Annotated in this window: 40 protein-coding genes and 1 riboswitch (1 of these 41 only partly in view); of the genes, 38 read left to right on the top strand and 2 right to left on the bottom strand. The window is 43.5% G+C overall.

Going from position 1 to position 57,671, the window contains the following annotated elements:
• Positions 1-47: 47 nt before the first annotated feature.
• Positions 48-2,261 (bottom strand): Ig-like domain-containing protein, encoded by a 2,214-nt coding sequence (locus tag AC0YN7_RS23790; protein ID WP_475812523.1) that lies wholly within the window; start codon positions 2,259-2,261, stop codon positions 48-50.
• Positions 2,262-2,454: 193 nt separating this feature from the next.
• Between AC0YN7_RS23790 and AC0YN7_RS23785 the strand changes: the two genes are divergently transcribed.
• The 17 genes from AC0YN7_RS23785 to AC0YN7_RS23705 all read left to right on the top strand — a co-directional run bounded on the left by AC0YN7_RS23785 (position 2,455) and on the right by AC0YN7_RS23705 (position 32,967).
• A complete protein-coding gene (locus AC0YN7_RS23785; protein ID WP_475812522.1) occupies positions 2,455-2,979 on the top strand; it encodes a CDP-alcohol phosphatidyltransferase family protein in 525 nt (174 codons plus the stop codon).
• Between the two features lie 187 nt (positions 2,980-3,166).
• Positions 3,167-3,598: a 3-hydroxyacyl-ACP dehydratase FabZ gene (fabZ, locus tag AC0YN7_RS23780; RefSeq protein ID WP_475812521.1), complete on the top strand. Its 432-nt coding sequence runs from the start codon at positions 3,167-3,169 to the stop codon at positions 3,596-3,598.
• A 42-nt stretch (positions 3,599-3,640) separates the two neighbouring features.
• Positions 3,641-5,368, top strand: coding sequence for a phospho-sugar mutase (locus tag AC0YN7_RS23775; RefSeq protein WP_475812520.1), 1,728 nt, complete (start codon positions 3,641-3,643; stop codon positions 5,366-5,368).
• Between the two features lie 35 nt (positions 5,369-5,403).
• Complete coding sequence (locus AC0YN7_RS23770) at positions 5,404-7,551, top strand: DUF5693 family protein (RefSeq protein ID WP_475812519.1); 2,148 nt, start codon at positions 5,404-5,406, stop codon at positions 7,549-7,551.
• Entirely contained in the window at positions 7,515-8,684 is a 1,170-nt protein-coding gene (gene csaB, locus AC0YN7_RS23765; protein WP_475812518.1) for a polysaccharide pyruvyl transferase CsaB, read from the top strand. The genes AC0YN7_RS23770 and csaB overlap by 37 nt, the downstream gene beginning before the upstream one ends.
• 119 nt (positions 8,685-8,803) lie before the next feature.
• On the top strand, positions 8,804-9,565 hold the full coding sequence (locus tag AC0YN7_RS23760) for a WecB/TagA/CpsF family glycosyltransferase (protein WP_475812517.1): 762 nt from the start codon (positions 8,804-8,806) through the stop codon (positions 9,563-9,565).
• Between the two features lie 104 nt (positions 9,566-9,669).
• Positions 9,670-10,812, top strand: a complete 1,143-nt coding sequence (locus tag AC0YN7_RS23755; protein WP_475812516.1) for a glycosyltransferase family 4 protein — start codon at positions 9,670-9,672, stop codon at positions 10,810-10,812.
• A 262-nt stretch (positions 10,813-11,074) separates the two neighbouring features.
• Complete coding sequence (locus tag AC0YN7_RS23750; RefSeq protein WP_475812515.1) at positions 11,075-15,208, top strand: S-layer homology domain-containing protein; 4,134 nt, start codon at positions 11,075-11,077, stop codon at positions 15,206-15,208.
• A gap of 462 nt (positions 15,209-15,670) precedes the next feature.
• Entirely contained in the window at positions 15,671-18,409 is a 2,739-nt protein-coding gene (locus tag AC0YN7_RS23745; RefSeq protein ID WP_475812514.1) for an S-layer homology domain-containing protein, read from the top strand.
• A 179-nt stretch (positions 18,410-18,588) separates the two neighbouring features.
• Positions 18,589-21,111: a hypothetical protein gene (locus AC0YN7_RS23740; RefSeq protein WP_475812513.1), complete on the top strand. Its 2,523-nt coding sequence runs from the start codon at positions 18,589-18,591 to the stop codon at positions 21,109-21,111.
• An 83-nt stretch (positions 21,112-21,194) separates the two neighbouring features.
• Positions 21,195-21,698, top strand: a complete 504-nt coding sequence (locus AC0YN7_RS23735; protein ID WP_475812512.1) for a hypothetical protein — start codon at positions 21,195-21,197, stop codon at positions 21,696-21,698.
• Positions 21,699-21,823: 125 nt separating this feature from the next.
• Positions 21,824-22,102 carry a small, acid-soluble spore protein, alpha/beta type gene (locus AC0YN7_RS23730; protein ID WP_475812511.1) on the top strand — a complete coding sequence of 93 codons (279 nt, stop codon included), beginning with the start codon at positions 21,824-21,826 and terminating at the stop codon, positions 22,100-22,102.
• 192 nt (positions 22,103-22,294) lie between these two features.
• The gene (gene metK, locus AC0YN7_RS23725) at positions 22,295-23,497 is read left to right on the top strand and encodes a methionine adenosyltransferase (protein ID WP_475812510.1); all 1,203 of its coding nucleotides are present in this window, start codon (positions 22,295-22,297) and stop codon (positions 23,495-23,497) included.
• 182 nt (positions 23,498-23,679) lie between these two features.
• Positions 23,680-28,098 (top strand): Ig-like domain-containing protein, encoded by a 4,419-nt coding sequence (locus tag AC0YN7_RS23720; protein ID WP_475812509.1) that lies wholly within the window; start codon positions 23,680-23,682, stop codon positions 28,096-28,098.
• 183 nt (positions 28,099-28,281) lie between these two features.
• Positions 28,282-30,996, top strand: coding sequence for a stalk domain-containing protein (locus AC0YN7_RS23715; protein ID WP_475812508.1), 2,715 nt, complete (start codon positions 28,282-28,284; stop codon positions 30,994-30,996).
• Positions 30,997-31,071: 75 nt separating this feature from the next.
• A complete protein-coding gene (locus AC0YN7_RS23710; RefSeq protein WP_475812507.1) occupies positions 31,072-32,232 on the top strand; it encodes a sensor histidine kinase in 1,161 nt (386 codons plus the stop codon).
• Positions 32,233-32,238: 6 nt separating this feature from the next.
• Positions 32,239-32,967 (top strand): response regulator, encoded by a 729-nt coding sequence (locus tag AC0YN7_RS23705; protein ID WP_475812506.1) that lies wholly within the window; start codon positions 32,239-32,241, stop codon positions 32,965-32,967.
• 92 nt (positions 32,968-33,059) lie between these two features.
• Here AC0YN7_RS23705 and AC0YN7_RS23700 read toward each other — a convergent pair whose 3' ends face one another.
• Positions 33,060-34,607: a SpaA isopeptide-forming pilin-related protein gene (locus AC0YN7_RS23700; protein WP_475812505.1), complete on the bottom strand. Its 1,548-nt coding sequence runs from the start codon at positions 34,605-34,607 to the stop codon at positions 33,060-33,062.
• Positions 34,608-34,639: 32 nt separating this feature from the next.
• A riboswitch (cyclic di-GMP riboswitch) is annotated at positions 34,640-34,720 on the bottom strand.
• 255 nt (positions 34,721-34,975) lie between these two features.
• Here AC0YN7_RS23700 and AC0YN7_RS23695 point away from each other — a divergent pair.
• The 21 genes from AC0YN7_RS23695 to neuB form a co-directional block, all read left to right on the top strand.
• The gene (locus tag AC0YN7_RS23695) at positions 34,976-35,437 is read left to right on the top strand and encodes a hypothetical protein (RefSeq protein ID WP_475812504.1); all 462 of its coding nucleotides are present in this window, start codon (positions 34,976-34,978) and stop codon (positions 35,435-35,437) included.
• Between the two features lie 1,872 nt (positions 35,438-37,309).
• Entirely contained in the window at positions 37,310-39,817 is a 2,508-nt protein-coding gene (locus AC0YN7_RS23690) for an ATP-dependent helicase ComFA (protein WP_475812503.1), read from the top strand.
• On the top strand, positions 39,814-40,707 hold the full coding sequence (locus tag AC0YN7_RS23685; RefSeq protein WP_475812502.1) for a ComF family protein: 894 nt from the start codon (positions 39,814-39,816) through the stop codon (positions 40,705-40,707). The genes AC0YN7_RS23690 and AC0YN7_RS23685 overlap by 4 nt, the downstream gene beginning before the upstream one ends.
• 113 nt (positions 40,708-40,820) lie before the next feature.
• Positions 40,821-41,234: a TIGR03826 family flagellar region protein gene (locus AC0YN7_RS23680; protein ID WP_475812501.1), complete on the top strand. Its 414-nt coding sequence runs from the start codon at positions 40,821-40,823 to the stop codon at positions 41,232-41,234.
• Between the two features lie 111 nt (positions 41,235-41,345).
• Positions 41,346-41,624 (top strand): flagellar biosynthesis anti-sigma factor FlgM, encoded by a 279-nt coding sequence (gene flgM / locus AC0YN7_RS23675; RefSeq protein ID WP_475812500.1) that lies wholly within the window; start codon positions 41,346-41,348, stop codon positions 41,622-41,624.
• Between the two features lie 16 nt (positions 41,625-41,640).
• Positions 41,641-42,138: a flagellar protein FlgN gene (locus tag AC0YN7_RS23670; RefSeq protein ID WP_475812499.1), complete on the top strand. Its 498-nt coding sequence runs from the start codon at positions 41,641-41,643 to the stop codon at positions 42,136-42,138.
• Between the two features lie 15 nt (positions 42,139-42,153).
• Positions 42,154-43,683 (top strand): flagellar hook-associated protein FlgK, encoded by a 1,530-nt coding sequence (gene flgK / locus AC0YN7_RS23665; RefSeq protein ID WP_475812498.1) that lies wholly within the window; start codon positions 42,154-42,156, stop codon positions 43,681-43,683.
• A 36-nt stretch (positions 43,684-43,719) separates the two neighbouring features.
• Complete coding sequence (flgL, locus tag AC0YN7_RS23660; protein ID WP_475812497.1) at positions 43,720-44,640, top strand: flagellar hook-associated protein FlgL; 921 nt, start codon at positions 43,720-43,722, stop codon at positions 44,638-44,640.
• 115 nt (positions 44,641-44,755) lie between these two features.
• The gene (fliW, locus tag AC0YN7_RS23655) at positions 44,756-45,199 is read left to right on the top strand and encodes a flagellar assembly protein FliW (RefSeq protein ID WP_475812496.1); all 444 of its coding nucleotides are present in this window, start codon (positions 44,756-44,758) and stop codon (positions 45,197-45,199) included.
• A 1-nt stretch (position 45,200) separates the two neighbouring features.
• On the top strand, positions 45,201-45,437 hold the full coding sequence (gene csrA, locus AC0YN7_RS23650) for a carbon storage regulator CsrA (RefSeq protein ID WP_475812495.1): 237 nt from the start codon (positions 45,201-45,203) through the stop codon (positions 45,435-45,437).
• A 119-nt stretch (positions 45,438-45,556) separates the two neighbouring features.
• Complete coding sequence (locus AC0YN7_RS23645) at positions 45,557-46,354, top strand: flagellin N-terminal helical domain-containing protein (protein ID WP_475812494.1); 798 nt, start codon at positions 45,557-45,559, stop codon at positions 46,352-46,354.
• Positions 46,355-46,512: 158 nt separating this feature from the next.
• The gene (locus AC0YN7_RS23640) at positions 46,513-46,881 is read left to right on the top strand and encodes a flagellar protein FlaG (protein WP_475812493.1); all 369 of its coding nucleotides are present in this window, start codon (positions 46,513-46,515) and stop codon (positions 46,879-46,881) included.
• Positions 46,882-46,897: 16 nt separating this feature from the next.
• The gene (gene fliD, locus AC0YN7_RS23635; protein WP_475812492.1) at positions 46,898-48,364 is read left to right on the top strand and encodes a flagellar filament capping protein FliD; all 1,467 of its coding nucleotides are present in this window, start codon (positions 46,898-46,900) and stop codon (positions 48,362-48,364) included.
• Positions 48,365-48,377: 13 nt separating this feature from the next.
• Positions 48,378-48,776 carry a flagellar export chaperone FliS gene (fliS, locus tag AC0YN7_RS23630; RefSeq protein WP_475812491.1) on the top strand — a complete coding sequence of 133 codons (399 nt, stop codon included), beginning with the start codon at positions 48,378-48,380 and terminating at the stop codon, positions 48,774-48,776.
• Complete coding sequence (locus AC0YN7_RS23625) at positions 48,733-49,104, top strand: hypothetical protein (protein ID WP_475812577.1); 372 nt, start codon at positions 48,733-48,735, stop codon at positions 49,102-49,104. Before fliS ends, AC0YN7_RS23625 begins: the two co-directional genes overlap by 44 nt.
• Before the next feature lie 111 nt (positions 49,105-49,215).
• The gene (locus AC0YN7_RS23620) at positions 49,216-51,480 is read left to right on the top strand and encodes a motility associated factor glycosyltransferase family protein (protein WP_475812490.1); all 2,265 of its coding nucleotides are present in this window, start codon (positions 49,216-49,218) and stop codon (positions 51,478-51,480) included.
• 24 nt (positions 51,481-51,504) lie between these two features.
• Positions 51,505-53,757, top strand: a complete 2,253-nt coding sequence (locus AC0YN7_RS23615) for a motility associated factor glycosyltransferase family protein (protein WP_475812489.1) — start codon at positions 51,505-51,507, stop codon at positions 53,755-53,757.
• Between the two features lie 39 nt (positions 53,758-53,796).
• Positions 53,797-54,804 (top strand): NAD-dependent 4,6-dehydratase LegB, encoded by a 1,008-nt coding sequence (locus tag AC0YN7_RS23610; RefSeq protein WP_475812488.1) that lies wholly within the window; start codon positions 53,797-53,799, stop codon positions 54,802-54,804.
• A 17-nt stretch (positions 54,805-54,821) separates the two neighbouring features.
• Positions 54,822-55,997 (top strand): LegC family aminotransferase, encoded by a 1,176-nt coding sequence (locus tag AC0YN7_RS23605; RefSeq protein ID WP_475812487.1) that lies wholly within the window; start codon positions 54,822-54,824, stop codon positions 55,995-55,997.
• Between the two features lie 24 nt (positions 55,998-56,021).
• Positions 56,022-57,197, top strand: a complete 1,176-nt coding sequence (gene neuC / locus AC0YN7_RS23600) for a UDP-N-acetylglucosamine 2-epimerase (RefSeq protein ID WP_475812486.1) — start codon at positions 56,022-56,024, stop codon at positions 57,195-57,197.
• A protein-coding gene (neuB, locus tag AC0YN7_RS23595; protein WP_475812485.1) for an N-acetylneuraminate synthase crosses the window boundary here: on the top strand, positions 57,194-57,671 show its 5' end (the start). Its footprint extends 599 nt past the window's final position; the window shows 478 of its 1,077 coding nt (coding positions 1-478); the start codon lies at positions 57,194-57,196; the stop codon falls past the right edge of the window. The genes neuC and neuB overlap by 4 nt, the downstream gene beginning before the upstream one ends.

Below are 57,671 nucleotides of genomic sequence, written 5' to 3'. Positions count from 1 at the left end.
TTTAATCCTGATCTGCTTTTTTGTTGTTGCGTTTGAAGTATATTATATTACTTAACAGTTACTCGGATCGTAATACTCTTGCCACCAAATGTTGCTTTAATAGAGGCTATACCCTTGCTGACAGCTGTAATCTTGCCATCTTTGACGGTTGCTACATTAGCTCTTGAAGTAGTCCAGGTTGCACTGTCCGTTACGTTAACTGGGCTTCCTGTTGTGTAATTGGCTTGCAACGTCACATTATAGGTCGCGCCAGCACTTAGCTGCATCGATTTGCTGGACAAGGCAAGTGACTTCAATTGTGGTGATACAACAACCAAGACTTCAACGGTTTTGCCTTGGTAGGAGCCGGTAAGCTTCGTTGTACCGACTGCGATCGCCTTAACAGTTGAACTTTTTACAGTCGCAATTGCTGTATTACTAGAGATCCAGTTCATTCTAGAGCCTAGGGATACTTGTGCTCCGCTCTTGTAGTAACCCGTCACCTTGATTGATTTGGATCTGTTCGGGTTAAGAGAAATTGTAGCGGGCTCGATCTCGAATTTTACGATTTCTTCTTCAATTTTGATTTTAACGGAGACGGTTTTATTTAAATAAGTAGCCGTTAGCGTTAAGCTGGATGGCTCTATGCCTTTCATCGTCTTCGTCTTAATTACGATGTTATCAGACGAAGCTTTCCATTTAACTCTGCTTGAAACATCTTCTTCTTCGCCGTCCTCATTGATGACGTTAACGACTGGCAAATCAACTTCTTTTCCAAGAATAATGCTCATATCTTTTACTTCAGCAATTAGTTTCAAAGGCTTAATATGAACGATCAGCTTCGTTTGTACCTCTATATTCTGAATCTTTGCAGTCAGAATAGATTCGCCAATTTTATTTGCTGTCCATTGTTCGTCTTTAATGCTGGCGACCTTCTCGTCAGAAGAAGACCAACGTACCAGCTTGGATACATCGACCTTTGATCCATCGAAGGTTGTAGCCGTAACAGTAGGGAATTGACCGGTACCCTCAGGAAATGCATCGATAGATTCCACATCAACGCTAAGCTTGCTGATACTTGGGTAAACCGTAATGTCAATGCTGCGGCTAACACCTTTGTACGTTGCTGTAATTCTAGTTGTTCCGACTGCTTTCGGTGTTACGAGTCCAGCGGATACAGTTGCTGCAACGACATTCGAAGATGTCCATACTGCTTCATTAGTAACGAATTCACTGATGTTGGAATTGTTGAGCACTTCCGCCGTAATTTGTAAAGGCTGGTCTTGCAATAGAAGGTGATATTCCTTCTCTGGTGATAGCTTGATCGATTGATAAGGTGTTCTTACGACAATATTTATGGAAGTAGATACACCCATGTGTGATACCGTAATGGTTGTTTGACCAGCACCTACTACAGTTACTATGCCTTTATCGACGGTAGCTACTTTCGCATCTCCACTAACCCATTTTGCTTTATCTGTTACATTAAACGTTCCGCCTGTTTTTGCGATAACGGAAGCGAATAGTTTCTCGTCAAGATCACCAACCTCCATCTCAAGCAAATTGTCTTTCACACTCGCGGAGTAAATAGAGATTGATTTGTAGGGAGATGAAATGTTTATAATGATGGAATCTGATTTGCCCTTGTACTTAGCTGTGATCGTAACTGTGCCAGTGCCAATCAGTGTAATAGCCCCTTCATCAACTGTGGCGATATCAGAGCTGGATGTTGTCCAGACAGCATCTGATGTAATGTTGGTAGTTGTCGATGATTTTGTTCCAATTAACGTGAATTGCAAGGAGTTGCCGAGTTCGATATCTTCAATTTTGGCTGGTGCGTTTGATCCGTTTTGCATTAAAGTTACGGAATCATAAATATAGTCGGAAGAAGCTTTTATCGAGATTGTATAGCCTTTATAGGTAGCGCTTATCGTCGCTGTTCCTTTGCCGACTCCCGTAAGTATTCCTTTTTCGACTTTAACGTAGGAATTATTGGATGAATTCCAAGTTGCATCCGCTGTTACATCCTTCTTGGACGAAGAGCCTGATATGGAAGCGAAAACGGATAGATTCACTTTGTCATCCTGGACGAAAGTTTCGAGAGATGATGTGTTGTTGTTATAGTCCGACTCATTGTAAGTAAATTCAATGCCGGTTACTGTATCCTCCGCTGCACGTGCAATTCCTGGTACCGAAGTCAAGACGAGCATAACGGCTAGCGCGGCTGCCAGCCACCTTCGAGTTGCTTTTAACGACTTGTTCAAACTAGAGCTTACGTTCACTTTATCCCAGCCTTTCACTTTTAGTATCTTTAATATTTAACGGCTAGTAGGTATCAGAAATGAATAACGATGCGATTATTTCACAATTTTAATTTTTGTGAAAACGTGAACCGTTTACTCTTGTTAAGAGGTAGTTGTATAATAGTTGGGAACGTGATGGGACAGTCAGCGATAGGCTGAGGAGCGTGACCGTTTGAATCTGCCGAATTTGTTAACTTCGTTGCGGTTTGTTTTAATACCGGTTTATATCGGGGTATTCGTAGAGGGACACATGATTCCTGCGTTTTTCATTATGGTCGCAGCTGGTGTTACTGACGTACTCGACGGTTACATTGCGCGTAAAAGAGGTCAAGTTACAGCTATCGGGATAATGCTGGATCCGCTGGCTGACAAACTGATGCTTATTACTGTCATTTTATCGTTGCTTATATCCGGCCATATATCATGGGTGGCTGCAGCGGCGATGTTTTTGCGCGATTTGGGTATGATAGCTGGAGGGTTATTTTATCATTTTCGGGGCAAGAAGACCGTACCTGCCAACTGGATGGGCAAGCTGACTACAGTATTGTTTTACGTGGCGATTATGTTGATTTTTTTTGAAGCACCACATGCGCATACTTATTTATGGGCAGTTATTGTATTTTCATTCATTACTTCAACTATGTATATTTTGATGTTTAGTGCGCTAAATAAGCAAGCTGAGGGATCGCCTCCCTGACATTCGTGACAGATTGCTACATATGAAAGTGCAATAAGAACAAAGAGGCTTGACGATGGACACATCAGGTCCACCAGCCAAGCCCCTTATCTTAACCTTCATAAACTGCAGTTTCATGAGGGATATGTTTAGTTTGATCAATTGGAACAAATTTTATACAACCTAACTTTTGAAAGGGGTAATAACCATGCTAGATATTAATCAAATTCAAGAAATAATTCCGCACCGCCCTCCGTTTCTGTTAATAGATCGGATTTTGGAGGTAGAGCCAGGTGTAAAAGCAGTTGGCCTCAAAAACGTAACTATGAATGAGCCTTACTTTGTCGGTCATTTTCCTGGCTATCCGGTTATGCCTGGTGTACTTATAGTTGAAGCGTTAGCGCAGGTCGGTTCTGTGGCCATGCTCATGGTAGAGGCCAATCGAGGAAAGCTTGGTTTTTTTGCTGGAATAGACGGCTTTCGGTTTCGCGGTCAAGTCAAGCCTGGCGATACACTAACTCTTGAGGTTCAAATTACTCGCCTAAAAGGGCCAATCGGCAAAGGAAAAGCGACTGCTATGGTTGGTGATCAAGTGGTTGCCGAAGGTGAGCTTATGTTCGCCCTGTCAGATCCTTCCTAATAGGTTTAATACAAACTACAGAAACGAAAGAGGTAATCGAATATGACGAATCCATCTAATGTGACTGCTATTGATAAATATAATGTCTGGTTGAATGATCCTCTAATTGATGCTTCTACTAAAGAGGAGCTTCGCGGTATAGAAGGGCAAGAGAAAGAAATAATGGATCGTTTTTACCGTGATCTTGAATTTGGAACGGGCGGCTTACGCGGCGTTATGGGTGCGGGAACTAATCGTTTGAACACTTATACGGTAGGTAAAGCAACACAAGGACTTGCTAACTGGCTGCTCGCAGGCGCAGCAAAAGAAGGCAGAAGTCCGTCAGTTGTTATCGCGCATGATTCTCGCAATTTCTCTCCTGAATTTGCGCTCGATGCTGCTCTCGTTCTTGCAGGCAATGGCATTACGACTTATTTGTTCGGATCACTTCGGGCGACTCCGCAGTTATCCTATGCTGTAAGGGCACTTAACGCATCTAGCGGCATCGTTATTACAGCGAGCCATAATCCGCCGGAATATAATGGATACAAAGCCTATGGAGCTGATGGCTGCCAATTGATCCCTGAGGAAGCGGAACAAGTTATTTCTGCGATTGGAAGCATAAATGGCTTTGATGAGGTAAAAAGAATTTGCCGTGAAGAAGCAGAGGGCAAAGGGCTTTTACGCTGGTTAGATGAAGATGCGGATCAACAGTATATAGACACAGTTGTAGGGCAAAGCTTAAATGCTGAGCTGCTAAAAGGCGATATTGGTGAGCGATTCAGTGTTGTATTTACACCGCTGCATGGCTCTGGCAATATGCCGGGTCGCGAGGTGTTGAAGCAGGCAGGCTTTAGAAACGTTCACATTGTAGCTGAGCAAGAACAGCCGGACGGATATTTTAGCACAGTAAAATCACCCAATCCTGAGGAGCGCGAAGCGTTTACGCTTGCTGTTCAGCTTGCCCAAAAGGTAAATGCCGATATTATCATCGGTACGGATCCTGACGCTGATCGCATGGGTGCTGTGGTGAAAAATAACGACGGCGAGTATGTGGTGCTCTCTGGCAATCAATCTGGGGCGTTGATGGTACACTACGTGCTGAGTCAATTGAAAGAGCGGGGCGAGCTTCCGGGCAATGGCGTTGTTGTTAAGACCATCGTAACGAGCGAGCTTGGAGCTGAAATCGCGCGCTCATTTGGTGTATCGGTTGAAAGCACATTAACAGGCTTTAAATATATCGGTGAAAAAATGACGCAATATGAGAAAACTGGCGAGCGCACCTTCCTTTTCGGGTATGAGGAGAGTTACGGCTATCTTTCAGGCACTTACGCGCGTGACAAAGATGCTATAGTTGCTTCTTTATTGATTTGCGAAGCGGCCGCGTTTTATAGCAGTCAAGGAAAAACGTTGTATGATGTGCTTCTTGAGCTGTACGCACAGCATGGTTTTTATTTGGAAGGCCTTGAATCGAGAACGCTCAAAGGTATGGATGGCGTTCAGCAAATTGCGGGGATTATGAATGACTGGCGCCAAAGTCCTCCGACTGAGGTTAACGGAATTAAGGTAGAGAGCGTTCTTGATTATAGTAAAGGCATTGAAGGCTTGCGTCCTGAGAACGTCTTAAAATATATGCTAGAGGACGGATCGTGGTTCTGTCTGAGACCATCCGGTACAGAGCCGAAAATCAAGGTTTATTTTGCAGTTAAGAGTGGATCTAAGGAATCGGCAGACGCCTTGCTGCAATCATTAAAGACAACGGTTATGGAAAGAGTAGACAGTAACAAATAGAGAACCAATTAAGAGGTAAGGAACGGAGGAGTCCCGTGCTTTCAGGATGGCAGAAATGGAATAGACGAGTTAGACTTTGTCTTTGGGTCATTGCATTAGTCGGCGTGGTAGCAGCTTTGCCAATTGGTGCTTTGCGTATGGAGATGGAGGATTCGTCGAAGCAAGTAGAATATGTATTTGATTACCGGGATATTGTGGATGTAGCTGAGCTTCAACCAAGACCGCAGACCTTTATTGCGGAGCAATTGGTGAAGATGAAGGAAGCCGGCCTTACTACGATGGCGGTATATGAAAGTTCACTTAAGGAGCTGCAGCAATCAGGCAGATTAACGTATTACAGTTCTAAGGACGCGGCGTTGCTTCAAAATAAATTGGAACCGATCGGTCAGAACTTTACTTATATTTTATTTACAGGCAAGCAAGAGGAAGAGATGATCGGACCGATCATCCGCTCGACTTTTGATCGTGTAGGTGCCAAGTATAGCGATTGGACGTTTGACGGACGCAACGGGATCATTGTAGAGCTTTCTGTTTCAGATGCGGTTCTTAAGACGATGGCTCCTGATCCAATGGCGCTGCAGGCTATACACGATGCCGGCTTTAACATATTGCCGCGCTTTTCTGATCGTGTATTGCCATTTGATAGCGTTGCTACGGATAAACTGCTTGGTGAACTTAAGGGTTACGGTGTTAACCGTGTATTGTTTGATGGTGAAAAAGTTAAAGGCGCGTCTGACTATACATCGGAAAATAATACTCTTCAGCAATTCGCCGAGTTGTTAAATAAATATGATATGGGTATCGCAACCATTGAAAATTTAAAAAAACCACAGCAGGGCATAAATAAATTAGCATTTTATACAGATTATAACGTAGTACGGTTATATTCCTTATCCCCTGAGGATGGCATGAAAATGACGCCAGAGGGAATTACGGATCGTTTTCTATTAGCGTCGAAGGATCGTAATATTCGTATGTTCTTTATTAACGGGATTGTACAAGGCGATTCGAGTAAAGGGATGATCGTAAATTCCTTGGACAAGCTGACTGATGCATTTGGCGGAAGTGACGGGGTTATTGCTAAGCTCGCAGATGCCGGCTTCGAACCTGGTGTACCTCAACCATACGATTATGAGCAGCCAGCATGGTCGAAGCCTCTTCGTGGAGTCGTGGCAGTTGGAGCAATTGCATTTATCACTCTTCTTGTGGGCGCGTTTATACCAGGCGTATACATTCCTGTATTTATTTTGGGAGTGATCGGCAGTGCCGGTTTGTATGTGCTGAACAGCTCGACAATGGAACAGGCGCTTGCGCTTGGCGCGGCAATCAGTACGCCGACACTTGGTCTCATTTGGGTCATGAATCGTATTCATTCCCGAACGCTTGGTGACCGACGTATCGTTGGGGGCGAAGATTGGTCAGTTGGTCGCAGCCAAGCTTCACAAGCTGCTTATCAAGCGGAGAGCTTGTCCGATAGCAGCAGCCAAGTGAAGTGGGTTTTCCCAAGTCTTTCTGTGGGCCGCCGTATCGGTATAGCGTTAAATTGGTTTATTGTTGCTTCCTTAATCTCACTCAGTGCTGTGCCGATCATATTTGGTCTATTGAATAACATTACGTACAGCTATGTATTGGAGCAATTCCGCGGGGTTAGCCTGCTGCATCTCGCTCCGATTGCTCTTGTAGCTATTTATGTATTTTTCTACAATGGGCAATCGACTATTGGAAGCATTCGTAAGCTGCTAATGCAGCCTATAACCTTGATGTGGGTTATACTCGCCGTTGTTATTGGTGCGGTTGGTTTTTATTATCTATCTCGTACGGGTAATGCTGGACATGCGACTTCTATCGAGCTTATCATACGTAACATGCTGGAATCGACTTTTGGTGTACGACCGCGCTTCAAGGAATTTTTACTGTCGCATCCGCTGCTCATTCTTGGATTGTTCCTATCACTACGTTACCGTGCGGCATGGCTGCTCGTTATTGTAGGTTCGATTGGACAACTATCGATGGTAGACACTTTCGCACATCTTCATACGCCGCTTTATATTTCAACAATTCGCGTATTGCTTGGTTTAGGCGCGGGTATTATCATCGGGTGTATTCTAATTATTGTGTGGCAGCTTATGGAAGGAGCATTACGTAAATGGGCACCGGCAATCAAACGCAAATTCGTCGGATAGTCATTTCCGGATACTACGGTTTTAGTAATAGCGGTGATGAGGCTGTGCTTCTTTCTATTTTGCTCGCACTCGAAGAGCAGGGAAAGGCGCATGGCGTGAAAATCCAGCCGATTGTGTTATCGGCTGATCCTGCATGGACCAGCCAAATGTACGGCGTAGAATCGGTACGCCGCATGCATCCTTCTGATTTGTTGAGGGCGCTGCGCAGCAGTGATGGCCTTATCAGCGGCGGCGGAAGCCTGCTGCAGGATGCCACAGGGACGAAGACGATACCGTATTACACGGGAGTCATGAAGCTTGCTCAGCTACTTGGCAAACCGACCTTCGCATATTCGCAGGGCATAGGGCCAGTTAACCGCCGCTGGATGGATCCAATGATCCGCCACGTCATGAAGCGGAGCGCGTACGTGTCCGTGCGTGACGCGGAATCCGCCGCTTTGCTTGGGCGGATTGGCGTGCCGCAGGATCGGATCGACGTTGTACCCGATCCGGTGATGGGGCTTCCGCTGCCGGAAAGCGCGGCAGCGGGTAGTGAGGCGGCTGAGGTGAGTAGGAGCCTAGGTCAAGAGCAAGCGCTCCGCGCTAACGAGCCGCCGCTAGTCGGCGTCTCCCTGCGGCGCTGGCGCGCCGACGGCGCCGACCTAGCGCGCGCCGCCGAAGCGCTAGTCGCGCTGTCGAAGCGCATGCCTGTGCGGCTGCGCTTCCTGCCGTTCCACACCCCCTCCGACACAGAATCGTCGGAGCTGGTGCTGGAACGGCTGCGCGGCCGGCTCGGCGACGGTTCCACCGCCGAGCTAGCCGCGCCCGGCGACGACCCCCAGCAAATGCTGCTGGAGGTCAGCCGGTGTGACGCTTTGTTCGGCATGCGCCTCCATGCGCTCATCTATGCCGCCAATCAAAGCGTGCCTATGCTTGGCTTATCCTATGACCCCAAAATCGATCAGTTCCTGCATCGATTAGGATTAACGCCTATCGGCACGACTGAGGAGCTGCATGCTGAAGCATTTGCTGATGCCGCGTGCGCGTTGCTGAATGATCGCGCGGGCTGGCAGGCACAGCACCGCCAAGCAATTGACCTGTTAAAACAGCAATCCCAAAAACCAGCGCAACATATCGTACAACTATTGCGTTAAAATTATAAGACTTTATAAGTTTCACATTTAAATTAGGCTTATAATTCTCCGCGAAACGAGCTTTTGCCGTAAGGACGGCGACAGCCGTTTACGCTTGCATATATTGAGGTGACTTGCTCATGTCGAAACAACTACAAACCGTGCCGATATATGGCATACCCTTCTCGAAAATGAGCATGGACGAGACGGTCAGCTATTTAACTGCCGCTATAGAAGAAAGAAGTCTGACACATGTCATTACAGCTAATCCGATTATGATTATGTCTGCGGTTGATGATCCGAACTATTACAGGATGATGAATCGTGCTGATTTAATCGTTCCGGATGGAGCAGGAGTCGTGTGGGCCGCCAAGCATGCTGGAAACCCGGTAACGGAGAGAGTGACAGGCTTTGATCTTCTGCACCGTCTCATGCAACAAGGTGAAGCGCGTAGATGGAAGGTCTACCTGCTAGGCACTTCTCAAGAAATTATTGAGGCGGCGGCAGAGAAGCTGCAGCTTCAATATCCTCAGATTCGAATTGTCGGCTATCGAAACGGTTTTTTCGGAGCAGATCAGGACGAGGAAGTGGTGGAAGCGATTAGGCAAGCCGCGCCAGATATGCTCTTCGTGGCACGCGGCGCGGATACGCAGGAGCCGTGGATCGTCAAGTTTAAGCAGAAGCTCGAAGTGCCACTAATTATGGGTGTAGGCGGAAGCTTCGATATCATTTCAGGCAAGCTGAAGCGTGCTCCAATTATTTTCCAGAAGCTTAAGCTGGAATGGGCCTATCGCTTATTGCAGGAGCCAAAACGCTACAAAAGAATGCTTGTTTTGCCGAAATTCGTCGTGAAAGTGCTTCGCGACAAAGAAAACATAACAAAACATCGTTCTACACCATGAAAATCTGGCCAAAACCGTGAAAATTGGTTGAAAACGGGAGTGGTGTTTCTTTTTCAATCGGAGTATAATTCACTTCGGTAGAAAGAAAAAGGAGAGTTGAACACATGCCTGTTGGCTTGCTGTATACAATTGGATTTATTATCGCTCTTATATTAGCACTCATAATGACACCGCTAGTGAAGAAATTCGCATTTAAAGTAGGTGCAATCGATAAACCGAATCACCGCAAGGTTCACACGCGCATTATGCCGCGTCTTGGCGGGTTAGCTATTTATGTTGCGTTCGTGGGAGCATTTTTTATCATGTCGCCGTTCATTCCGGAAGGTCTGCTTCGTCCGAAAGATTTAAACATGATCTATGCTCTTTTGGTTGGCGGTACGATTATTATTATTCTTGGTGCGTTTGATGACCGTTTCGAGCTATCAGCCAAAGTGAAGCTGCTCGGCCAAGTTGCCGCTGCATGTGTCGTTGTATTCGGCTTTGACGTGAAGATCGACCTGCTGAACATTCCTTTTGGAGAATCGATGCAGCCAATTGCCGCTTGGATTAGTATTCCAATTACGATCCTGTGGATTGTCGGTGTAACAAACGCTATTAACTTGATAGACGGCCTTGATGGGCTAGCTGCGGGTGTATCCGGCATTGCGATCGCAACAATCGTTGTAATGGCATCACTAATGGGCTTCCAGCCGGTCATCTTGCTCAGCACATTGCTGCTCGGCGGTATTATCGGGTTTCTCGTATTCAATTTCCATCCTGCCAAAATATTTATGGGTGACTCAGGCTCGTTGTTTCTCGGATTTAGTCTAGCGACACTGTCGATGCTTGGCTTCAAGCAAGTAACGCTCGTTTCTTTCGTAACGCCGCTTCTTATTATTGGCGTTCCGCTCTCAGACACGTTCTTCGCCATCGTTCGTCGCTATGTGAATAAGAAACCGATTTTCGCGCCTGATAAAGGTCATCTGCATCACCGACTGCGCGACCTCGGCTTTAGCCACCGTCGCACGGTACTCATTATTTGGGGCGTTAGCGCCGTGTTCGGCGCGCTAGCCATCATTCAATCAGCAGTCGTTCAATCGAGCGCGGCGAATTGGATAACCTTTGCTGTTATTTGCCTGCTCATGATTTTCTTGCAAATCGGCGCCGAGGTCACTGGCATCGTCGACAAGACGCGCAGGCCGCTTATCAACTTCCTGAATCGCATGCGGCTTCGTCTTAAGGTAGACGCGGAATCGCGATCGAAATAATGCAAGCTCCGAGTCCCGGAAGGGATTCGGAGTTTTTTTTTTGTCTGAAATTCCACAATCGACTAAAAAATTGACAGTTTAGAACCGATAACAACAGTACAGAACTTTTCTGCGGTCAGCGACTCTTACTGCGTAGAGGGACAAGTGTTGACTAAGGAGGAAAAGGGAGGAAGGCTTATTCGCAAGTAAGCTGACGCAATCGTTTATTCAACCATCATTCTAATACCCAAGCACGTTATATACATAAAGGAGGAACATTGTTTTGAAACGATTACTTTCTATCATTATTACAATGGCACTATTAATTACTTTGTTACCGCCGTTCAGCTCACCGCAAACGGTAACAGCTGCAGGTTCCTATTTCTTGTTTGCTAACGAGCAGTCCGCTCCGGGGAATGCTCGTATCGTCTCCAGTCAATCGGTTAAGCTCGAAGGAACAATTAACGGAGTAGTTGGCAATTCAATCAGCTATAACGTGCAACAAATTACTTGGGACGGCATTGAGGAAAAGCTTGGAGTTAAAACGCAAGAAATTACAACGGGAATTTCCACATCTACAGGCGATAACAGCTTGGTTATTTCCAATCTTACTCTTTTCCCGGGCTTGAACAAAATTACACTCAAAGGAATTGCAGGAGCTTCTTCAGTCAGCGAATCTATTTATATTGAGTACAGAAACAGCCCTATGCTGTATGATCTAAAAGTTACTTTTGAGAACAAAGATTATGCAGTGCCGGTAGATATGCCGACTATGCTGTATTCAACGGCTCCAATCGTACAAAAAACCGGTGAGATCGTTATTTCCGGTAAAGCACCGAACGCACAGAAGGTATCTATCGATATCAATGGCAGAACCTATGATTTTAACGTATCGACGAGTTCAACCGACAGTCGATTCAGTACATCCTTGCTTAGTATCCAGAAAGGGATGAATAAGGTCATCCTGAAGGTACACAACAATGGACAAGTCGTCGAAACGACTCGCGAGATTGCGTTTTATAACGGTGAAGTTACTCACTACGATTTGAAGATGAAGGATTCAGCAGCGACACCACAAGTCGTAGCGATTGAACCTAATTTGAACTTTTCGACTACGAGCGTTGCAGCAGGAGCTAACAAGATTAGCGGAAAAGTCATTCTGCCTCTGCCGTTAAGTGATTTGGCTGATCTTGATGGCGATGGTAACTTGGCTGAAGCGGTACCTGACAGCCAGATTCAAACTGCGTTAGAGAAAATGCTTAAGATAGAAGTGAAAAGGCAGAGTCAAACCGTTACCTCTACGACGTATGCAGATTCAGGTAGTATTTCTTATTTACCTAACCCTGTTGATGCAACGACGAAATTTATAACGGTATCTTACACATTTAGCTTGCCGCAGTTAGCTTTTGATGAAATGAATCAATTTCGATTAATAGCTCCGAACGGCACCTCTTTCCAAAACGGTGACTGGAGTGCGTTTGTTATTAGAGATAGTTTAAAAGCTTATATTTACGACATCAACTATTTATCGGGGTACGACCCTGGAATGTCATCGCCAGTTAACCCTGGTCGTCTTCAAGGGCTGCAAGGGACAGATATTCCTAGCGATGGCATCAATGTTTATTCTATGCCTATGGGTGTAGAAGTACTTGTAGGTAACTACGGCAGTCTAGGGAACGCGTACACTGATTTATTGACGATTAATAATAAGCTCCAAGACGCTGGTGAATTTAAACAAATCGCACATCACGAAATCGTATACCGTACGATTAACAATCAATCCGTTCCTTTTTTAAGGTTGTTTATTGAAATCAATAAGCTGCCTTCTGCAGGTACAAATAACATTACGTTTAAATTAAATACTGGATCCTCCGAGATCAAAACAATAATAGCAAAACTGTTATACGGACCGTATGTCAAATTCGATACCCTTGTCGAAGGTATGAAGATTGATTTTGATACGGTTAGAGAAACAAATGTAGATTTACTAAAAAAACTAGGTAATTTACAAGGTCAATTGTTTAATCTTGCGTCTGAATCCGAAATTGTATATAAAGATACCACAACAGAGAAACAATCCGTCTTTCTCTATATTAACAACGTAGAGATTCCTTTAGCGCAACAAGGTACTACGAAATCTAAATTCAAGCCAACAATGACAACTGCTGAAATTTATAACATAATCAACAAAGCAGGAGACAACACAATCAAATTCGTATTCCGCACAGCTAAAAATAACTATGAGAATACGTTTAAGTTCAGCGTTGTCCCAATGAACTTGCCAGTCATTCCGGCACCTAAGACGGACGGTGTATACCCTTATAGCGCTCATCGAACAGTACCGCTGGCAACGGATCCAAATTTTGTGAAGCAAGGAAGCGTGTTTACAACTAAGGAAGCTAGATTGAATGTGTATGGAACATTTGATTTTGTTGATTTAGGTGACGAACATTCTTTTATTACCGGTCTTAATAACATTACAGATAAGAATAATTATATTGTCACGATATCATCTCCAAACTGGAAATCAGAAGTGAAATGGGATTTATCGAAGGAGTTTACACCTACTAAAGATGGGGTCCCGATTGCGGGCTATGAAACTACCCCTTATCGTACACCCGGCGTAGCAAATCCCAATGTGTCAACACCGGATGCAAAGATCGATTTCTTCTATGATGTAGATGATCAATATTTCTATTTCAAAATCGTTAATCAAATCATGCCAGAGGATGGAAGCTCACAGGTTTACGTGTTTACCGTATTTAACAGCGGTGAAGCAGGCCCGAGAGCGACATACCGGATGGAGATTGATTCCGTATCGATTCCTTACTCGATATTGTCGCCTTTGCCAGAAGAACGCGCGACCAATCAGAACTATGTTGAAGTAATTATTTCATCGCCTGGCGCGGAATCGCTTGTTGTAGGGAAACAAACTGCCAAGAAAGTGAAGTTTATTGATTATAGCCAAAGCACACCGCAATACATTGATGCGTTTAGTGTGACTGTGAAGGATCTTAAAGCGAATAAAGCTAGTAAAATAGAATTTACGATTACACGCGGTAAAGATAAAATTAAAAATTCGTTTGAGATGCTGTACCAGCCAGCGAGTATACCAGGAGCGCAATATTTGCAGACAATGCAAAGCTCTCATAAAGTATTCGATGGCAAACTCGTACTTTCGTTTGCTAAAAATAGCAAGCTGATTCGTCCGAACTATAACGCATCATCCGATTATTCTGGACAAGTATACAGCGGTAATGACATCCTGTTTGCGATTGCAAATCCGAATGATGGAATTATTGATCGACACGAGTTCGAGAGCCAGCCGCCGAACTACTCGGCGAACAGCTTAGCAGAAGGAAATCTGCATATAGGCTATCGCTTTCAAGACCAAGCCAGACAATTTATTAAAGCGAGCCCGCTCTTCTGGATAGATGGCGGACAAGCGGACAACCCGGATGCAACGTCACCAGAATTCGATCCAATAAAAACTGGACAAGATCCGTTCCCGTTCCCGAACGTACTCGATAAGAACACAGAAAGCTTTGCGAAGCGTTGGAACAAATTTGGACGTGAGCTTACTCCAACTGCACCAGGAAAGCTTACGCTTTCTTACGATACTAATGTGTCACAAAGCGCGGGGACGACGATTACCGTATTCCGTTTTGATCCTTACAATAGCACATGGGACAATATCGGCGGCGTAGTCGATGAGAAGAAGCATACCATTACCGTGCCGTTCACTAAATTCGGTTATTATGTTGTGACCAAGCTGACTCGCGGCTACAACGACATTAATGACCACCCTTACGCGCGAGAGGCTATGGAGGCTATCTACTCTAAAGGAATCATGAATGCGATAGACCCAATCGGTATTTTTGGAGCTGATCGCTATGTGACGCGCGGAGAGTTCACTCGTATGATCGTTCGTGCGCTTGATACACCGTTAAACTATGGAGGAGAGCTGCATTTCTCTTATTATCCAGAGACGATTACTAATGCTAACAATTCTAACTCCATTTATGATTATCGATATATTGAAACGGCTGCTCGTGCAGGATTTGTGCGTGGTACAAGACCTGGATTCTTCGATGAGGATGTTGAGCTATCGAGACAGGATGCTTCGGTCATTCTGGCGAGAGCATTGAATCTAAAGCTGGAGACGGACGCTAAGAAGGCGAAAGCGGGTCTTGATAAAGCATTTAAAGATTCAGGAAGCTTTGACTACTACTCGATTCCAGCTGTACTTGCCATTCAGAAGAAAGGCTTTATTGCCGGTTCACTCATTGACGCGAACAATCCTAAGTCAGGATCCGTGTTTGAGCCGAAAGCTAAGCTTCTGCGTAGTGATGCCGCAATTATAATGGGAAGAGTAATGGCTGACATGAATAAACTGCCTAAAATTTATAGCAAGTAAATAAGGCAAAGGAAGGCCGGCCGTCGTGTCGGTCTTTTCTTTTCTACATAGTAGAGAAACATTATCCATGGAAAATCTTAATTATCGACGGATCTATGTAAACAAGCTATAATATTCAGGTGGTAGACAAGCTTTGTACATAGAATTAAAAAAATTAAAAACTTTTTATCAAAGAAGCGCAACTTTTCTGTTTGCCATGCGTTTAAATACATGATGTTCTACATAAGCCGTTTAAACATGGATGAAATATCCAACTGGAAACAAATTGGAATGAATTCACAACTTTCTCTTTACGGTACGGATAGCCCATTGTATAATGTTATAGTGGTATAGCATCTCTATCATCTTTTCTATTTCCGTTTACAAGTTTCTGCGGCATGTTCATACATAGGGTTAAACATGATCAGCAGACATTATTTATACTAATTTAATGCTCAACTCTGGAGAGGGGGTGAATCGACAATGAGGAATACGAGCAATTCACTTTTCACACAGGCAACACAAAAATTGCAACAACCGAAGGTATTTAGAGGAGGAGACAAAAAGGTTATGAAAAAAAGTTTATCTTTGCTCGTGGCGATCGCTCTAGTGTTCTCGATGTTCTCATCGATGGCATTCGCAGCTGATGCAGAAAAAGAGCTTACAACAGAAGAAAAGTATGAAGCACTTGTAAAAGCAGGTATTTTCACTGGATTTGAAGATGGCGAAGCACATCTTGACGAAACAATGAACCGCGCACAAGCGGCTAAGATCGTTGCACTACTTGCTGGTTATAAAGAAGGCGTTGCAGTTAAAGACGCTGGTTACAAAGATCTTACTGGCTACGGCTGGGCTAAAGAATTCATCAACTTTGCAACTGAAGTTGGCGTTCTTGAAGGTAAAGGCAACAACAAATTCGACCCAGGTGCTGATGTAACAATTCAACAACTGGCTACAATCGCAGTAAAACTTCTTAAAACAGCTGACGTAGTACTTCCTGCTGGTGACCCTGTTGAAGGCGACGTTGCTGAATGGGCTGCTGCTGATGTAGCTGCTGTAGTAAAAGCTGGTCTAATCGCTAAGCAAGATGATTACACAATTGGCGCGCTTCGTGGTTTGCTAGTTGATGTAACTTATGCTGCTCAAGCTGCTCTAGCTAATGCTGGTGAATTGAAAGTAGTATCTGCAACACAAACAAACAAAGGCGAAATCACAGTAAACTTCAACAAAGCGGTTACTGCTGATGAGCAAAAAGAACTTACTTACACAGTTGAAAACGGTGGAGTTAAGTACGCAGTAACTTCTAAGTTTGCTGATGATAACAAATCCGTAGTTCTTACATCTAATTATCTTCCAGTAGGTGTTTATACTGTAACTGTAGGTAAATTTGCTCCAGTTGAAGTGACTGTTGTTGATGAAGTACCTACTAAATTGGAAATTGGTGCAACTTCACTGCAAAAAGCGGATAGCCAAGATCTGAAAGTTCAGCTTGTTAACCAATTTAACAAAAAAGTTGAAAATGCTCAAATCAACGTAACAGTTTACAATGCTACTTATGGTAAGTCTGTAAATGTTACATCTGATTTCAAAATTGATCTATCCAGCGACGCTGTTACACGTGTAGACGATACAGTTGTTGTTACTGCATCTCACTACGGAAGCGGCTTAAACGTTTCTAAATCCTTTAAAGTAGTTGCGGGAAGCTCTGCTACTGCAATCACATTGGCTGCTCCATCGCCATTGAAAGACAAAACTCGTATTTCTGTTAGTGAAACAGACATCGTGCTTCCGTATACAATGACCGATCAATACGGCGGAAAAGTTTTGTTGAATGATTCCCAAGGTTACCAAGCGGTGAGCACTGCTGATCGCAAGGTTACTTTGAACGGCATCACATTCCTTATTAATGACCCAGCTATTATTACTGCAATGGCAGTTGATAAAGATGGCGTACTGAAATTCAAAACAGGTACACAACACGGTACTGCTGTAATTTCAGCTCTTAACCCAGCGACTGGAGCTTTTGCATCAATTAGCTTCAAAGTTGAATCTAAAGCAAAAGTAAAAACTTTCTCGCTTCGCAACCCAGGTGCTATCGTAGTTGCTAACGAAGAAGTAGTAATTCCATATACAGCTGTTGATACTTTTGATGCAGTAATTGCACCTAAAGATGTTGATTTCAGCCAATTGACAATTACTTCAGCGGGTGCAGCTTTTGCTCCTAACTACCCAAAAATGAATGCAAAAGGTGAGCTTCTTGTTAAGTTTGCTAGTTCTGCAAATGCAGATAAAGTTGCGTACATTTATGTTTTGAACGCAGATAATCAACAAGCAGGTACATTGCAACTTGATGTGAAAAAAGATGCTGAAGCTCGTAGCATCAACGGTCTAAATGTAGCGAAATTCTTTGCAAATGGTGCTTCCGCTGAGTTTAAAGCTGAAAACATCACATACCTTGACAGCTACAACCGTACTAAAAAGATTGAAAACTGGTCAGCTGTAAACATCACTCTTAATAATACGAAATTGGTGTTTAACGCAGCTAATAACACTTTAACAGCGACAGCTCTTGAAAGTGAAGTTGGTAAAGTGGAAGTTGAAATCGATCTAGCACTTAATGCAACTGATAAACCACTTAAAACTACGATTGAAGTTATCAAATCTAGCGATGTTAAAAAGTATGACTTTAAATCTGTTGGCACGATCTACGCTGGAGCTGCTGTAACAGATTCTACTTACGAAAAAGAAGTAAGTTTGATTGGTAAAACAGATGGCGGTTCTGACGTAGTAATTGTTCAAACAGATGCGTTTGACTTCATAACTACTTCAGATGGCTCGATCATTGACGTAGTAAACTCTAAAACAATTAGAGGCGTTGATGCTGGTAAAGCAACAATCACTGCTTACAAGGGTTCAACGAAACTTGCTGAAGTAGAAGTAACGGCTTCGAAAGCGAAACCAGTTGCAACTACAGTATCTTTCGATAAATCCGAGTACACTATTGTTGGTGCAACTGGTAGTACAAATGTTGCTATTACTGTAAAAGACCAATATGGTGTTGTTATGACTGGAGTTGCTGGTTCGCTTACATCTAGCGATCCGAAGGTAGCTACTGTAACTGGTAATACTGTTACAGCTAAGATTCTAGGTTCTGTTACATTGACTTACATGACTACTAACGGTACAACTGCTACTGCTGTTGTGTATGTAGAAGCGACTTAGTCAAATAATTGGCCAAACAGGCAGGAGATTATCTCCTGCCTGTTTTTTTATGTTCTCCTACTTGTTCATACACCATTCACATACATACTTTATAATTGAAAATAATTAATCCTTACATATAGAAACAAATAGGCGATAGAATGCGTCTATACTAGTAACAATTAACAGGAGGAATGAATGTGAGACCACAATGGTTTAAGATTAGCGTAGCAACGATTGCGACTTGTGCTCTATTAGCACAAGGTGGTGTACAGTTTATACCTTTGAAAGCAGACATTGCTTATGCAGAAACATCAATATCTAATCAAACAGTTAAGCTGTCCAATTCAGCTACTTTGTCTATCCGTGATGGACAATTTCTGATGCAAGAACAAGGGAAGGTCTTTGCATATACCCTATCGATAACGAATAACGGATCGACAGATATTAATATGCGTGACTACTATGTACGATTGAAATCAAAATCTGGGAAGAAATATAGCTCCACCGTAATTGAAGCGGATAAGACTAAAGGTCGAATTTCACCGCGGACCACTCAGACTATAACTTATTATGCTGTTGTTGATAATACAGCTAAGATTGCTGACCTTACCTTCGATATTATTAAATGGGATTTCAATGTTAGCGGATATGAGAGGAAATTGGGTACAATTAGTTACCCTGCTGGCTCAACAGATAAAGTGAAGGCTTATGCGGCGAAGACTATGCTGATCAACAATACGAATCTCCGTGGATCACTTAAACAATATACAGTTACGAAAGATAACAGTAACTTGTATGTAACGATGAATGTTTTGCTTGAAAATAAAGGTTATAAAAATGTCGATTTAGCGACTAACATGAAGTTTTTTGCACAGACTGATTCTCTTGCGGTCTACAACGTTAGCACGACTGCTCTTACAGATACAATTATTCAACCGAATGAAAGTCAGATTGTTACTCTAAATACAATAATGCCTTTGTCAATGGCGGGCAAAGCCTTCTCGTTGATTGCCGCTTCAACTAATGAAACGACAAAGACAGAAGTACCAGCAGGCGTTTTCGCTATGCCAGTAGCTAATCCTGCAGTTGCAACAGCAAATGGACAGAAGAAATTGATCTACATAAATGGAGAATCTGTTCATACTACAATAGGACTAACCTCTACAAGTAATAATGAAGATAGCAAAAACGTAGAGTTGGATTTTACCTTCGAGAATAGCGGAGCGTCTACTATTAATGCACCTGAGTTAAGCTTCTCATTATTAACGGCAAATGGTGTATCCTATCCTTTAAGTTACACTAAGGAGCAGTTGGGAACGTCACTGTTACCTAAAATTAAAAAGGTGATAACTCTCACAGGAGTATTACCGGACGGTATCAAACCAGAGACAACAAAACTGCTTGTTCGAGCTGGTGTGACTGATAAGGAAAAAGGTTATGTTCTAGGAGCTTATCAGATGAAACTTATAAATACATCTGGTTCTGTGGGAGGTTCTTATCTCTATAATAGCAGCTATGACGTTAAGCTCAGCTCAATACAGCGTCTTCCTATGGGAGAAAATGATATGATAACAGCTGATATCAATATTACCAATAGTAGTACCATTTCAAAGAAAGCACCGAAGCTTAACGGATACTTTGTTATTAATGGTGTTAAGCTAGATGCAGAGCATCAGGTCGTTTCTCTAGATTCTGCTGTTACTATTTCACCTAAAGGCACTTATAATACGGTGGTTTATGCACCAGTTCCATATTCAACAAATATAAACTCTATTTCCTTCGTATTAACTGAACCTGCTGGGAGTGCTACTGAAGCAGCCAAGAAGCTCTATCAATTTGGAGGTCAAAAGATAAGCGAGATTTCAAATAAACAAAAAAATCAAACATACCAAATTACAAACGCAGGTAGAATGGCGGATGTATCTGTCTTAAAAACAAACTTCTATGAAGATGATAAAACGACATATTTTTATAGTGAATTTGAAATAACCAATAAAGAGCTCCGTTCTGCGGTACTAGCCAACTTAGGTGGTTATATCCAAGATTCAAAGGGATTGGTTTCCCCACTACAATTTGTTGAAATGAAAGAAAAAGTCATGCCAAATGGAAAAGTACTCATGACAGCATGGTCCAAGGTGACTAAATACTTTGATAAGAAAAATTTTGAATTGATTGTCGGCCAGTCTATAACAGGTACACAATCTAGCAATACTCCTGAAGGCGGAACAACAGAGGTGCAGAAAGTAATTGTAAAACCTGTTTCCTATTCATTGAAAAATACCGATGAATCTGCTGTTCAAAAGAATCTGACTTCACTATCTTTTGCTGGTTATAATCTAGGTTTCAATCGTTTAAATGCATTCATGAATGTCTCCAATGGTTTTACTGTTAATGGAATAAGACTTAATTTAACATATGATCTAGTGAAAGATACAAAGTATGATTTCGTTGCTGGTGATCACAAGTTGTTAGTTGAATTTGTTGACCAAAGTGCAATGAAAGCAACGTACTCCAAACTATTTTCTTTCAAAGCAGGAGAAGCTAATACCACATTATTGAAAGAAGGAACTAGCCAATCCCTAACGATTGATTTCGATGATGCTGAAGTTCAAAGTAAGGTTCAAAACTATGATAAATATATAATCAATATTTATGACGTGTTTCAAGATGCCAAGATGCTTGTGGCAACAAAAGAACTACGTTGGTTTTATGCAGAATAATAATAAAAGCTAGAAGACTCCTTCGAAATCAAGTATCCTATGAATAGTAAACATCTAGGAAACTAGCAGAGAGGGGAACAAGAATGAAGAATAAATCTGTAAAGATAGCAACAGCAGTTGCTGTTCTAGGTGCAGGTATCTGGGTAGGTACGTTATGGCCGTCAATTGTTAAAGGCGATGGTGTATCACTCACACCTGGCTCCGTAGAGGACCCTGTTGTGACAAAGAGCTACGTTGACGAACAAATCGCGAAGCTGGGTGCAGGTTCTGTCGGCGGTGGTAATCCTGGCGGTTCAGATGGCTCAGGCGCGAGCATGGCTCTAGAGGTCGTTGAAATTCCTGTCGGAAAGACGCTTATGGCTGCAGCTGGCGCTGAAGTAGTTGTGCGTGTGGGCAAAGCGATTGCCTACAGTTCAGATACAAACGGAATCTCTGATTTGACTGGCGGTACTGATATTAAGAAAGGCTATCTTGTACCGACTAACCATCTTATATGGTTCCCACGCGATGGTCGCGGTATACAAGGTGCTTCTGATGAAACAAAAGCACTAACCGTATTGGTAAAAGGAAATTATACCTTGCAATAGGATTGGCGGATCTTCCATGGTATTCTACATTTTACCCGAGCTGACAAAAGGTTATACGCTTCAAAAAGCGATGTAGGACACACAATACAGATGTATTCTTACATTACTCGGAGGTGTATCCAAACATGAGTCGCTCGAATAAAATTGTAGTACCAGGAAGTAAAGCTGCTCTTAACTCATTAAAGTACGAAATTGCTGCAGAATTTGGTTTGATGTCAGGAGGCTATTCGGCTACTGGTGCTGATACAGAATTTGCAGGAGAGCTAGGCGCCGCCTCAAGTAACAGCGGCGCTCATAGTGTACAATGGTCGGCCATATCAACACGACAAGCTGGTTCAGTGGGTGGGGAGATAACGCGCAGGCTAATTGCTCAAGCTGAGCAAGTTCTTGGCAGCTATCAATAAAATTGACCAATTTTGTCCAGGATAAGGGCGTCCATTGACACGATGCGACATTTTCGGTATCATATTGATTTAGAAGAGTTGTCAAACAACCTTTTCCTCCGCGGAAAAGGTTCATTTTTTGTGCGGAACTTAAGGACCTATAATGTAGTACTTAAGAACTTATCATAATATGGTTATAGGAGGTTGATACGGATGTCGGTTAAAGGACGCCACTTGTTCACATCGGAATCAGTTACAGAAGGTCACCCGGATAAAATTTGTGATCAAATATCTGATGCTGTCTTGGATGCATTCTTAGAAGCAGATCCATATGCTCGTGTTGCTTGTGAGGTTTCTGTAGCAACAGGTTTAGTACTGGTTATTGGTGAAATTAGCAGCAAAGCTGACTTTATAGATATTTCATCCATTGCACGCCGGACAATTAAGGAAATTGGTTATACACGCGCGAAGTATGGTTTTGACTCAAGTACATGTGCGGTATTGACTTCACTTAATGAGCAATCTGCAGATATCGCGCAAGGCGTTAATGCTGCACTTGAAACTCGTGACGGCAAAGACATGAAGCTGGAGAATGAAGATATTGGAGCTGGAGATCAAGGGCTAATGTTTGGTTTTGCAACAAACGAAACTCCTGAGCTTATGCCGCTTCCTATCGCCTTGTCACATCGTATCGCTCGTCGCTTGTCTGAGGTTCGTAAGAACGATTCACTTCCATACCTTCGTCCAGATGGTAAAACACAAGTTACGATCGAATACTTGGATGGCAAGCCAGTACGTGTTGATACGATTGTTGTTTCTACTCAACATGCGGAAGAAATTACTCTAGAGCAAATTCAATATGATATTCTTGAGCAAGTTATTAAACCAGTTGTTCCTGTGGAATGGCTTGACGAGAATACGAAATATTTCATTAACCCAACAGGACGTTTTGTTATTGGCGGACCTCAAGGCGATGCAGGCTTAACAGGTCGGAAAATTATCGTGGATACGTATGGCGGTTATGCTCGTCATGGCGGCGGCGCGTTTTCTGGTAAGGATCCTACAAAAGTTGACCGTTCAGCAGCCTATGCGGCTCGTTATGTAGCGAAAAATATCGTTGCAGCTGGTCTTGCTGAAAAATGTGAAATCCAATTGGCGTATGCGATTGGTGTAGCGCAACCGGTCTCGATCAGTGTAGATACGTACGATACAGGCAAAATCGAAGAGGAGAAGCTAGTTGAGTTGATTACTAACAACTTTGACCTTCGTCCTGCAGGCATTATCAAAATGCTTGATCTTCGTCGTCCGATTTACGCACAAACAGCAGCATACGGACATTTTGGCCGTACCGATGTCGACCTTCCATGGGAACGCGTTGACAAAGCGGAGTTGCTTCAAGCACAAGCTGGCATTTAAGTTATAGTTCTATTGTTATTACCCTTTTGGGCATACGAAGCTGTTAGTAAAGTAGCACAACTACTTTACTGACAGCTTTTTTTTGTTAATAAGTTCTATACTAAATATGCAATTAACCTAAATATTTCATATCAACTTACCGACAAATAAGGTACGAGTGTATTTTTTGAGGAGTGAATGGAATGAATCGAACTAGCAAACTGTCATTGTTAATCGCCGTCCTGCTAATGCTGCAAGTAAGCTTGTCAGGGTGGTCTATAGGTTCGCAGCAAGTTGAAGCAGCCGCGTCAGGCCCAGTAGCGTTAAGCCTCAGTCCTGCTGATGATCACACTAATGTACCTATTTCTGCTCATTTAAAAATGATTTTTGATGAAAATGTAGTCAAAGGGTCTGAATTTACATCCGTCTCTATTTATGAATATGGAACTAGCAGATTGCTTGAGAGTATTAGCGTAGCTTCATATCGTGTTGCTATTGATTCGACTCAGCGAATCGTTACAATCGCTTTGGATAAGTCGGATGCGAGCAAAGCTTTAGCATTGAATAAAGATTATTATGTGCTAGTAGACGCTGGTGCTTTTCTTAATGCTTCCAATGGTGAAGGCTTTGCAGGTATAAAAAGCGCAAGCGATTGGAATTTCCGTACAAATGCTGTAAATGACGTTATAAGACCATCCCTTACCGCTAAGAGTCCAGAAACGACAACACTAGCAAATGTTAGTACACCGATTATTTTAACATTTGATGAGCCAGTATACGCCGCAAGCGGGGATATCTTGATTAGTTCAACAGAAGACACAAGAACGATATCGGTAACTTCTAGTGCCGTTAGTGGCAGTGGTAGTGCTAACAATCAAATTGTAATCCAACCTCCGGCAGCCTTGCAGCCGAATATGAGATATACTGTAACCATTCCGGGAACTGCGTTCCAGGATGCAGCGGGTAATTATTATTTGGGTACTTCTTGGATTATTGAAACAGGACCAGCGCCTGTTAATTTGGCCGCAGGTTCACCATTTTCGCCTGCAGATAATGCAACCTCTGTTAAAACGGATTCTACTCTTACTATTTCATTCGATAGAAATGTTCAAGCACGTCCGAATAAAGTTATTGAAATACGTAGAGTAAGCAATAACACGGCCTTCGAAAGTTATGATGCATCAAACACTCAAAGAATCAAAGTGACAGGTAATCAAGTTGAAATAATACCAAGCAAACCATTTGAAGCAAATACAGCTTATTATGTTTTAATCGATCCCGGGGCGTTCACTCAGCCAGATCCAAACGGGAATGAATGGTATCACGGAATATCAGGAGCAAACATCTGGAATTTCACCACGGATCCTGGCTTTGAAAAAGATGCGCCCTATGTGACAACCTATTCTCCTGTCCAGTACGGAGTTTCAGGTAATACAAACACGTTACTTCAACTAACGTTTAATGAACCTGTATTTCCAAGTGTCGGGAATATTGAAATACGGGAATCAGCAAATGGAAATTTATTTAGAAGCATCCCAATTACATCGGAGCGTGTTACTGGCGGCGGAACTTACCAATTAACAATTGATCCGAATAGACAGATCAGCGGAGAGTCAGCCAAATTGTTTGTAAATAATAAAAAGTATTACGTAACGATTGGCAATAGAGCAATTCGTGACGCTGCGGGCAATTTTTACACAGGTATTACAGCAAATACAGGCTGGACATTCACGATTACGCAAGACACTGTGAAGCCTACTCTAAGCTCATTAAGTCCAGTCAACAATACAACTGCGGTGAGAGAGAATGCCACATTTGTAGCAAATTTCAGTGAAGCGATTAAGAAAGGTCCGGGAGTAATTAAGTTCTATCAAGCCGGAACGTCGGCAGCTCCGATTGATGCTAACGTTACTGTAGATGGAACGGACAATAAAAAACTGCTAATTACACCTACAGTTAATTTGCTGAGAAATACCTCTTATTATATTTATATACCTGATAATGGGGTAACCGATCTGGTGGGCAATACGTTTGCCGGTATATTAAATGAATACCAGTGGACCTTCAAAACAATAGGATCCGATACGACTCCACCAGCTGTTAGCAGATCAGAGGCTGTGGGAACAACAATTAGGCTCATTTACAATGAGGAGCTTAATGCTGGAATATGGCCTTCATCGGGCAGCTTTTATGTAACAGTAAATGGTGCGCCTCGTCCTGTTACGGCTACTCAAATAGTGGGTGATACAGTATTGCTTACTTTGTCGAGCGCAGTCATTAACGGACAGCTAGTGAAGGTTTCTTATACCAAAGAAGCGTCCGGTAGAATTCGCGATTTATCTGATAACGAAGCGCCAAGCTTCTCATTAAAGGATGTAGGGACAGGACAGGATACTACAGTTCCAAGAATCGTTAGCGGTTCTGCATATGGCAGCTCAGTAACATTGTCGTTCAACAAGGAGCTAATGCCTGTCAACAGCAATGCTTACTTGCAATTTATTGTGAATGTCGGAGGTGTCAACTATAGCGCAACTTCGATTTCGAGCAGCGGCAGTACGGTCACACTTACCATTAATGGTACGATACAAAGCTCGCAATACGTTTGGGTAACCTATGTCCCAAGCTCCTACCCATTGCGAGACTTGGTAGGTAATAATGTGGGGGGATTCAGCAATTTTAATCTAACGGGTTCAACTACGCCGCCGATACCGACAGTAGGATTAAACCTGCAATATATAAGTGCGAGCGGCACAGCTGTAATTCTAAAATATGATAAAGTTCTCAATCCACAATATGTACCGTCTACGTCCCAATATACGGTGTTGGTAGATAACGTGATGCGTGCAGTTAGTCAGGTTGTTATATCAGGCGACTCTGTTCTTTTGAATTTGAGCACCAGTATAACAGCAGGGCAAAAAGTTATCGTATCCTATGTAGCAATAGGAAATACACTTCTTGACCTGTCTTGGAATGCAGCACAATCCTTCAACGCAGTACAGGCAAATGGAGGCGGCGGAACAGGCCAGCCAGGAGCTTTGGTAGGAGCGATTCTGAAAGGCTCCGCGCTGACACTTACTTTCAGTGATATACTTAATCCAGCTTCCATTCCTAACACCAGTCTATTTTTCGTACGTATAAACGATCTAGCTAGAATGGTTTCTAGGGTGGATATTAGTGGAACAACTGCAATTTTGACATTGTCATCTCCAGCAGCTGTTGGTGATAGAGCTTCTATTTCATATTTCTCCAATGCATCAGGCTTAAAGACGATTAGCGGGCTGACAGTTAACAGCATTTCGAACGAAAATGTTGCGAACCAAACTACGCTGCTGGACAGCTTATCTGGAGATTATGAAGCAGCAGAGGGTGGTGTTGGTTTAAAACCATCTGCATCAACTATTTCAACGGATATATCGCCGGCTGGCAATGTAGCCAATCGCTATACGGTAATGAACGACAAGTTTATTGTGGCTTATCAGACGGCAAGGGCTGCAGGACTGACGAATCCGCGCGTCGTATTTAAAGTGCCAGCACATGAACGAGCTGCCATTGTAGCTATACCCGTCATCGCATTGGATATGGCTAATAAGCAGGGCGGGAATACGATATTTGCTGTAGAGCATGGCGATGTGACCTATGAGTTTCCACTTAAGGCGGTTAACTATGCGGAGCTGTCAGGCATGTTAAATGGCAATAGCATATCAAATCATTTACTCATTGAGATAGACCAAGGTGTATCAACCAAAGCGGCAAACTTAAGCACGATGTTAAATAGTGCGAAGGCACAAGTAATTGCTGGGCCTGTTAATTTCGAAGTATCACTGGTTAACGGAAGCTTAGAGAAGGTACTAACGGACTTCAATGGCTACATCTCCCGAACAATTAAAACAAGCTTGCCAGTGGATACGAGCCAAACATCCGTTGTATGGTACGACTCAGAGGCTGGATCGTTATCTTATATTCCGACGGTGTTAACTACAGCGGGCGGCAAGACGACCGCAACCTTCAAGCGTAAAGGCAACAGCGCTTACGCTCTTGTACGGAACACGTCAAGCTTCACAGACATATCGAAGCACTGGGCAGCGACGACGATTAATACGATGGCGCGCAAATACATTGTGGAAGGCCGGACTACAACGAAGTTTGAGCCGGATAAAAACATAACCCGCGGCGAGTTCGCCACGTACATTGCGAAGGGTCTTGGACTTCAGGGCGATAAGGCGGCAGCGGCCAAATTTAAGGATGTCACATCAAACACAGCTATGGGTGCATATATTGGAGCGGCTGTAAAAGCAGGTATCGTAAAAGGCAATACAGATGGCACCTTCAAGCCGAATAACCCGATTACGCGCCAGGATATGGCGGCGATGATGATGCGAGCGGCGAAAGTAGCTGAGTTGACGGTAAGCCCGCCAAATTCAACGGCGTCTTATTTGCAGAATTTTACCGATAAAGGTAAGATCAGTTCTTATGCGAAGACAGATGTAGCTCATGCGGTTTATCTCGGTATTATTACTGGCAAGAATGCGAAGACACTAAGTCCGCTGACGAATGCGACTCGTGCAGAAGGCACAGTCATGCTGATGCGTTTGCTGGAAAAGGCGAAGTTTCTAACACCATAGTATTTTGAAAAGTCTCTATCTACGTGAGGAATGCGTGGATAGGGACTTTTTCTGTTTTTGATAGAGATAGGGGATATCTTTCATTCGGAATAAAGTGATAGCAGTCTTTTATCGAGCGTAACTTTTATAATAGAGTTGTAGTCTATATTTAATAGATAATGAGATGGGAGAGTTGTACATATAATGAGTAAGGTTAAGAACATCGTTGGACGGCCGATAGAAGGTCTAGGAAAACGAGTCATAATTGTAGCGTTGGGCGGGACATTGCTCGTGCAGCCAATAGCGTCAATAATGCCAGGAAGCTGGCATACAGCAATCATAGAGGGAGCAGAGGCGGCAACGACTACTGCCCCAGTCCTTAAGCTAAAACAACAGTCCTATGTCACCGCAGGTGCTAAACGTTTAGACTATGTATGGAATACAACGCGAGGCAGCTCGAAGGTACAGACTGATGTACATGTTATCGAAGTTGATTTAACGAATCCGTATGTGTCGTTGAACACAATGAGCGGTAAAAATAACAATACCGGTAAAACAAATACGATTCTAAATATGACGAAGGAAAATGGAGCAGTAGCAGCTATTAATGCCGATGTGTTCGTTATGGGTGCAGAGGGTGCACCGCTTGGTGGACAGGTCATAAGCGGTTCATTTTTGACTAGTCCATCGAAGTTAAAAGGCATGTATGCCTTCTCGTTGACGAAGGATCGCAAGCCAATGATTGATAATTATACGTTTGAAGGCACAGTGACGGCAGAAGACGGGTCAACTTTCCCTCTTGAGGGATTTAACCAATCCGCGTATAATCCGGAAACGACCGGAGCTACATATAGCCACGTTGATACGATGTACATATATACAAGTGCTTGGGGCGGTGCAGAGCGTCCGAAAAATTCTTATACGAAACCAAAAGAAGTTTTAGTTCGAAACGGCATTATTGAAGAAATCTCTCCAGACAATACAGCGATAGTAACCCCAATCCCTGAGGATGGTTATATTCTACGTACGCATGGTAAGGCAGCAACCTATGTGAGGGAGCATTTAAAAGTAGGACAGGCCATAACCAGCGATTATTCACTGGTCTCGCTCACTAGCGGTGCGAAGGTCGATCCAGCTTCTTTTGAAATGATGGTAGGCGGACATACTCTATTGGTTAGTGGCGGTGCGGCATCTGCTTTTTCACGTGATATTACGGGTGTAAGCGGCTCGTCTTACGTTTCACGTTCAGCGATTGGATATTCCAAGGACGGCACCAAAGTCTATCTAATAACAAGTGAGAGATATGGCGGCAATACAGGTGTGAACTTGAAGGAAATGCAGCAAATCATGATTCAACTCGGTGTAGACAAAGGGGTAAATCTGGACGGCGGCGGTTCGACGACCATGATAGAGCGTCCGCTTGGCAGCACTTCCTTACAGCTTGCTCACTCGACACAATATGGAACGACTCAGCGCAGCGTAGCCAATGGTATCGGCGTTTTTACAACCGCTCCACAGGGCACGCTCAAGGGGATTGAAGTTAAGGGAAGCAATGTGATGTTTCTTGGACAGTCAACTACCTTCTCGTTGAAGGGATACGACAATTACTATAACCCGATGACATTTGACGATACCACTGCGGAGTGGAGCGCCTCTGATGGAATTGGCAGCTTTGCAGGAAATGTGTTTACGGCTAACAAGATTGGGAAAACAACAGTAACCGTGAAATCGGGTGCGGCAACAGCTAAATATGCGGTTGAGGTTATTGGACAAGATCAGATCGCATCCATGTCAATTGATACAGCAGCCGGCGTGCTCTCGAAAGGGGCAACAGTTGCTGTGCCTGTAACGGTGAGGCTGAAAAACGGAAAAACCTATAAGCTTAGCGGTGACTCACTAAAATGGGAATATGTAGGTTTTACAGCGACTCAATCAGGCAATAACCTAACTGTTGATTCGGTTGAAACGAAAACAGGTACGGGCTATGCGATCGGTCGATATGATGGCTTTCCGACTATGATTCCATTCACGAAAGGCGTAACGACAAAAACCTTTGCAGACTTCGAGCAATCGGCATATGCCATTACTAGTCAAGTAACGCCTGCTACAACTACAGGAAAGGTGAAGCTCGTTACCGACCTTCCAGGTCAGAAATCGCCAAAAGCATTGAAACTAGATTATGATTTCACATTGGGAACAGGCACAAAAGCATCCTACGCTCTATTTGGTCCAACAGGTCAGACACTCACTGGCTCGCCAACCTCGATGTCGCTCGATCTATACAGCGATAATAGCTTGAACTGGGTACGCGCGGAGTTTATAGATGCAGATGGCAAAGCACATCTCGTAGATGTGGCCAAGCAGCTTGATTGGAGCGGGTGGAAGACAGTCAAAATGAATTTATCAGCTCTCGGCATGAAATATCCTGTCAAGCTGAAGCGGATATACGTAGTGACGATTGCTGAAGGACAAGATGAACGGGCGGCAACAGGAGCAATCGGACTGGATAATATACAGCTTCAGTATCCGCCTGTTGTAACGGTTGATACGAAGGCGAAAGTCGAGATGACCATAAGCAAGGCAACAGCAACAGTGAACGGCAAAGCGATTAAATTAGATACGGCGCCTATTCTATTAAATGGAACAACCTATGTACCTGTACGTTTTGTGTCAGAGGCACTGGGGTCTGAACTTGTATACGATCATCCAACGAGAAGAGTAACCGTACTGCGCGGCAATAAGCTGATGGAAATGACAATAGGCAAAAAGGAATTCGTAATGGACGGCAAGGTACAGCAAGCAGAGGTTGCTCCAATTGTACGTGACGGAAGGACACTTATTCCGATTCGTTTATTTTCTGAAAAACTAGGATTTAAAGTCACTTATGATGTGAAAACCAAAAAGGTTACCATCTACTAACAGGGGACGCAATTTAGACATTTTGTGGTATGATAGAAAAGTTAAACCTTTAAATAGAAAGGTTGCCGATCTGTCGTGGACCATCTTACAATCGATCTTAATCGTGTTATCAAAAATGCCATTGAAGTGATGGAGGACAGTAAATACCAAATCTATGAAATCTGTGAATCGGCGCGCACGGAGCTGGAATCTCTGGAGCAGGAGCTTGAGGTTGTGCTTCAAGAGACGTTCAAGGCCATTGAAAAGGTCGATGAATTGGAACAGAACTACCGGCGTGCACGTATTCGATTGACAGAGGTAAGCCGTGACTTTGTTCGCTACAAGGAAGTGGACATTAAGTCAGCATATGAGAAGGCGACACAAATACAGCTGGATCTAATGGTATACCGTGAGAAGGAATCTTATCTGAAGTCGCGACGTGATGATTTGCAGAAGCGTATGCGTAATGTTGAGAACTCTATCGAGCGTGCTGAAACGATTGCTTCACAAATAAATGTAGTGCTTGAATATTTATCGGGTGACTTGAATCAAGTCACCCGCATTTTGGAATCTGCCAAGACGAGGCAATTGCTTGGCTTGAAGATTATTTTAGCGCAAGAGGAAGAACGTAAAAGGATTTCAAGAGAAATACACGATGGGCCTGCTCAATCGCTGGCTAATATCGTATTGCGCACAGAAATTGCCGAACGTATGCTTATTAAGAAGGAATTTGTTATGGTGCATGAAGAACTAATAGATTTGAAGGAGCAGGTACGTGCAGGGCTGGAGGAAATTCGCAAAATTATATTTAATTTGCGTCCGATGGCATTGGATGATTTAGGACTTGTGCCGACACTTCGTAAGTTTACACAGGATTTTGAAGAAAAAACAAAAGTACATACTGTATTCGAGCTAGCTGGGAAAGAGATTCGGATGCCGTCTGCTATGGAAGCAGCCATCTATCGGCTGGTTCAAGAGGCATTTACGAATGTATTCAAGCATGCCAATGCATCCCATGTATCACTCGAAATAAACTATCATTCACGATTAGTTTCGATTATTATTCAAGATAACGGAATTGGTTTTGCCAGCGATTTAACTGAGCTGGAGGCAAGTCGCAACTCCCATTTCGGATTATTAGGGATGAGGGAACGAGTGGAACTGATAGAGGGGAGGATGGATATAGACTCAAATCCCGGGAGAGGGACGAAAATTATAATAGATATACCAACTACTGCTGAACATAGAAAGGAGTAAAATAATATGATACAGAGACCAATGACTAATGGACATAAAATAAAAATTTTACTTGCGGACGATCACCAGCTGTTTAGAGAAGGGCTTAAGCGTATTTTAAATATGGAAGAGGATTTGGAAGTCATCGGCGAGTGCGGTGACGGCATTCAGGTGCTGGAATTTTGCAACCATACGATTCCTGAAATTGTACTAATGGATATTAACATGCCAATTGAAAACGGTGTCGTTACGACAGAGCGTTTGAAAGGGATGTTTCCTGATGTAAAGGTTATTATTTTATCCATTCATGATGACGAGAGCTATGTTTTCGAAACGCTTCGTAAAGGCGCAACAGGCTATCTATTGAAAGACATGGAGGCAGAGTCGCTCATTAATGCGATCCGTTCCGTTGTTCAAGGCTATGCCTACATCCATCCAAAAGTGACGGGTAAGCTAATTAATCAATTACGTCGTATGACTTATTTGGATGAGATGGGTATCGTGTCAGGTGCGGCAGCAGCTAAAGAGCCAGGCGTGAAATTCGTTGCTGGCGACAATAGCCCGCTTACTCGCCGTGAAGCAGAGGTTCTCAGACTTATGGCAGAAGGTAAGAGCAATAAGCTTATCGGTGAATTTCTATTCATTAGCGAAAAAACAGTCAAAAACCACGTTAGCAGCATCCTTCAAAAGATGGAAGTTGATGACCGTACACAAGCAGTAATTCATTCCATTAAATTTGGTTGGGTTACATTATAAACTTTCACTAAATGACAAACACCCCGCATTTTGCCCAAAAGGCATAATGCGGGGTGTTTGTCATTTTACTGCTTTAATTTCAAGTTATTGTATTAGCCTTGTTTATTGTTTCTTTGTCTTCTAAGGGCTAAAAGTCCTGTACTTATTGCAAAGGCACCAATTAGGTAGTAAGGGAAAGGATTGCTATCGCCTGTTTTTGGCAATGTGCTTAGCGGAATCTCCTCATCATCGATAATCACAATTGGATCATCACTAGGAGGTTGTTCATTCTCATCAGTTGAACCCTTTACGACGGCTGTTGGCTCCGGTGTAGGTGATGGATCAGGTGAAGCAGTTGGAGCAGGCGTTGGTGATGGTGTAGTCTCAGGTGACGGTGTTGGTGTAGTAGATGTCACAGGTGTTGGTGAAGGCGATGAAGTCGGCGTTGATGTTGGTGTTGATGTTGGTGTTGAAGTCGGTGTTGAAGTCGGCGTTGATGTTGGCGTAGATGTTGGTGTTGAAGTCGGTGTTGATGTTGGTGTTGATGTTGGTGTTGAAGTCGGCGTTGGTGTTGGTGTTGGTGTTGGTGTTGAAGTCGGTGTCTCTGTTGGACATGGTGTGTTATTGCTTGCTTTAGTTATATTCTTTTCGAATTCCCATGAGACTTTAATATCAAAAGGGCCATCAATGGCATTTGTCGTAAAGGATACTGATGAATTTTTCGGAACGGTGCTGTTTCCGAATTGAGTGGTTCCGATAGCCGCCCACGAGAATGGGACATCGATATTGCTTTCATTGGTTACAACCCATTCTCGCTGTCCTGTTGGATTAACACAGGCATTATCCACCTTGAGCTTTGGGGTGTTGATGACGATTTTTATCTCCGATGAATCATTGGTGACTACCAATTTGGTGCCCTCAGGTAAGTCTGTTGTAAAGCCTGGTAATGTAATTTCTTTCAGGTCGTATGTGCCGACAGGGACTTTAGCAAAGGTTATAACGCCATTTGCATTGGTTACCCCTGTCGTAAATAGGGTGCCGTTTTTCCACAGCTCAAAAGTAACACCTTCATGAGGAGAACCTTCTACTGCTTTACTGATGTATTTATTGACTATAATATTTCCGCAGCCTTCTTTGTGTACAATCGCTGTTTTATATGTGCCTGCATGACCGCCGGTACCTATTGTCAGTTGTTGAGGTCCACTATAAACATCTATTTGATAGGGGGCACATTGAGGGAGACCAATTGTAATTTTGTAGCTTTTACCTGGTGCGTAAACGTCCGTTATACCAGTAAAATGCTTCTGCGTTTCAAAAGGGTGCCCGAAATCGTCTGGGGTTGTGCCTGGTGGATATACGTAAGAAGAGAAGCTCACTTGTACGCAAGTATCCGCTTTTGTATGGAAATAAGCTGTAGCTGTTCCGTCATTATTAACGATTAATCCATTGTCATGCAGCCCGCTTGGGAGGGTGGTGCCTTGACCTTCCATAATGATATCATTACGGTCAGTAGAATACTCTTCGCAGGCATTATTGTTATTATTCTGCCCGTTGTCTGGAGCTGGTTCGGTACCTGCTGCCATGACAAGTGAACTTAGTGATATCGATAATATAAGTAAAATAGCTAAACCAAAAGACAACCTCTTCTTAAATCTTTTCACAAATTCACACTCCCCTTAGATTGGTATTCGAGTTCTAAGAGGGCCGGTTACACTACTAGCTCCGTATAATCCAAGTGTCCAAATGTAGATTATACATCATCGCTTCCCTAGATATGAAGAATGTACGAAATACATCCTCTCTCTGCTCCCTTAGCATACGTATATTACATATGCGCGAAGATGTAGTAAAATGATAACATATATTGTAAATTGCTCAAGAGGGTTTATTTGTCGCTTTTTGACTGAAAAAATTGGGTTATTTTTTTTGAAGCGGAATAAGCAATTGCACATTTTATAATCTTGTCCTTTTATAGGGGAACCACTGGGCGCCTTGTGGCATATAGTGTCACAAAGAGGAGGTGGCCTCGATGTTTGGACTTCTACTTTTGGTGATCGGATGTTATCTGTTGGCTGCATTGACCGTGCATCTGGTTTATCGAATCCAGCAAGGACGACTGGAATCCATTAAGCACTATGTATGGATTGCGGATAGTCGGCAAAAGAATATGGAATGGTATATGCGCTCGTTGTCTTCTTTTTCACAGAGGATGGGGAAAGATGTTCAATTGACGATCGTTGACAGCGGCGTATCCGAGGAAACGCTTGCGATTGTTGAACGACTGGCTAGAGAGGACAATAAAGTGAGGATTTACCCAAGATTAGTAGATCCTATTGCTAAAAAGGAAGATGGTAAGCGTTCACACTTAACGCGGACTGACGCTACTCAATTGCTATGGCTGCTGCAGGCAGAAGGAATTGTATCTAATGCTGACCATGCGGTGCTTGTTGATCTGCATAATCCAGCAGATTTGTCGAAAATGCCGTTCTAGTATATACTATGCGGTAGTTAAATATTTGGAGTGAAGCACACTCAATGACGCCTTTGGCGTTGTTGGGTGTTTTTTTGCGTTTAGGGGGTGTGGGGAGGGGGCTTTTGCTAAATGAGAGTGACTGCTGGAGTGGGCTTGATGCTCAAATGTGGCTTGAATGCGGCTTGAATAGGTGGAAGGAGAAGTTGCTGTGTGTCGCTCGCAATAGTAATGATGGATAGTAATAAGGGATAGTAATGAGGGAAACTCACTAAAATGAGGGAAACTCATTAAATAGTGAGGCTAATCTCACTAATAGCAGCAGATTAGGGCGTCACATGTGGTTTTGTGAGGTAAACCTCATTCTCGATGAGGGGAGTCTCATGGCTAGTGAGGTTTACCTCACTAATAGTTAATGGGAGAAACAGAAGAGTTAGATTAGTGGGATTATACTGAGCTTAACCTCAGACTTAGTGAGGTTAAGCTCACTAGAGGATGATTTTTGTTAAATGAGGATGACTGCAGTGGTGGGCTTGATGATTAAATGTGGCTCGAATAAGAGCCCGAATAAGGCCCGGATAAGGTTCGAATAGGTGAGAAAGTTGCTGTGGGTCGCTCACAATAGTACTGAGGGATAGTCATGAGGGAAACTCATTAAATAGTGAGGCTAGTCTCACTAATAGCAGCAGATTAGGGCGTTTCATTTGTTTTAGTGAGGAAAACCTCATTCCCGGTGAGGGGAGCCTCATGGCTAGTGAGGTTTACCTCACTAATAGTTAATGGGAGAAACAGAAGAGTTGAGATTAGTGGGGTTAAAGTGAGCTTAACCTCAGACTTAATGAGGTTAAGCTCACTAGAGGATGATTTTGTTAAATGATGGTGACCGCAGGAGTGGGCTTGATGCTCAAATGTGGCTCGAATAAGAGCAGGAATAAGGCCCGGATAAGGCTCTAATAAGGCTCGAATAAGGCTCGAATAGGTGGAAGGGGAAGTTGCTGTGTGTGGCTCGCCATAGTAATGAGGGATAGTAATGAGGGAAACTCACTAAAATGAGGGAAACTCATTAAATAGTGAGGCTAGTCTCACTAATAGCAGCAGATTAGGGCGTCACATGTGGATTTGTGAGGTAAACCTCATTCCCGGTGAGGGGAGCCTCATGGCTAGTGAGGTTTACCTCACTAATAGTTAATGGGAGAAACAGAAGAGTTAGATTAGTGAGGTTAAGCTCACTAGGGGACGATTTTGTTAAATGAGAGTGACTGCAGGGGAGTGGCTTGATGATTAAATGTGGCTCGAATAAGAGCTGGAATAAGGCCCGAATAAGGCTCGAATAGTTGAAAGGAAAAGTTGCTGTGGGTCGCTCGCCATAGTAATGAGGGAAACTCACTAAAATGAGGGAAACTCATTAAATAGTGAGGCTAGTCTCACTAATAGCAGCAGATTAGGGCGTCACATGTGGTTTTGTGAGGTAAACCTCATTCCCGGTGAAGGGAGCCTCATGGCCAGTGAGGTTTACCTCACTAATAGTTAATGGGAGAAACAGAAGAGTTGAGATTAGTGGGATTAAAGTGAGTTTAACCTCAGACTTAGTGAGGTTAAGCTCACTAGAGGATGATTTTTGTTAAATGAGGGGGACTGCAGGAGAGTGGCTTGATGATTAAATGTGGCTCGAATAAGAGTAGGAATAAGGCCTGAATAAGGCCCGAATAAGACCCGAATAAGACCCGAATAAGAGCCGGAATAAGAGCCGGAATAAGGCCCGAATAAGGCTCGAATAGGTGGAAGGAAAAGTTGCTGTGGGTCGCTCGCCATAGTAATGAGAAAACCTTCGTTCTAGCGGCTTCGTAATGTCGAGGGGTTACAGGGATGTGAGGAAGAAGAGGAGGTTCAAGTATGAAGGCTCATGTGTATATTGTTGAGGTTAATGGAAGTTGGTTAGCAAGGTTAACTATTTATTCGGTAGTTGACCGACATTTTTGGATGGATGGCGAGTTTGGTGAGGGTGGGAGATTGAATTCGGCAATAGCCAATTCGGGTTGGCTGTGGCGGGAGGCATTGCCTCTAGGTGTAGCGTATGCGGCAGTGGAGCTTTGGGAGGAGCATTTAAAGAAGCGTGATGTAAAAAGTAGGATGAAAATTAGTGAGAGAGCAACTAGTAAGAAAGCTATATCGTGGAGCCCAATAGAGGCTCTTGATAGGTTGTACAAATGTGTAGAGGAGGCTACACGAGTGGCGGGCTATGGAGTAGCCGATAAGAATGGACAGTTATGGGGGAGGTTGATTGGTAGGTGGAGGAATCAAAATGAGCGTTACTTTGAGCAAGAGGGGAATAATTTAGTTGCTAAGGCGGAAAGGTGGGAGCGGGAGGGGGGTGAAAATGAGCGTGTTGGAGCGGGGAGTATGAGGAGTGGAGAAGAGTATGTGAAAGGCAGAAGGACGAGGGGTGGAGAAGAGTATGTGAAAGGCAGAAGGACGAGGAGTGGAGACGAGCATGGGGGAGAGCAGAGCGAGCTGGAAGAAAGCGAGACCTGGAAAAAAGGGAGTGTGAGGGATGAATGTGGGTTCAAAGGAGCAGAGAGAGGGAGGGACGGAAACGAGACTAGGGGAGTGGGGAGTATAAGGAGTGAAAACGAGCATGGGGGAGCGGGGAGCGCGAGGAGTGGAAACGAGCATGGAGTAGCGGGAAGAGTGAGGAGTGGAAATGAGCATGGAGTAGCGGGAAGAGTGAGGAGTGGAAATGAGCAGGCGGGGGTGAGGATTGATAGCGAGTCAGGGCGAGCGATTGGCGATGCCGAGGCGGGGTGGCTTGCGGCAGCAGCGAAGCATGCCGCGGGGTTGTTGGAGGGGCGAGCGCTATTGCGAAGCGAAGCGCACGACTTGCTTGAGGGCGCTAGCCTGCCCGGTGCCGCAGGCAGCTGGAGCGGGGTGCTCCAGCTTGCTGCGCTGCTAGGGCGGGCGCGCCTGCGCGGATCGGTCGCCGCGGAAGGCGGGCGGCCGGGGGCGATGAGGCGCCGAAGGCGCGAGCGCAGCTGTATGCGCTGCGGGAGTGGCGAGGCGTTGATGCTCCGCACGGCATGTGCAGCGTGCGGTAGGGAGTGTGCCTATTGCACAGCGTGTATTGCAATGGGAAGAAGTCGTGAATGTGAGCTACTTGTCATAGGGCTGCGAGAACTCTCAGGAGGTGAACTTGCCGGCAGCAGCAGCCTTGCTAGCGGACAAGATTTAATAGATTTGGAGCAGAGGCTTGCTCACTGGCAGCTTAGTCCTGCACAAACAGCTGCTGCAGCAAAAGCGCTTCAGTTCGTCGAGGGGCGAGCAAACGGTTCATCGAGTGGCTCCTCAAGTTTACCGGCTAGAATGGAGCCGTCAGTAAACGATATAAAGCCGATCCGGAACTTTCTTTTATGGGCAGTTACTGGAGCGGGTAAAACGGAAATGATCTTTCCGCTCGTTGAATCGGTACTATTAAGGGGCGGGAAGGCGCTTATTGCGACGCCACGTCGCGACGTCGTAATTGAACTGGATCCGCGTATTCGAAAAGCTTTTCCGCTAGCAACGGTCGTCACCTTGTATGGAGGAAGTGTGCAGCGATGGGAGAGTGGGGATATTACGCTAGCAACAACGCATCAATTATTGCGATTCTATGAAGGCTTTGATTTAGTAATCGTCGATGAAATTGATGCCTTTCCTTTCCACGGAGACAAAATTTTGCAGTATGCAGCGGATAAGAGCTGTGTTCCTGGCGCAGCGCGATTACTATTGTCCGCTACGCCGCCGAGTAATTTGCAAAGAGCTGCGAAGCGAGGAAAGCTCCCGCATGCAAGGGTGCCAGTTCGTTTTCACCGGCATCCGCTACCAGTACCTAAGCTGGTAACTACAACGCCGGTAAAGCAAATGCTTCTTACAAGCAAGCTGCCTAAGCAGCTTATAGCTGCTATGCAGCAATCTCTTGTGCGCAATGCACAGCTGTTTGTCTTTGTACAGCGAATCGCACAAACAGAGCCAATGGCTGCTTTGCTCCGTAGAGTGCTCAGGCATTCCGCCATTGCGGCAACATCATCACAGGATCCGGACCGAGCGGAGAAGGTGCAGCATTTTCGAAGCTGTCAAACTCGAGTGCTCGTCACAACTACCATATTAGAACGAGGGGTGACTATCCCTAGAAGCGATGTTTATATTTTGGATGCGGATGGACGTTTGTTTGACGAAGCCTCTTTGGTTCAGATGGCAGGCAGGGCAGGTCGCTCCGCAGAAGATCCATTCGGCAGCGTATATTTTTGTAGTCGAGAACGTAATCGATCACAGGTAGCTGCCGTCCGTCACATACAAGCCATGAACCGTATAGCACGTAAGCAAGGATATTTGCATCCGAAAATAAAGAAAGGAGGCTCGACTTCATGAGTCACTCGCTATCTACACTATTGCAGCGGCTTCGTTACACGTTTACTGCCTCCGCAGAGCTGCTCGCCCCAAGCTCTGCCGCCTGCTCCGTATGCGGCAAACCGCATAGCCAAGCTCGCAGCGCGAGCAGCATCAACCACCCGAAGCTGCCGACCCAGCTTCTTCAAAACGTATGCGGAGTCTGCCTTTCCGCAATACCCTGGCTTACCCGCATCATCTGTCCCCACTGCGGCCGAGGAACACATTGCGAGGATTGTACTCGCGGAACAAGCAGATCATTCCAATATAACCGCAGCGCGGTATATTACAATCAAACGATGAAACAGTGGCTCGCCCAGTACAAATATAGAGGGAATGAAAATCTCGCGCCTGTGCTGGCAAACATGCTGATGCCGACTTTTGAGAAAATGACTATGGAGCTAAGCAGACAAGACAGTCCTTCTACAATTCGCCGTTCTCAAAAACAACTTTTTTACGCCCAATACTGGGATGCAATCACCTATGTGCCGATAAGCACAGAGCGTGCGGAGGATAGGGGCTTCAATCAAGCAGAGCAGCTGGCGTCGCATATCGCAGGCAGATACCGATTGCCGATCCTTCATCTGCTCATTCGAGACCGACATACAGAAAAGCAAAGTTTTAAAACAAGATCTGAAAGAATGCGCGACACTAAACATCTTTTTAAAGTGAGTCATCCTGAACTGCAAAAGCTGCAAATCAATTCTTTGGGCAATGAGAACAAAATAAACTCACTTCAAAAAAAGCTGAGAATATTGCTTATAGATGACATTTATACAACGGGAAGTACGGCGGAGGCTTGCTCGCAAACGCTGTCCTTACATGCAGAGAAGCCGATTGAGGTTTATCTTTTGACATGGGCGCGCTCTTAAATAATCTACTGATCTCGTAAAATGTACATAGATTAATAGTGAAAAAGTTAACGCTATCGATTAGAATATACCTAATAAGTCGTTTTATGACCAAAATGAGGGGGCTCAGAGCGATGAATCTAGATAATTGTCCTCGCTGCGGAAAGCTTTTTGCCAAAAATTTTAGAGATGTATGTCCGGTATGTATGCGTGAGCTTGATAAAGAGTACGAGCTTTGCGCAAATTACTTGCGTGAGTTTAAAGGTGCTATTATTACCGAACTGTCAGATCAAACAGGCGTATCGATCAAACAAATTACAAAGTTCATTCGCGAAGGCCGTATTTCGATGGTAAACGCTCCTAATATGTCATATCCATGCGAGTCATGCGGTACGCTCATTCGTGAGAACCATATTTGCGATAGTTGTCGGAAACGATTATCTAAGGACAGACAGCATATGAACGAGGATGCTGCAAGGAAGGCAGAGACATTCGCTTCAACGAACAATAACGTTTATCGAGGGCTCGATAAGTATAAAGACAAATAATTGATATTAAGCTAATATTTAACCTTCTATAAAATTTCACTTGACTCAAGCCGATAATACTTGTAAAGGTATTCGGCTTTTTTAGTTATTGCAAATAATGGGGTGGATAAATTGAAGATAAACGAACCAAATCGAATCGGAGCAATCAATCCGTATCAGAAGCAAAAGGACGCACATGCAATCGGAGTAAACAAAGCACGTAAGAAGGACGAAGTCCAAATTTCAGCAGCTGCCAAAGAAATGCTGACATCAAGCCAAACAAACAGCGCGGAGCGGACTAAGCATATTGAACAGCTTAAACAGTCAGTAGCATCTGGTACGTATCATGTGGAAGCTGGTAAGATCGCCGAGAAGCTGCTGCCGTATCTCGGAAACAATAGAGCAGAATAAGGATGGGTGAAGCAGCATGTCTATACCTCAAATCGTAGATACGCTTCAACAGCAGCATGAGCTATACGAGCAATTTCTAGAGATGGAATTAAGTAAGAAGCAGCTTATTATCAAAAATGACATTATGTCGTTAAACGTTCTTACTCAAAAAGAAAAGCTATTAACCGCTAATGCCGAAAAGCTGGAGTTAACTAGAAGTATTTTAACATCACGATATTTTAAGGATATAGGCTTCCGTTATCGCAGTGGAGTTTTGTCGGAATTAATTAAAGCTGTCAGCAATGCGGAAGAGAAAGAAGTATTATTGAAGCTTCATGGGAAGCTGACGAATCTGCTGGGAAAGCTGAAGCAAGCTAATGATCTAAATCAGCAGCTCATCCAGCAATCCCTTGATTTTATAAACTTTTCGATTGATCTCATGATTGATGATCCCAATGAGGATGTTGTCTACCAGCATCCGATGAATCAAATGTCGGGCAACAAACGCATTAGAATGTTTGATAACAGAGCATAATTAGGAGGCAAGTCCATGACCTCAACATTCCATTCATTAGAGACATCCAAGCGGAGCTTAATAACGCAGCAGGTCGCATTAAGCACGCTTGGCCATAACATAGCCAATGCGAATACGCCGGGCTACACCAGACAAAAGGTTACTATGGTGGCAAGTAGACCGATAGAGGCTTACGGTATGCTCAAATCTACAGCTCCGGGGCAGTTAGGGACAGGTGTTGAGTATACATCGATCACCCGCATCCGGGATGCCTTCTTGGATGCGCAATACCGAGCACAATCACATATTGCAGGCAGCACCGATATACAGACGGATACATTAAGTAAGCTTGAGGGCTTTGTCAATGAGCCATCCGAAAATGGTATTCGTACCGTTCTATCTGGTTTCTGGAGTGCTTGGTCCGATTTAAGCAAGGACCCTGAGAATGTTACCGCTCGTGAAATTTTGGTAGAGCGAACACAGGCTTTGGCAGATACATTCAACGGTTTAAACACACAGCTGTCAGATCTATCGAAAGATTTGACAGCAACTATTGCAACGACTGCTGAAGAAGCAAACTCGATGTTGAATTCGATTGCATCGCTTAATGATCAAATTAAGAAAATTGAAATGCTTGGCGATCATGCGAATGATTTACGTGACCAGCGCGATCTTCTTACCGATAAGCTGTCGAAGCTAGTCAACGTAAATGTGACGGAAACAAATGACGGCTACTCGATTACGATGGGTGGCACTAGTCTAGTGAATGGCAGCACTGTATCGCCGCTTACATCAGATGCGTTGGCAACAGCTTACTCAAACGGAACACTAGCTGGCGGGGAAGTACATGGGATGTTCGTAGCGCTGGATGATGTAGCTGAATTTGTTCAGCAATTGGATACGATGGCGAATACGATTGCAAACGGCGAGTTTGAGGTGACTATTCCTGCAGGTTCGGTTCTTCCTGGGACGACAGTGCCTACCGCTGCCGATCAGAAGATGACGGTAAAAGGCATCAATGGTCTTCATCAGTTGGGATACACCTTGGAAGATCCAGCAACCGCTGGACAAGCTATATTTACGACAAAGGATGGTACAGCTAACTTTACGGCTGGGAATATTCAGTTAAATGCAGCAATCGCATCCGATTCCAACAAGATCGCATCATCGCTTCGGACAACGATGACTGCCGGCGGAGCGTCGGTCGTCAAAGGAAATAATGACATGGCGCTACTAATGTCGCAGTTGGCGGATGTGGAGTTTTCGTTTGATGAAACCGCTTCGGGAGGAACTGTTAAGAGTGCGACGCTTAATGATTTCTACAGCGCTGTTGTAGGTGCCTTGGGAGTGAAAAGTCAATCGGCCCAGCGTGAGAACGCAAACGCTACAGCGCAGTTGGCCCAAGTAGATGGTAGCCGTATGTCAGTAAGCGGCGTTTCGATCGACGAGGAAATGTCGGACATGATTAAGTATCAATACGCATACTCATCAGCTGCTCGATTCATGACTTCCTTTGATGAAATGCTCGATAAACTTATTAATGGTACAGGCAGAGTCGGCCTGTAATAAAATAGACAGCTAGTCTATAGGAGGTTTGTAGATATGGCACTAAGAATAACACAGGGCATGATGCATGCGCAGCTTACCCGCAATATAAACAATAATTTAAATACAATGGCAAAAATTCAGCAGGAAGCTTCCTCAGGTTTAAAACTAAACAAAGCTTCTGACGATCCTGTAGGAATTACCTACTCGCTTCGCTATCGCACGGAACTGGCATCGAATGAACAATACGAAAAAAATGTGGATCAAGCTCTCTCATGGCTCGATTTTTCGGATACGGTTATCGGTCAGGCAGGGGAGGTTATGCAGCGGATTAAGGAGCTTACAACAAATGCTTCTACCGGTACGAATCCCCAAGAAGCGCTTGACGCAATTAAGAGTGAGTTGGATGAACTGAAGTCTCAACTTGTAGATATTGGTAATAGCAAAATGAATGGTAAATACATTTTTAATGGTGAAATGTTTGATCAAATGCCTTACGACACGTCCTCTGCCCCTTTTGACGCGAAATCGATCACTACGGATGCTGGTAATGTGAAATATGCGCTTGGGACGAATGTGTCTGTCGGTATAAGTGTAACAGGTAACGAAGTATTCGGTGCTAGCGATGCCGCAGGGGCGACCGATAATGTGTTCTCCGTTCTGGATCGTATTACGACAGCATTAACACCGCCTGCTAATTACAGTGCTGTCTCAGCTGAGCTTGGTAATATAGAAACAGGATATGACCGTATGCTCAATGCAAGAGCTCAGATTGGCGCAAAAGTAAATCGCATAGAGTTAATGCAATCTAGATTGGCGGATTCCAAGCTTAATCTAACCGATATGCAATCGAAGGTTGAGGACGCGGATCTGGAGCAAGTATTAATTGAGTCGACAACCGCTCAAACGATATATGAAGCATCCTTATCGGTCGGCGCGAAAGTCATCAGTAGGTCATTGGTTGATTTCTTGAGATAGAGTCAAATCTTTTGTATCATTAACATTATAAAAGTAACGTATGGAGAAGCTATGGAGTCGGTAACGATGACGTAGCTTCTTGTTTTAACTATTCATACAATGGAGCGTGAACAGCATGGTTCTAAATACGGCCCGATTAGGGAATGTTGATTACAAGCAAGAAGAGATTATTACATTCACGCATGGTATCCCTGGTTTTAAACAGTATCAAAGCTATATAATCGTTACAGTAGAAGATAGTCCTTTTCAGTATTTGCAATCGATTGAAGAGGGAGCACTAGCCTTTATTATAGTAAATCCTTTTGATTTCATTGAGGACTATGAATTCGAGCTGACTGAGCAAGTCAAAGATGAAATGAACATTCTAAGTGAAGGGGACCTGCAAGTATTGAATATTGTTAATGTACAAGGGCAGCTGGATACGGCTACAATCAATCTTGCTGCACCGATTATTATAAACACAGCGGAACGGATTGGTATGCAATATATATTGCCGGATAGCAATTATTCCATCAATCATTCGCTGTTTACAGAAGTTACGCTAACAGAGGGGGAGTAAGATGCTTGTTCTCACAAGAAAGAAAGGCGAGACTGTCCTCATTGGCGATGGTATTGAGATCAGTATTTTGGAAGTGTCAGGGGATAACGTGAAAATTGGCATTAAGGCACCCGCCGAAGTAGCTATTTTGCGTAAAGAGCTATACACTTCAGTCGAAAATATGAACTTAAGCGCGGAGAAATCTCTCATAACGGCAGACGAGTTGAAAAAACAATTTAAAATTATGAAAAAGATTTAAAAAAGACTATAAACTTATGTCAATTACTGCCGATAATATAAATAGGGTGAATGAGGGAGACCGATTTCAGCTTACCACATGGATGTGGGACTATTAACCATTTCAGGGAGGAAATAACAATGCGTATTAATCACAACATTACAGCTTTGAACACACACCGTAACATGAGTCTTAACAACGCTGCTGCAGGTAAGTCGATGGAGAAATTATCTTCCGGTCTTCGTATTAACCGTGCTGGCGACGATGCTGCAGGTCTTGCAGTTTCCGAGAAAATGCGCGGTCAAATCCGTGGTCTTGAGCAAGCTCAAAAGAACGTTCAGGACGGAATTTCTTTTGTTCAAACCGCTGAGGGCGCTATGAACGAAGTTAGCTCCATGCTTACTCGTATGAAAGAGCTTGTCGTTCAAAAGTCGAATGACACATATTCCTCGGGCGACAAAGGCAACATCAACTTGGAGTTGAAAGAACTCGGCGGCCAAATTGATAAAATCATGTCCGATACTAAATTTAACGGAATTAACATCACGAGTGATGTTATGATCCAAGCTGATGACAGCAAACAAACGATTACGATTGATGGTGTTAACACATCCGGCTTCACTGGTCTTTCGAGCGTAGGCGCTGGAGTGAGCACGGGCGGATTCTCCGCTAACTTGACTACAATCGAAACAGCTATTACACGCGTTTCCACTGAGCGCGCAACGCTTGGTGCTAAACAAAACCGTTTGGAGTACACTTCGAACAACCTTGGAACAGTAGTTGAGAACTTGACTGCATCTGAATCCCGTATCCGTGATACAGATATGGCAAGCGAAATGGTTAAGCTTACGAAGAACAACATTCTTCTTCAAGCATCCCAATCGATGCTTGCTCAAGCAAATTCACAACCGCAGGGCGTTCTTTCCTTGCTTCAATAATTTGTTTTGTAAGAGAAGGGGCCTTAGAATTTCTAAGGCCCTTTTTTTAATATATTAATAGTCTTTTATAAGTGAACAATTAAATTTTATCTAACAAAAAGTAAGGCGTAGTCCGATATTAATAAATATATAGTAATTTGAAATGGAGTGGGGATAAGATGATGAATATTTCATCTATAAACACCACGGCGGGAAATATTACTGACAGAAATTATAACAACGGACCGAGTATCGAGAAAAAAGAGAAGAGCCAAGTGAATATAGATCACGCTAAACCTAATGAACATGTCATTTCTATAGATGAGAAGGAACAGGCTAAGAAAGCGGTGGATCGGCTCATAGAGTTAGTCCAAGGCCCTAATACGACTGTAGAACGTTCCTTTCATGAAGGAACAAATCATATTCTTTACAAAGTGAAGGATAAAGAAACTGGAGAAGTTATTCGAGAAATTCCAGAGGAAAAGCTGCTGGATGCGGCTGCGAAACTTATGGAAGTAAACGGGATCTTGATTGACGAGAAAGTGTAGAAGGGAGTCATAACTTATGAGACTATCAGGCTTTGCATCAGGTTTAGATATCGATAGTATGGTTAAAGAGCTAATGAAAGCTAAGAGAACCACTTATGACAATATGGTCAAAAATCGGACAAGCGTTGAATGGCAACAAGAAGACTACCGTTCGATGAGTACGAAAATCGTCGATTTCCGTAACAATAAACTTGCATCGTTTAGTTTGTCTACGGCCATCAGTGCCAAAAGATCAGAGCTAAGCGGCGACACCGCAGCGCTGTCTATTAATTCAACGGCGTCAACGGCAACAGGCTCTCTTAACGTAAAAGTAGAAGAGGTTGCTACCTCTGCATACAATGTTTACAAGTTTGCTAGCGGTACAACTGTTGGTGGAATAGACAAAAAGTTAAGCGACTTAGGTTTTACTGACCCGGATAACGATGGTAATGTTGTTATTAAAATTAACAATGTGGAGATCACTGCAAAGATAACGGATACGTTAAGCACACTTGCGAATGCGATAAACGCCAAGAGTGGTACAGCTAATGCAACGGCGTTGTATGACTCTGCTAATGGCCAATTTTCGATAGCAGCGACTAAGACGGGTTCGATAGTTGCAAACAGTCAGTTGTTGTCTGTAACAGGTTTTGCAATTAATCCAGATGCAATTGCTAGTAATGAGGGTAGCGATGCCAAAGTTGTCGTTAATGGCATCACTTATAACCAATCAAGCAACCGTTTTGCAATTAACGGTGTTGACTTTACGGTCAAAGCGATGTCAGTTGCAGGTTCTCAGACATCTATAAATACCGTACAGGATACGTCAAAGGTTATTGACACCATCAAGTCTTTCGTTACGGAATATAACAACTTGATTAGCTCCATAAACTCAGAATTGTCTGAGACAAAAACTAGGGGCTATAAACCACTGACAGCGGAAGAAAAGAAAGAAATGTCGGATAAAGAGGTTGAATTGTGGGAGGACAAAGCTAGAAACGGAGCCCTGCGGAATGATAGCACGCTAAGTAAGCTTGTCACTGAATTGCGGTCAACGGTCACTTCGCTTGTCGGCGGCATAAAGGGTACGGATGGAAAAGTAATGTCCATTGGAATAACAACAGGAAGTTATACGGAGAAAGGTAAACTCGTACTTGATGAAGCTCAATTAAGCAAGGCGTTAGAGTCGAATCCTGAGGGTGTTTCCGACCTATTTACGAAAAGCGGTACAGGTGTATTTGGAAAGATGACAGCATCTACTTTGACTGCACTAAGTGAGTTGTCTAAGAAAGCCGGTACATCGCTTACAAGCACGGACGTTAAATCCTCCTTCTTGGAAAACTCCCTCTTAGGAGGGCAAATTAAAGATATGAAGAGCAGAGAGGGTCAAATGCTCACTCGGCTTAGCAAGCTTGAAAAACAATATTATAAGCAATTTACGGCAATGGAAACAGCAATCAACAGGTTTAATTCGCAATCTTCCGCTTTAACAAGCAGCAATTAAGGAGTGAAATAATTTGCTCAATTCTCCGTATAAGATCTACCAACAAGCTTCCGTTCAAACAGCGAACGGGGGTAAACTAGTGATTATGTTATTTGAAGGAGCTATTCGATTTACGAGGGCAGGAATTGAAGGTATTCATAATAGAAAATTTGAAGAAGCGAATACAAACCTGAAGAAAGCCCAGGCCATAATCAATGAATTAATCGCGTCTTTGGACTACGAGTATGAAATATCCAATCAATTGGTTCGTATATACGAATATATGATCCATCAACTCATCCAATCCAACATTAAGAAAGACGCCAAGCTTGCGGATGAAGTACTAGGGTACCTGCAGGAGTTTTTGGAGACCTGGAAACAGGTCGTAAATGGATCCGGAGGAAATATGCCAGCAGAGACGAGTACCGTATAATATGCTTGCTGCCCTGGCGACATTATACGAAACAACGAAGCGACTGGCAGATTGTATAGATGATGTGGAATCGGAACAATTGTTAGCCTTGTTAGAGCTTAGGGAGGACCTCATTCGTAAGTTGGCTCCTGGAGTTGAATTATCTAGAGAGGATAACGAAAAGCTGAGCGAGATTGGCGAGTATGACGGTCTGTTCGTAAGTCGAATGACTGATCTGAAAGATGAGGCTTCTCGCAAAATCGATCAGATCAAAAAGACTCAAATGCAAAAAATGACGTATGAGCAACCCTATATATCGGAAAGCTATTTTATCGACAAAAAAAAATAAAAAGTTACAAGGAAAGAGCTGTCAGGATATATTATCCTGATGGCTTTTCTCATCATATAGGAATTATTGTCCGATATAATATATAACATTCAAATCAGGAGTTGAATTAAGATGTCGCAAAAGCTAACGGCAGATTCAAAGGAAGTAATCGAGGAGATAATATTTTTTTTACCGAAGCTTATTGCTGCGTGTGAATCGGTTTCTGACTTATTTTACGATACAATGAATGATGAGGCATGGGTGATCTTTGGTCAGGCCGTAACAGGGATCGATGATTTATATAAAACATTGAAAATCATAGATAGGGATTTGTCTGCAATGCAATCTATTTATGCAATCCAGCCCTTTATTCTTGAAACGATTGACAGTATAGCAAAACAATTTGCGCTGTTAAATCAACATGTAGATGCTGAACAATATATAGAAGCAGGAGATACAATTAGATATGAAATTATTCCGATTTTTAGGAATCTGTCGATAAAGCTTGGAGAATCGAATGATGTAAGGGAGCAACGATTCGAGATCAATTTGACCTTTCTTCTCAACAAATTTCCTGAAGTATATAAACAAATTCGATATTTGGAAAGAGATGAATCGAAGTACCAGCTCATACAGGCAAAGGACGGGTCTGCAAATCTATTTATTGCCGACGAAAATAGTAAGCAATCCTATGTGTACAGCCAATACAGTCCTAAATATGAAGCGGCTCGCTGGGTAAAATCTTTAGAAGGCAAAGTAGACGGGACATGCCTAATGCTGATATACGGTATTGGTTTGGGTTATCACCTAGTAGAGTTTGTAAATCGATACCCCGGAGTAGGTATATATTTACTTGAGCCTGATGAGCAAGTGTTACTTGCCGCGATGTACGTGATAGATTTAGAATCGTTATTTACTAAAGCCAAAATTAAGGAATTTGCTGTAGGAAATAGCACGGACCAAGCAGAACGATTGTTGTTTTTGCTATGTCTTAATTCCGAGGGGACCATCTATACTCGCAATGCACCAGTATATAACATTTTGTATAAGGAAGAGAAAGCAGAACTGTTGAAAAAAATAGAATGGACAGCGTATAACTATCTGATGAATAAAGAAACAATGAACAGCAGGGGAATTCAGCACGCCAAAAACATCTTATACAATGTAGCGGCTAATTTATCCACTCCTTCAATATATCATTTGAAAAATTCGTTTAACGGAATACCTGCAGTGATTGTGGGAGCAGGCCCTTCATTGGAATGTGACATTGAAAATCTAAAGCGAATAAAGGATTATGCGCTTATTATCGCTGCAGGCTCATCCATACAATCGTTACAGCATTTCGGTATTACTCCGCATCTTATTGTATCCATGGATGGGCTTGAAGCAAACTATAATGTATTTAAGCATATTGATCGCACACAAATTCCGCTCGTGTACGTTCCTCAAATTGAGTATCGAATTGTTGATGCTCAATACAGGAATTCGATGCACGCCTTTTTTGTGAACGATGAAATATCCATCTATTTAATGGGACTGACAGTCGCTGATCCTATTTTCCGCACAAATTATTCCGTTACGGGAACAGCGGTTCAGATTGCGGCTTATCTGGGATGCAGTGAAATCATATTTACAGGACAGGACCTATCTTATCCTACAGATCACATGTATGCACCGGGCGCAAAGCATGTTGGCGACCAGCAGAATAACCATGTTATTGCAGGAGCCGATCAATGGGTCGAGAATGTTAAAGGTTCAATGAATAAGACAAATCTTAGTATGAGGCTCACATTAAACAATATTGAAAAGGAAATAGAAAAGCATGCCGCTATACGGTTTACTAATACATCACAAAAGGGAGCAAAAATTAATCATACCACTTACGAAATTATGTCTGAGGCGCTGGAGAGGCTGGCAGCGACGAATTCATCGAGCTTGTTAATTGAAGAAGTGTTAAGAGGTCAATACGATTTGTACGATGTTAAGCGCAGAGCTGCAATCGAGGATCGATTACTGGCGCTTCCTGGGCAAATAATAGAACTTGAATATCAACTTATTCAGATTAATAAGCATATGGGTAAATTGCTGGAATGGAGCCGCACAAATCCTAGTAAATGTCTCAATACGATGGCTATAATTGAAGACCAATGGGGAGCAGTCGTTAGTAGTAAACCGTTCAACAGCCTATATCAATATGTGCTTAGAGTAGCTATAAGCGAATTCGACCGTGACTTGCCAGGTCTTGCCTCTGAAAAAAATATTCAAAAAAAGGCGACTCTATTCGTACAAGTACTTGGTAAATTGGTGAAAGAGATGTTGGAGATTACACCGGAATTGAAACAATATACGATAGACGCTGTTCAGAGAGTTCAACAATTGAGTTTATTCGTTAGATAAAAGGAGATGCAGGGGGCATTTGGTGTGGAGCGACAACAATTAATCATGGAAGAAAACATAGAGCAAGTTAAATTATATTTGCCGAAATTAATAGAGACTTGTGAAATGATCGCTGAATTAATTTTAGAACCAATGCCAGATCAGGTATGGGAGCAGTTTGCTACTGTCGTGGGAGGTATGGACGATCTATATAGAATGTTATGTGCTATTAATGAGGAAATGAGCACTGCAACTGTCAATTCTGCTTTGCAGCCGAGTATTATCCGAGCAATTGCCGAATTAGGCGAAAAGTTTCAGAACATGAATCAGTGTATGGACAATGAGAACTATTTAGGGGCGAGTGATCATTTTGAGTATGAATTAATCCCATTGTTTCGACAATTAGCTGCTGAGTTGGGCGAGGAGCGAGACGTTATCAAGGAGCGTTTAGCGGCCAATCTAGCCTATCTTCAACATAATTATCCAAAGCTTTTCGAGCAATTGGAATCAATGACAAGGGATCACACAAATTCTCAAATCGTTTACACAAGAAATGGATTTCCAAACCTACGCATCTCTGTTAATGAAAATGAGATGTTTCACTTATACAGTTGTTTTGATCCGTCGAATGAGGTTGAACGGTGGATAAGACGATTGGGTGTTAAGCAAGATGTAAATACAAGTGTGCTTATGTATGGATTTGCTTTTGGCTATCACCTAGAGCGCTATGCCGAATTATATCCAGAGCATCTTTTGTACATATATGAGCCAGATGAACAAATATTTATGGCGGCTATGGAAGTGATAGATATTAGAGCATTGCTTGACCGTCTAAACATTGCTGAATTTGTTGTGGGATTGAATAAAGATCAAAGAGATAATATGCTTTACCGATTCATGAGGCATATGAAAGGGAATCCTGAGCTGCTCGAACTACCGATTTACGACAAATTGGCTAAGATAAGCAAAGAGCGATTCGACAGGGACGCAACAACAGCAATATTAAACTATAAAAGCTCAATAATTATGAGTGAGAGGTATGGTGAAGAGTGGGTCGAAAACAGTATGTACAACTTAGTACATACTCTCAACTCTCCTTCAATAATTGGCTTGCAAAATAAGCTCGAAGGAATGACAGCCGTTGTTGTTGGAGCAGGCCCCTCTCTTGAGGTGGATATTGAGCAGCTAAGGAAGCTCAAAAAACATGCATTCATTATTGCAGCTGGGTCAAGCGTGCAATCATTGCTGTATTACGATATTAGGCCTCATTTGATTGTATCGATGGATGGTTCGGAGTCCAATTATGCTGTTTTTCAGGAGTTGGATATAACGGGGATCCCGTTGTTATTTGCCCCAATGATCAAATATCGTATACTGGATAGCAAAGAGGAACAGCTGGTTCATATGCATTTCAATAATGACCTTACTTTGGGATATTTCATGGAGTTAACAAGCGACGATCCTGCCTTCCAATCTAATCTATCAGTTACGGGTACAGCCATTCAAGCAGCTATTTATATGGGTTGCAGAGAAGTCATTTTGACAGGGCAGGATTTATCCTATCCGAATGATTCGATATATTCGCCTGGAGCACGTCATGTGACTTTAGAACAATGCAATGCGGTGATAGAAAGCGCAGAGCTTACAGTAGAAAATGTTCGAGGTGCAACGAATCGGACGAGTGAGCTGATGAAGCTGACATTGGCTGATATGGAGGACCTTCTCACGGAGTATTCGGAGGTTTCTTTTATTAACACCTCTCAATTAGGAGCTAAAATACGGCATACCGTCTTTCACCCGATGGAGGATGTTGTATTACGTTTAAAGGACCGATGGATAGAAGATAATTTCTTCGACCTTATGATAACCAATCTACAAAAGTATGATAAAGATCGAGTCAGTCAAATTTTAAACCGGGTTCAACAATTGCCTGATGAAATGATTAACTATGAGGAACGGTTGAAATTAATCTCCAGGAGCATTGGGAAGCTGGCGGAGTTGAGCCGTATAAATCCCAACAAATGCTTGAAAACGTTAAAAGCAATCGACGCAGATTGGAAGCTGATTTTGAACAGCAATCCGTTCAAAGGTCTATATTTGAGGGTATGCAGAAATGAGCTTTATGAATTTGAACGAGACCTGCCAGAGTATGCCAACGAAATAAATTTGACAAGAAGAGCGGAGCTGGCAGAACGGATTATGCGGCCACTAGTCGTAAAAATGATCGAGAAAACACCTAAATTAAAAGAAATAGTCGTGGAATCAAACAGAAGAATAGAAGCTAGCGGAATATATTGAGCGTGAAATAATTGCTTAGGAAGGGAATAGGAGAAGATTATGAACAAGAAAAGCAAGGTACTTGTGACAGGCTCAGACGGTTTCATCGGCTCTCATCTGACAGAAGCTTTGGTGCGTCGCGGATACGATGTTCGCGCATTTACTTTATATAATTCATTTAATACATGGGGTTGGTTAGATCAATGCGCGGAAGATGTACGAGGACAGTTCGAGGTTTTCTCCGGTGATATTCGTGATGCATACGGTGTAAAGGAAGCTTTAAAGGGCTGTGATGCTGTACTTCACCTTGCGGCATTGATCGCGATACCCTATTCGTATCATTCTCCGGACACTTACGTAGACACCAACATAAAAGGGACGTTAAATGTTCTGCAAGCTGCACGAGAATTAAACGTCTCCAAGATTGTACATACATCAACAAGCGAAGTATATGGTACAGCACGTTTCGTTCCTATTACAGAGGAGCATCCATTGCAGGGCCAATCTCCCTACTCGGCTACCAAAATCGGAGCGGATCAACTGGCGCTATCCTTCTATCGTTCCTTCGAAATGCCTGTCAGCATTATTCGTCCTTTTAATACCTACGGGCCAAGGCAGTCTGCAAGAGCTGTAATACCGACAATCATTACGCAAATTGCTTCAGGTCAGAGACAAATCAAACTAGGCACAATACATCCGACAAGAGATTTTAATTATGTATCAGATACAGTTAACGGATTTATCTCGATCCTTGAGTCGCAGCAGAGTATAGGGGAAGAAATCAATATCGGCAGCAATTATGAAATATCAGTTGGTGATACGGCAAGGCTTATAGCAGAAGTGATGAATGAGGATATCGAAATTATTAGCGAAGAAGCTCGTCTACGTCCAGAGAAAAGCGAAGTAGAGCGCTTATGGGCTGACAACTCCAAAGCAAAAAAATTACTGGATTGGGAACCGCAATACGGCGGGTTGCAAGGACTGCGAAGAGGGCTCGAGGAGACAGCCGCTTGGTTTGTGAATAGAGACAACCTTGCTCAATACAAATCGGACAAATATAACATATAACTGGCGGAGGCGTGGATATGAGCAAGGAACGGCTGGCGATCGAAATTGTAGATAGACTGCAGGCAATCTTGCCGAAGTCCAGCGATTTTACCGCACTTCATGAACCGACATTCCAAGGGTGTGAGTGGGACTACGTCAAAGAATGCCTAGATACAGGCTGGGTATCCTCAGTTGGCAAATTCGTCGATCAATTTGAGAAAGACTTAGCCGAATATACAGGATCACCCTATGCCATTGCCGTCGTTAACGGTACTGCGGCCCTACACATTGGACTTATGCTTGCAGGGGTAGAAGCTGGAGATGAAGTGCTCATGCCTTCATTAACCTTCATTGCTACTGCGAATGCGGTGTCCTATTGCGGTGCAATTCCTCACTTCGTTGAAGTGGAACAAGCAACGATGGGGGTAGATCCAATTAAGCTGGATCGCTATTTGGAAGAAAAGGCAGAGTTGCGTTCCGACGGCTTGCTATATAACCGTCTCACCAATCGTCGTATTCAAGCAATCGTACCTATGCATACGTTCGGGCATCCAGTCAGGATGAGGGAGCTTATCGATGTCTGCAAGAAGTATAACTTGTCGATTGTTGAAGATGCAGCAGAGTCACTCGGTTCAACCTATGAAGGCAAGCAGACAGGAACGTTCGGCCTCTTAGGAGCGATCAGCTTTAACGGTAACAAAATCATTACAACAGGCGGCGGCGGGGCGATTCTAACGGCGGATGAGAAGCTAGCTAGAGCAGCTAAGCATATGACGACGACTGCCAAGCAACCTCATAAATGGGCTTTTAATCATGATCAGGTTGCTTATAATTATCGCTTGCCGAACTTAAATGCCGCATTAGGCTGCGCGCAATTGGAACAGCTACCCGGATTTATTGCTCGTAAGAGAGAACTCGCTCGAAGGTATCGGGAGCAATTTGCTAATTTAGAAGGAATTGAATGGTTTGAAGAGCCGGGTAATGCATGCAGCAATTATTGGCTGAACGCAATTGTTCTGGAAGAACCAAATATGGATTTAAGAAATCGTATTCTAGACTACACGAATAGTAATGGATTTATGACTAGACCGATCTGGACTCCTATGCATCGTCTGCCCATGTTCACCGATTGTCCTCGAATGGAGCTTGATGTGACGGAGAGAATAGAAGCGAGCGTTATTAATATTCCGAGCGGGGCAGCATTAGTTGAATAACAGAGTAGGAAATGGGTGATTAAGATGCGGAAAATTTGCGTTGTTACCGGATCGAGAGCGGAATACGGATTGTTATATAGCCTAATGAAAGAGATAGCGAATGATACAGAGCTGGAACTGCAAATTGTTGCGACCGGTACGCATCTATCTCCTGAATTTGGACTGACTTATCAGGAAATTGTTGAAGACGGATTTCATATCGATGAGAGAGTCGAGATGCTGCTGTCGAGCGATACTCCAGTTGGCATTACGAAATCAATGGGGCTTGCGCTAATTGGTTTTGCGGATGCCTACGATCGTTTGCGTCCGGACATCGTCGTCGTGCTTGGAGATCGTTTTGAGATGATGGTTGCTGCTCAGGCGGCAATGGCTGCGAACCTGCCTATTGCCCATCTTCATGGGGGGGAAAGCACGGAAGGCGTTATTGACGAAGCAATTAGACATTCGATTACGAAGATGTCCCATCTACATTTTGTTGCTGCGAATAAGTATAGAAATCGTGTCATTCAATTAGGGGAGCAGCCGGATCGAGTATTTCAGGTCGGAGCCGCCGGGCTCGACAATATTCATCAACTTAAGCTTCTCTCGTTGGAGCAGCTTGAGGAAAGCCTTAATTTTAAGCTAGGGCGTCGAAGCTTTTTAATTACTTATCATCCACTCACATTGAAGCATAGAAGCTCCGCTGAATTAACACAAGAGCTGCTGGAAGCGCTCGACGAGTACAACGATGTGAACATCGTGTTCACCAAGCCCAATGCGGATACTGATGGTAGAATCATATCCAAAATGATAGATGAATACGTGGATGCTCATAAGGGACGAGTCGTAGCATATAACTCTCTAGGCAAATTAAGATACTTAAGTGCGCTTCAGTACGTTGACGTCGTAATTGGCAATTCCTCGAGCGGCATTATTGAAGTGCCCATGTTTAAGAAGCCAACGGTAGATATTGGAATGCGGCAGCGGGGCAGAGAAAAGGGAAGCACAATTATAGAATGCGGTGACCGTAAGATGGATATTGTACATGCCATTAATCAAGCATTATCGGATGAATTCAGACGAGATCATATTAATAATTCTGTATCTGTCTATGGCAATGGAGATTCGGCTCCGAAGATCAAACAGGTTCTTAAAGAATGCCATTTACAGACTATTATTCATAAGTCATTCTACGATGTAACAGAGGAGGAACTCACATGAATAAGAGTGTCTACATAATAGCCGAAGCAGGAGTGAACCATAATGGCTCTCTCGATCTTGCGAAGCAGCTCGTCAGGGCGGCAGCGGAAGCGGGAGCGGATGCGGTAAAGTTTCAAACCTTCCGGGCGGAGGAACTTGTAAGCAGTCATGCATCGAAAGCTGAGTACCAGCGCCAAACTACGGATGCAGCCGAATCGCAGCTCGAAATGATTAGACGGCTAGAATTAACCTCACGAGACCACGAGGCCATAATAGAAGAGTGCAATCAATGCGGCATTGCGTTCCTATCTACGCCATTTGATCAGCCAAGCCTAGATTTACTGACGAATGAGTTTCATTTGACAAATTTAAAGATATCGTCTGGCGACCTCACGAATTTACCGTTACTCTATCGCGCTGCTCAGTCGAATGCTAGTCTTATTGTGTCCACCGGCATTTCTTCGCTAGGAGAAATAGAAGAAGCTTTGGGAGCTA

The sequence above is a fragment of the Paenibacillus sp. J31R122 genome (assembly GCF_056269185.1).
Note: the sequence above shows the minus strand (reverse complement) of the source record. Positions and strands in the feature narration are given on the sequence as shown.

Bases quoted from the DNA above. Each gene is read 5' to 3' on its own strand.
- fabZ (WP_475812521.1), top strand. From the start codon at position 3,167: ATGCTAGATATTAATCAAATTCAAGAAATAATTCCGCACCGCCCTCCG.
- AC0YN7_RS23775 (WP_475812520.1), top strand. From the start codon at position 3,641: ATGACGAATCCATCTAATGTGACTGCTATTGATAAATATAATGTCTGG.
- csaB (WP_475812518.1), top strand. From the start codon at position 7,515: ATGGGCACCGGCAATCAAACGCAAATTCGTCGGATAGTCATTTCCGGA.
- AC0YN7_RS23760 (WP_475812517.1), top strand. From the start codon at position 8,804: ATGTCGAAACAACTACAAACCGTGCCGATATATGGCATACCCTTCTCG.
- AC0YN7_RS23755 (WP_475812516.1), top strand. From the start codon at position 9,670: ATGCCTGTTGGCTTGCTGTATACAATTGGATTTATTATCGCTCTTATA.
- AC0YN7_RS23745 (WP_475812514.1), top strand. From the start codon at position 15,671: ATGAGGAATACGAGCAATTCACTTTTCACACAGGCAACACAAAAATTG.
- AC0YN7_RS23735 (WP_475812512.1), top strand. From the start codon at position 21,195: ATGAAGAATAAATCTGTAAAGATAGCAACAGCAGTTGCTGTTCTAGGT.
- AC0YN7_RS23730 (WP_475812511.1), top strand. From the start codon at position 21,824: ATGAGTCGCTCGAATAAAATTGTAGTACCAGGAAGTAAAGCTGCTCTT.
- metK (WP_475812510.1), top strand. From the start codon at position 22,295: ATGTCGGTTAAAGGACGCCACTTGTTCACATCGGAATCAGTTACAGAA.
- AC0YN7_RS23720 (WP_475812509.1), top strand. From the start codon at position 23,680: ATGAATCGAACTAGCAAACTGTCATTGTTAATCGCCGTCCTGCTAATG.
- AC0YN7_RS23715 (WP_475812508.1), top strand. From the start codon at position 28,282: ATGAGTAAGGTTAAGAACATCGTTGGACGGCCGATAGAAGGTCTAGGA.
- AC0YN7_RS23705 (WP_475812506.1), top strand. From the start codon at position 32,239: ATGATACAGAGACCAATGACTAATGGACATAAAATAAAAATTTTACTT.
- AC0YN7_RS23695 (WP_475812504.1), top strand. From the start codon at position 34,976: ATGTTTGGACTTCTACTTTTGGTGATCGGATGTTATCTGTTGGCTGCA.
- AC0YN7_RS23690 (WP_475812503.1), top strand. From the start codon at position 37,310: ATGAAGGCTCATGTGTATATTGTTGAGGTTAATGGAAGTTGGTTAGCA.
- AC0YN7_RS23685 (WP_475812502.1), top strand. From the start codon at position 39,814: ATGAGTCACTCGCTATCTACACTATTGCAGCGGCTTCGTTACACGTTT.
- AC0YN7_RS23680 (WP_475812501.1), top strand. From the start codon at position 40,821: ATGAATCTAGATAATTGTCCTCGCTGCGGAAAGCTTTTTGCCAAAAAT.
- AC0YN7_RS23670 (WP_475812499.1), top strand. From the start codon at position 41,641: ATGTCTATACCTCAAATCGTAGATACGCTTCAACAGCAGCATGAGCTA.
- flgK (WP_475812498.1), top strand. From the start codon at position 42,154: ATGACCTCAACATTCCATTCATTAGAGACATCCAAGCGGAGCTTAATA.
- flgL (WP_475812497.1), top strand. From the start codon at position 43,720: ATGGCACTAAGAATAACACAGGGCATGATGCATGCGCAGCTTACCCGC.
- fliW (WP_475812496.1), top strand. From the start codon at position 44,756: ATGGTTCTAAATACGGCCCGATTAGGGAATGTTGATTACAAGCAAGAA.
- csrA (WP_475812495.1), top strand. From the start codon at position 45,201: ATGCTTGTTCTCACAAGAAAGAAAGGCGAGACTGTCCTCATTGGCGAT.
- AC0YN7_RS23645 (WP_475812494.1), top strand. From the start codon at position 45,557: ATGCGTATTAATCACAACATTACAGCTTTGAACACACACCGTAACATG.
- AC0YN7_RS23640 (WP_475812493.1), top strand. From the start codon at position 46,513: ATGATGAATATTTCATCTATAAACACCACGGCGGGAAATATTACTGAC.
- fliD (WP_475812492.1), top strand. From the start codon at position 46,898: ATGAGACTATCAGGCTTTGCATCAGGTTTAGATATCGATAGTATGGTT.
- AC0YN7_RS23625 (WP_475812577.1), top strand. From the start codon at position 48,733: ATGGATCCGGAGGAAATATGCCAGCAGAGACGAGTACCGTATAATATG.
- AC0YN7_RS23620 (WP_475812490.1), top strand. From the start codon at position 49,216: ATGTCGCAAAAGCTAACGGCAGATTCAAAGGAAGTAATCGAGGAGATA.
- AC0YN7_RS23610 (WP_475812488.1), top strand. From the start codon at position 53,797: ATGAACAAGAAAAGCAAGGTACTTGTGACAGGCTCAGACGGTTTCATC.
- AC0YN7_RS23605 (WP_475812487.1), top strand. From the start codon at position 54,822: ATGAGCAAGGAACGGCTGGCGATCGAAATTGTAGATAGACTGCAGGCA.
- neuC (WP_475812486.1), top strand. From the start codon at position 56,022: ATGCGGAAAATTTGCGTTGTTACCGGATCGAGAGCGGAATACGGATTG.